Origin of the sequence: Embleya sp. NPDC008237 (assembly GCF_042956465.1) — a bacterium.
In the GTDB taxonomy this organism is placed as follows: Bacteria; Actinomycetota; Actinomycetes; order Streptomycetales; family Streptomycetaceae; genus Embleya.
In genome coordinates, this window is sequence record NZ_JBIBGL010000015.1 from 152691 (window position 1) to 210361 (window position 57671).

At 71.7% G+C, this 57671-nt stretch carries 46 protein-coding genes (2 of these 46 cut by a window edge); 9 read left to right on the forward strand and 37 right to left on the reverse strand.

Going from position 1 to position 57671, the window contains the following annotated elements; translation table 11 throughout:
* A protein-coding gene (locus ACFZBU_RS33875) for an aminopeptidase P family protein (RefSeq protein WP_391587537.1) crosses the window boundary here: on the reverse strand, nucleotides 1-705 show its 5' portion. 426 nt of this gene lie to the left of the window's left edge; the window shows 705 of its 1131 coding nt (coding positions 1-705); the start codon lies at nucleotides 703-705; its stop codon lies off the left edge, out of view.
* A 246-nt stretch (nucleotides 706-951) separates the two neighbouring features.
* Here ACFZBU_RS33875 and ACFZBU_RS33880 point away from each other — a divergent pair, with 246 nt between their 5' ends.
* Nucleotides 952-2913 carry a trypsin-like peptidase domain-containing protein gene (locus tag ACFZBU_RS33880; RefSeq protein WP_391587538.1) on the forward strand — a complete coding sequence of 654 codons (1962 nt, stop codon included), beginning with the start codon at nucleotides 952-954 and terminating at the stop codon, nucleotides 2911-2913.
* Between the two features lie 89 nt (nucleotides 2914-3002).
* Here the strand turns inward: ACFZBU_RS33880 and aroQ are convergent, their stop codons facing one another.
* The 12 genes from aroQ to rpsD all read right to left on the reverse strand — a co-directional run bounded on the left by aroQ (nucleotide 3003) and on the right by rpsD (nucleotide 14631).
* Nucleotides 3003-3446 (reverse strand): type II 3-dehydroquinate dehydratase, encoded by a 444-nt coding sequence (gene aroQ, locus ACFZBU_RS33885; protein ID WP_391587539.1) that lies wholly within the window; start codon nucleotides 3444-3446, stop codon nucleotides 3003-3005.
* Nucleotides 3443-4537, reverse strand: coding sequence for a 3-dehydroquinate synthase (gene aroB / locus ACFZBU_RS33890; protein ID WP_391587540.1), 1095 nt, complete (start codon nucleotides 4535-4537; stop codon nucleotides 3443-3445). Before aroB ends, aroQ begins: the two co-directional genes overlap by 4 nt.
* A complete protein-coding gene (locus tag ACFZBU_RS33895) occupies nucleotides 4534-5160 on the reverse strand; it encodes a shikimate kinase (RefSeq protein WP_391587541.1) in 627 nt (208 codons plus the stop codon). Before ACFZBU_RS33895 ends, aroB begins: the two co-directional genes overlap by 4 nt.
* 4 nt (nucleotides 5161-5164) lie before the next feature.
* Nucleotides 5165-6349: a chorismate synthase gene (gene aroC / locus ACFZBU_RS33900; RefSeq protein WP_391587542.1), complete on the reverse strand. Its 1185-nt coding sequence runs from the start codon at nucleotides 6347-6349 to the stop codon at nucleotides 5165-5167.
* Nucleotides 6350-6511: 162 nt separating this feature from the next.
* Nucleotides 6512-7216 (reverse strand): prepilin peptidase, encoded by a 705-nt coding sequence (locus ACFZBU_RS33905; RefSeq protein ID WP_391587543.1) that lies wholly within the window; start codon nucleotides 7214-7216, stop codon nucleotides 6512-6514.
* 380 nt (nucleotides 7217-7596) lie between these two features.
* On the reverse strand, nucleotides 7597-8439 hold the full coding sequence (locus ACFZBU_RS33910; RefSeq protein WP_391587544.1) for a shikimate dehydrogenase: 843 nt from the start codon (nucleotides 8437-8439) through the stop codon (nucleotides 7597-7599).
* Complete coding sequence (mltG, locus tag ACFZBU_RS33915) at nucleotides 8436-9593, reverse strand: endolytic transglycosylase MltG (RefSeq protein ID WP_391587545.1); 1158 nt, start codon at nucleotides 9591-9593, stop codon at nucleotides 8436-8438. The genes ACFZBU_RS33910 and mltG overlap by 4 nt, the downstream gene beginning before the upstream one ends.
* Complete coding sequence (gene ruvX / locus ACFZBU_RS33920; RefSeq protein ID WP_391587546.1) at nucleotides 9590-10087, reverse strand: Holliday junction resolvase RuvX; 498 nt, start codon at nucleotides 10085-10087, stop codon at nucleotides 9590-9592. The genes mltG and ruvX overlap by 4 nt, the downstream gene beginning before the upstream one ends.
* A 134-nt stretch (nucleotides 10088-10221) precedes the next feature.
* Nucleotides 10222-12891, reverse strand: a complete 2670-nt coding sequence (gene alaS / locus ACFZBU_RS33925; RefSeq protein WP_391587547.1) for an alanine--tRNA ligase — start codon at nucleotides 12889-12891, stop codon at nucleotides 10222-10224.
* Nucleotides 12891-13250 (reverse strand): DUF6167 family protein, encoded by a 360-nt coding sequence (locus ACFZBU_RS33930; RefSeq protein WP_391587548.1) that lies wholly within the window; start codon nucleotides 13248-13250, stop codon nucleotides 12891-12893. Before ACFZBU_RS33930 ends, alaS begins: the two co-directional genes overlap by 1 nt.
* Before the next feature lie 5 nt (nucleotides 13251-13255).
* Nucleotides 13256-13690 (reverse strand): DUF948 domain-containing protein, encoded by a 435-nt coding sequence (locus tag ACFZBU_RS33935; protein WP_391587549.1) that lies wholly within the window; start codon nucleotides 13688-13690, stop codon nucleotides 13256-13258.
* Nucleotides 13691-14022: 332 nt separating this feature from the next.
* Nucleotides 14023-14631 (reverse strand): 30S ribosomal protein S4, encoded by a 609-nt coding sequence (rpsD, locus tag ACFZBU_RS33940; RefSeq protein WP_391587550.1) that lies wholly within the window; start codon nucleotides 14629-14631, stop codon nucleotides 14023-14025.
* 242 nt (nucleotides 14632-14873) lie between these two features.
* Between rpsD and ACFZBU_RS33945 the strand changes: the two genes are divergently transcribed.
* On the forward strand, nucleotides 14874-15659 hold the full coding sequence (locus ACFZBU_RS33945) for a DUF2470 domain-containing protein (protein WP_391587551.1): 786 nt from the start codon (nucleotides 14874-14876) through the stop codon (nucleotides 15657-15659).
* A 681-nt stretch (nucleotides 15660-16340) separates the two neighbouring features.
* Entirely contained in the window at nucleotides 16341-17654 is a 1314-nt protein-coding gene (locus ACFZBU_RS33950) for a threonine/serine exporter ThrE family protein (protein WP_391587552.1), read from the forward strand.
* A gap of 245 nt (nucleotides 17655-17899) precedes the next feature.
* On the opposite strand, the gene ACFZBU_RS33955 is transcribed toward ACFZBU_RS33950, so the two are convergent.
* Complete coding sequence (locus tag ACFZBU_RS33955) at nucleotides 17900-18703, reverse strand: NAD-dependent epimerase/dehydratase family protein (RefSeq protein WP_391587553.1); 804 nt, start codon at nucleotides 18701-18703, stop codon at nucleotides 17900-17902.
* A 901-nt stretch (nucleotides 18704-19604) separates the two neighbouring features.
* Between ACFZBU_RS33955 and ACFZBU_RS33960 the strand changes: the two genes are divergently transcribed.
* Nucleotides 19605-20321, forward strand: coding sequence for an alpha/beta hydrolase (locus ACFZBU_RS33960; protein ID WP_391587554.1), 717 nt, complete (start codon nucleotides 19605-19607; stop codon nucleotides 20319-20321).
* A 355-nt stretch (nucleotides 20322-20676) separates the two neighbouring features.
* Here ACFZBU_RS33960 and ACFZBU_RS33965 read toward each other — a convergent pair whose 3' ends face one another.
* The 8 genes from ACFZBU_RS33965 to ACFZBU_RS34000 form a co-directional block, all read right to left on the reverse strand.
* Complete coding sequence (locus tag ACFZBU_RS33965) at nucleotides 20677-23229, reverse strand: ABC transporter permease (RefSeq protein WP_391587555.1); 2553 nt, start codon at nucleotides 23227-23229, stop codon at nucleotides 20677-20679.
* A gap of 656 nt (nucleotides 23230-23885) precedes the next feature.
* Nucleotides 23886-25247 carry a replication-associated recombination protein A gene (locus tag ACFZBU_RS33970; RefSeq protein WP_391587556.1) on the reverse strand — a complete coding sequence of 454 codons (1362 nt, stop codon included), beginning with the start codon at nucleotides 25245-25247 and terminating at the stop codon, nucleotides 23886-23888.
* A gap of 427 nt (nucleotides 25248-25674) precedes the next feature.
* A complete protein-coding gene (locus ACFZBU_RS33975; protein WP_391587557.1) occupies nucleotides 25675-26487 on the reverse strand; it encodes a vWA domain-containing protein in 813 nt (270 codons plus the stop codon).
* 106 nt (nucleotides 26488-26593) lie between these two features.
* Entirely contained in the window at nucleotides 26594-27106 is a 513-nt protein-coding gene (locus ACFZBU_RS33980) for a hypothetical protein (RefSeq protein WP_391587558.1), read from the reverse strand.
* On the reverse strand, nucleotides 27103-27666 hold the full coding sequence (locus ACFZBU_RS33985; protein WP_391587559.1) for a hypothetical protein: 564 nt from the start codon (nucleotides 27664-27666) through the stop codon (nucleotides 27103-27105). The genes ACFZBU_RS33980 and ACFZBU_RS33985 overlap by 4 nt, the downstream gene beginning before the upstream one ends.
* A gap of 323 nt (nucleotides 27667-27989) precedes the next feature.
* Nucleotides 27990-29813 carry an aspartate--tRNA ligase gene (gene aspS / locus ACFZBU_RS33990; protein ID WP_391587560.1) on the reverse strand — a complete coding sequence of 608 codons (1824 nt, stop codon included), beginning with the start codon at nucleotides 29811-29813 and terminating at the stop codon, nucleotides 27990-27992.
* Complete coding sequence (gene hisS / locus ACFZBU_RS33995) at nucleotides 29810-31069, reverse strand: histidine--tRNA ligase (RefSeq protein ID WP_391587561.1); 1260 nt, start codon at nucleotides 31067-31069, stop codon at nucleotides 29810-29812. The genes aspS and hisS overlap by 4 nt, the downstream gene beginning before the upstream one ends.
* Nucleotides 31070-31083: 14 nt before the next feature.
* Nucleotides 31084-31779, reverse strand: a complete 696-nt coding sequence (locus ACFZBU_RS34000; protein WP_391587562.1) for an MBL fold metallo-hydrolase — start codon at nucleotides 31777-31779, stop codon at nucleotides 31084-31086.
* Between the two features lie 315 nt (nucleotides 31780-32094).
* Between ACFZBU_RS34000 and ACFZBU_RS34005 the strand changes: the two genes are divergently transcribed.
* From ACFZBU_RS34005 to ACFZBU_RS34015, 3 genes are all read left to right on the forward strand, one after another.
* On the forward strand, nucleotides 32095-32934 hold the full coding sequence (locus ACFZBU_RS34005) for a peptidylprolyl isomerase (protein ID WP_391587563.1): 840 nt from the start codon (nucleotides 32095-32097) through the stop codon (nucleotides 32932-32934).
* Nucleotides 32935-33039: 105 nt separating this feature from the next.
* Nucleotides 33040-34269 (forward strand): DUF349 domain-containing protein, encoded by a 1230-nt coding sequence (locus ACFZBU_RS34010; RefSeq protein ID WP_391587564.1) that lies wholly within the window; start codon nucleotides 33040-33042, stop codon nucleotides 34267-34269.
* Between the two features lie 806 nt (nucleotides 34270-35075).
* Nucleotides 35076-37970 (forward strand): protein kinase, encoded by a 2895-nt coding sequence (locus ACFZBU_RS34015; RefSeq protein WP_391587565.1) that lies wholly within the window; start codon nucleotides 35076-35078, stop codon nucleotides 37968-37970.
* A gap of 184 nt (nucleotides 37971-38154) precedes the next feature.
* Here the strand turns inward: ACFZBU_RS34015 and ACFZBU_RS34020 are convergent, their stop codons facing one another.
* The 8 genes from ACFZBU_RS34020 to ruvC all read right to left on the reverse strand — a co-directional run bounded on the left by ACFZBU_RS34020 (nucleotide 38155) and on the right by ruvC (nucleotide 47812).
* A complete protein-coding gene (locus ACFZBU_RS34020) occupies nucleotides 38155-40950 on the reverse strand; it encodes a RelA/SpoT family protein (RefSeq protein ID WP_391587566.1) in 2796 nt (931 codons plus the stop codon).
* Nucleotides 40951-41104: 154 nt separating this feature from the next.
* Nucleotides 41105-41662 carry an adenine phosphoribosyltransferase gene (locus ACFZBU_RS34025; protein ID WP_391587567.1) on the reverse strand — a complete coding sequence of 186 codons (558 nt, stop codon included), beginning with the start codon at nucleotides 41660-41662 and terminating at the stop codon, nucleotides 41105-41107.
* On the reverse strand, nucleotides 41662-42825 hold the full coding sequence (gene secF, locus ACFZBU_RS34030; protein ID WP_391587568.1) for a protein translocase subunit SecF: 1164 nt from the start codon (nucleotides 42823-42825) through the stop codon (nucleotides 41662-41664). The genes ACFZBU_RS34025 and secF overlap by 1 nt, the downstream gene beginning before the upstream one ends.
* Nucleotides 42825-44576 (reverse strand): protein translocase subunit SecD, encoded by a 1752-nt coding sequence (secD, locus tag ACFZBU_RS34035; protein ID WP_391587569.1) that lies wholly within the window; start codon nucleotides 44574-44576, stop codon nucleotides 42825-42827. The genes secF and secD overlap by 1 nt, the downstream gene beginning before the upstream one ends.
* A gap of 174 nt (nucleotides 44577-44750) precedes the next feature.
* Entirely contained in the window at nucleotides 44751-45218 is a 468-nt protein-coding gene (gene yajC, locus ACFZBU_RS34040; RefSeq protein ID WP_391587570.1) for a preprotein translocase subunit YajC, read from the reverse strand.
* A gap of 150 nt (nucleotides 45219-45368) precedes the next feature.
* Nucleotides 45369-46457 carry a Holliday junction branch migration DNA helicase RuvB gene (ruvB, locus tag ACFZBU_RS34045; RefSeq protein WP_391587571.1) on the reverse strand — a complete coding sequence of 363 codons (1089 nt, stop codon included), beginning with the start codon at nucleotides 46455-46457 and terminating at the stop codon, nucleotides 45369-45371.
* A gap of 100 nt (nucleotides 46458-46557) precedes the next feature.
* Entirely contained in the window at nucleotides 46558-47166 is a 609-nt protein-coding gene (gene ruvA / locus ACFZBU_RS34050) for a Holliday junction branch migration protein RuvA (protein WP_391587572.1), read from the reverse strand.
* A 97-nt stretch (nucleotides 47167-47263) separates the two neighbouring features.
* Nucleotides 47264-47812: a crossover junction endodeoxyribonuclease RuvC gene (gene ruvC / locus ACFZBU_RS34055; protein WP_391587573.1), complete on the reverse strand. Its 549-nt coding sequence runs from the start codon at nucleotides 47810-47812 to the stop codon at nucleotides 47264-47266.
* A gap of 310 nt (nucleotides 47813-48122) precedes the next feature.
* Here ruvC and ACFZBU_RS34060 point away from each other — a divergent pair, with 310 nt between their 5' ends.
* Nucleotides 48123-49424 carry a mannosyltransferase family protein gene (locus ACFZBU_RS34060; protein ID WP_391587574.1) on the forward strand — a complete coding sequence of 434 codons (1302 nt, stop codon included), beginning with the start codon at nucleotides 48123-48125 and terminating at the stop codon, nucleotides 49422-49424.
* Between the two features lie 69 nt (nucleotides 49425-49493).
* Here ACFZBU_RS34060 and ACFZBU_RS34065 read toward each other — a convergent pair whose 3' ends face one another.
* From ACFZBU_RS34065 to pgsA, 7 genes are all read right to left on the reverse strand, one after another.
* A complete protein-coding gene (locus tag ACFZBU_RS34065) occupies nucleotides 49494-50249 on the reverse strand; it encodes a YebC/PmpR family DNA-binding transcriptional regulator (RefSeq protein ID WP_391587575.1) in 756 nt (251 codons plus the stop codon).
* Between the two features lie 75 nt (nucleotides 50250-50324).
* The gene (gene pdxT / locus ACFZBU_RS34070; RefSeq protein ID WP_391587576.1) at nucleotides 50325-50936 is read right to left on the reverse strand and encodes a pyridoxal 5'-phosphate synthase glutaminase subunit PdxT; all 612 of its coding nucleotides are present in this window, start codon (nucleotides 50934-50936) and stop codon (nucleotides 50325-50327) included.
* Between the two features lie 144 nt (nucleotides 50937-51080).
* Nucleotides 51081-52025 carry a pyridoxal 5'-phosphate synthase lyase subunit PdxS gene (gene pdxS, locus ACFZBU_RS34075; protein WP_391587577.1) on the reverse strand — a complete coding sequence of 315 codons (945 nt, stop codon included), beginning with the start codon at nucleotides 52023-52025 and terminating at the stop codon, nucleotides 51081-51083.
* A gap of 87 nt (nucleotides 52026-52112) precedes the next feature.
* Nucleotides 52113-52649, reverse strand: a complete 537-nt coding sequence (locus tag ACFZBU_RS34080; protein ID WP_355542609.1) for a hypothetical protein — start codon at nucleotides 52647-52649, stop codon at nucleotides 52113-52115.
* A gap of 58 nt (nucleotides 52650-52707) precedes the next feature.
* Entirely contained in the window at nucleotides 52708-53829 is a 1122-nt protein-coding gene (locus ACFZBU_RS34085) for a glycosyltransferase family 4 protein (RefSeq protein WP_391587578.1), read from the reverse strand.
* On the reverse strand, nucleotides 53826-54752 hold the full coding sequence (locus ACFZBU_RS34090) for a phosphatidylinositol mannoside acyltransferase (RefSeq protein WP_391587579.1): 927 nt from the start codon (nucleotides 54750-54752) through the stop codon (nucleotides 53826-53828). The genes ACFZBU_RS34085 and ACFZBU_RS34090 overlap by 4 nt, the downstream gene beginning before the upstream one ends.
* Nucleotides 54749-55453: a phosphatidylinositol phosphate synthase gene (gene pgsA / locus ACFZBU_RS34095; protein WP_391587580.1), complete on the reverse strand. Its 705-nt coding sequence runs from the start codon at nucleotides 55451-55453 to the stop codon at nucleotides 54749-54751. Before pgsA ends, ACFZBU_RS34090 begins: the two co-directional genes overlap by 4 nt.
* Nucleotides 55454-55743: 290 nt before the next feature.
* Between pgsA and ACFZBU_RS34100 the strand changes: the two genes are divergently transcribed.
* Nucleotides 55744-57671: the 5' portion of an elongation factor G-like protein EF-G2 gene (locus ACFZBU_RS34100; RefSeq protein ID WP_391587581.1), read on the forward strand. 232 nt of this gene lie beyond the right edge of the window; 1928 of the gene's 2160 nt are visible here — the first part of the coding sequence; it begins with the start codon at nucleotides 55744-55746; its stop codon lies off the right edge, out of view.

Here is a 57671-nt window from a genome sequence, read left to right on the forward strand (position 1 = left end):
GCGGGCACCGAAATCGATCTTGAGGAAATCGCCGTCCTCGACCCGGCGGTCGCCCGGATCGTGGTGCGGGATCGCCGAATTCGGCCCGGTGGCCACGATGGTCGGGAAGGCCACCGCGTCGGCGCCGTGATCGGCCATCCGCCGCTCCAGCTCCATCGCGATGTGCCGCTCGGTGCGCCCGACCAGGATCGACTCGATCATCTCGCCGATCGCCCGATCGCCGATCTCGCAGGCGATCCGCAGCGCGGCGATCTCCGCCGGGTCCTTGATCCGGCGCAGGTCCTCGACCACCCGGCCGAGCCCGACCAGCGTGGCGGCGGCGCTCTCCTCGGCGAGCACGGCGCCCAGGGCGCGGTACAACTCGACCGTGACGTGCTGCTCCTCGATCGCGAGCCGGACCGCCCCGGCAGCGGCGGCGCGTCGGGTCAGCGCCTGCGCGCAGGCCCGCTCGACGAGCAACTCCACGCCCGGCGCCTCCTCGCTCGCCTGCTGCGCGTACCTTCCGTCCGTGCACAACACCGCGCCCGAGTCGGTGGAGCCCTCGCCGGCCGCTCCCGGGGTGTACACCAGCAGCGCCGCGTTCGAGCCGGTGAAACCGGTCAGGTAGCGCACATTGACGCGATTGGTGATCAGGGCGACATCCGCACCGGCACCGGCCAGGCGGGAACGCAGCCGATCACGGCGTTGAGCATGGGCCTCGGGCATGAATTCAGCGTAGTGCCGCGAGGTGGGGCGAGCCCGGCGCGACTCGGCGCACTGCATCGTTCGGGCTCCGGACTGCATCGTTCGGGCTCCGCACTGCATCCTTCGGGTTCCGTGTTGCCTCTTTCGGGCTCAGAGCAGGGCAATCGGGTGATGTCCGGACAACGAGCGACATTCGGCCCTACTCTGCCTGCGAGGGGGTGTACTTCAGTGGAAATCAGCGGTAATGACGCAACTCGCTCCGCGCCGGTGAACGAGCTGCTGGTCCGTCAGATCAGGGCCGCGGCCGGGCGATACCTGGCATCCGAGGCGGCTCGTGGCGAGATCGATCGGCGGCGCGCCGAGGGCAGGCGCTTCCCGGACGAAGACGATCGACTGCAGTTGCGCGCGGCCCGGTTGGTCGAGCAGAACGAGGTGCCCGGGCAGGTGTTGCTGGCCACCTCGCCCGAGGAGAGCGGCCCCCGGTTGGCCGAGCGGATCATAGGAGCCACCAACGACCTCCAGAGCCTGAACTTCCTCGCGCGCGGGCTGCGGGCCGCCGCGTGCGTCGCCCGGATCTGGTACTCCACGGGCGGGCCGGTGCAGCCGCAGGCGACCGGCTTCCTGGTCGCGCCGAGCCTGTTGTTGACCAACCATCACGTCTTCCCGGACGCGGCGACCGCAGGCGCCGCGTTCGCCGAGTTCGGCGCGGAAATGGGCATCGACAACGACCTGCCGGTGCACACCACCCGCTTCGCCCCCGACCCGGACACGCTGTTCCTGACCGACGAGGACCTCGACTTCACCCTGGTCGCGATGCGACCGGGCGGCGACGGCCGGCCGCCGGGGCAGATCTTCGGGCACATCCGGCTGATCGCGGCCGAGGGCAAGCTCGTGGTGGGCGATCCGGTGAACGTGATCGGCCACCCGGACGGGCGGCTCAAGGAGATCGCCATCCGGGAGAACCGGTTCACCCAGCGCTTCGACGACTTCCTCCAGTACGAGACCGACACCGAACCGGGCAACTCCGGCTCACCGGTGTTCAACGACCAGTGGGAGGCGGTCGGGCTGCACCACAGCGGTGTGCCCGCGCACGACGCCGATGGTGCGGTGCTGAACGTGCAGGGCCTGCCGTGGCAGCCCGAGCAGGGGCTGGCGCAGATCAAGTGGATCGCCAACGAAGGGGTGCGGATCAGCGTGATCCTGGCCCGGCTGGGCGCGCTGACCACGAACGACGCGGAGCGGGCGCTGCTCGCGCAACTGGGTGCCGGGTCGGGTCTGGGTTCGACACCGACGGTGCGCACCGGTGTGCCCGCGCCGCGCGCGCCGGTGGAGGCCGCCTCCGGCGTCGAGGCGGTCGCGGTGACGGGGGTGGCCGGGCGGCCGGATGCGTTCGGCGGTCGGGTGCGGCTGGTCTTCGTGCACGGGCGCAGTCAGCAGGGGCACGATCCGGCGCGGTTGCGGCGCGGTTGGGCGGCGGGGCTGAACAGCGGGCTGACCATGGCGGGGCTGCCGACGGTGGATCCCGAGGATGTCTGGTTCCCGTTCTACGGCGACCGGCTCGTCGAGGTGCTGGAGTCGGCGCTGCCGATCGAGGCGCCGCTGTCCCCGTCGGCGCAGGGGCTGTACGAGCAGTTGCTCGACGAGGCCGCGCGGCGGGCCGGGATGCCCGCCGCGGGGCAGGTCGCGGTGACCGAGAGCATCTGGGACCACGTGGTGGGCACGGTGCACGAGCCGCTGGGCTGGATCGCCGCGCACACCGGGGTGGACCGACTCGTGATCCGGGCCGCGTTTCGCGACGTCGCGGCCTACCTGGATCGGGACGACACCCGTGCCGCGGTGCTCGATCAGGTGTCGGCGGGGCTGCCCGGCTCCGGTCCGCTGGTGCTGGTCGCGCACAGTCTGGGCACGGTGGTCGCGATGGATCTGCTGACCCGGCTGGGGCCGCAGTTGCCGGTGGCCGGGTTGATCACGGTGGGCAGTCCGCTGGGCATGGACACCGTGTACTCGCGACTGCGGGGCGGCGGCGCGCAGTTGCCGCCGATCGCGGGGCCGTGGTTCAACGCGTGGTGCCCGAGCGATCCGGTTGCGATCGGGTGTCCGCTGGCCGACGACTGGAGCGGGCTGGGCGCCGAGTGCACGGTGGCCAATCCGCATGATCGCGCGCACGACATCGGCGCGTATCTGGCGCATCGGGAGGTGGCCACGGCGATCGGGCGGTTGTTGGGGTGAGCCGGGCGGCTCGCCCGTGGGCCGGGCGGCTCGCGGGTGGGCGGAGCGGCTCGCGGGTCGCCCACGTGGGTGACCCGCGAGCCGCCCGGTCAGCCGTCGATCTCCTCGGCCAGCGCGCGCAGCGCGAGCCGGTACGAGCCGATGCCGAAGCCGGCGACGGTGCCGCTGGCGACCGCGGCGACCACGCTGGTGTGCCGGAAGCTCTCGCGCGCGTACGGGTTGGAGATGTGCACCTCGATGAACGGCGCGGTGCGCTGGGCAACCGCGTCGCGCAGGCCGTACGAGTAGTGCGTGAAGGCGCCGGGGTTCATCACCACCGGGATGCGGCCGTCGGCGGCCTCGTGCATCCAGCGGATGATCTCGCCCTCGTCGTTGGTCTCGCGGACCTCGACCTCGAAGCCGAGTTCGGCGCCGAGCCGCTCGCACTCGGCGACCAGGCCCTGGTAGGAGGTGGCGCCGTAGACGTCGGGCTCGCGGCTGCCCAGCCGGCCCAGGTTGGGGCCGTTGAGCACGAGCACCCGGCGCGCGCTCACGCGGACACCTCGGCGTAGGCGGCGACCAGGAAGGTCGGGTCGGGGGCCTCCAGGACGACCGGCTTGGCCAGGCCGTCCAGGACGATGAAGCGCAGCATGTCGCCGCGCGACTTCTTGTCCACCCGCATGGTCTCCAGCAGCTTGGGCCACGCGTCGCCGCGGTAGGTCAGCGGCAGGCCGACCGAGGCGAGCACGGTGCGGTGCCGGTCGGCGGTCGCGTCGTCGAGACGACCGGCGATTCGGCCCAACTCGGCCGCGTAGACCATGCCCACGCTGACCGCGGCGCCGTGCCGCCACTTGTAGCGCTCGGCCTTTTCGATCGCGTGCGCCAGGGTGTGGCCGTAGTTGAGGATCTCCCGTCGGCCGGCCTCCTTGAGGTCGCCGGAGACGACGTCGGCCTTGACCTGGATGGCGCGGGTGATCAATTCGGCGGTGTCCCTGCCCTGCGGGTCGCGCGCCGCCTGGGGGTCGGCCTCGATCAGGTCCAGAATCACCGGGTCGGCGATGAAGCCGGCCTTGATCACCTCGGCCAGGCCGCTGACGTAGTCGTTGCGGGGCAGCGACTCCAGCGTGGCCAGGTCGGCGAGCACGCCGGCCGGCGGGTGGAACGCGCCGACCAGGTTCTTGCCCTCGGCGGTGTTGATCCCGGTCTTGCCGCCGACGGCCGCGTCGACCATGCCCAGCAGCGTGGTGGGCATCGCGATCCAGCGCACGCCGCGCAGCCACGTGGCCGCGACGAACCCGGCGAGGTCGGTGGTGGCGCCGCCGCCGATGCCGACGATCACGTCGGAGCGGGTGAAGCCGGTCTGGCCCAGCACCGACCAGCAGTACGCCGCGACCGCGACGTCCTTGGCCTCCTCGGCGTTGGGCACCTGGATCGCGATCGCCTCGTAGCCCTGCGCGGCGAGGTCCTCGCGGACCGCCTCGCCGGTGGCGGTCAGCGCCTCGGGGTGCAGGATCGCCACCCGGCGGGCGGACGTGCCGATCAGGCCCGCGAGTTCGCCGAGCAGGCCGGTGCCGACGAGCACGTCGTACGGCTCCGCGGTGCCGCCGACGCGGATCCGCACGGGCTCGGAGTGGTTGCCGCTCATGGATTCACGTCTTTCTCGGGCTCGGTTCGCCCGGATCGGGCCGGGTCGGGGGCGGTCTGCTCGACGAGGCCCAGGCCGACCCGGATCTCGGCGGCCACGTCCTCGGGGGTGCGTCCCGCGGTGTTCACCGTGAGGGCCGCGACCTCGGTGTACAGCGGTCGGCGCTGTTGCATCAGTTCGCGCCAGCGAGCCCTGGGGTTGCCCACCAGGAGCGGGCGCGGCGCGTCCAGGCCCACCCGCTTGACCGCGTCCGCGAGGTCGACCTCCAGGAAGACCACCCGATGCCCCTTCAGCAACACGCGGGTGGCGTCGTCCATGATCGCGCCGCCGCCGAGCGCGAGCACTCCGGCGTGGCCGGCGAGCGCCGCGGCGACCGCCTCGTGTTCGAGCGTGCGAAAGTGCGCCTCGCCCTCGTCGACGAAGATGTCCGGGATCGGCTTGCCGGCGCGCTCCTCGACGTCGGCGTCGGTGTCGCGGAAGCCGACCCCGTGCGCCTTGGCGAGCACCAGGCCCACCGTCGTCTTGCCCGCGCCGGGCGGTCCGACCAGGACCACCAGTGGGCGGGCTCCCCCGTCCTCGATGTGCACCGTCTCGCTGTCCGCCGCGTCCCCGATATCCGCCATGGCGCTACCGAATCTCCAGCGCGTCCAGGTAGCCGCGCACGTTGCGGGTCGTTTCGGCGACCGAGTCGCCGCCGAACTTCTCGGTGACCAGGTCGGCCAGCACGAGCGCGACCATCGCCTCGGCCACGATGCCGGAGGCCGGCACGGCCGCGACGTCGGAGCGCTGGTGGTGCGCCTGCGCGGGCTCGCCGGTGCGCACGTCGAACGTGGCCAGCGCGCGGGGCACGGTGGCGATCGGCTTCATCGCCGCGCGCACGCGCAGCACTTCGCCGGTGGACATGCCGCCCTCGACGCCGCCGGAGCGGTGCGAGGTGCGCTTGGCGCCGTCGGGGGTGTTGACGATCTCGTCGTGCGCCTTGGAGCCGCGCACGCGGGCCAGTTCGAAGCCGTCGCCGAGTTCGACGCCCTTGATCGCCTGGATGCCCATCAGCGCGCCCGCGAGCCGCGAGTCGAGGCGGCGGTCCCAGTGCACGTGGCTGCCCAGGCCGGGCGGCAACCCGTAGGCGAGCACCTCGACCACGCCGCCGAGCGTGTCGCCGGCCTTCTGCGCGTCGTCCACTTCGGCGACCATCGCGGCCGAGGCCTCCGGGTCGAAGCAGCGGACCGGGTCGGCGTCCAGGCGCGCGGTGTCGTCGGGGCCGGGAAACACGCCGGCGGGCGCCTTGGCCGCACCGAACTCGACCACGTGGCTGACGATCCGGATGCCGGCCACCTGCTCCAGGAACGACTTGGCGACCGCGCCGAGGGCGACCCGGGCGGCGGTCTCGCGCGCGCTGGCCCGCTCCAGGATCGGCCGCGCCTCGTCGAAGCCGTACTTCTGCATGCCGGCCAGGTCGGCGTGGCCGGGCCGGGGCCGGGTCAACGCGGCGTTGCGGGCCTGCGCGGCGAGCAGTTCGGGGTCCACCGGGTCGGCCGACATGACCGTCTCCCACTTGGGCCACTCGGTGTTGCCGACCATGATCGCCACCGGGCCGCCCTGGGTGCGGCCGTGCCGGACGCCGCCGAGGAAGGTGACCTCGTCGCGCTCGAACTTCATCCGCGCGCCGCGCCCGTAGCCCAGCCGGCGGCGGGCGAGCGCGTCCGCGACCAGGTCGGTCGTGATGGGCACGCCGGCGGGCAGCCCCTCGAGGGTGGCCACGAGTGCGGGGCCGTGCGACTCCCCGGCGGTGAGCCAGCGTAGGTTGCCCACGAATGCTCCTTCTTGCGCTTGCCGCATACCGCGTCCGGGGAACGGCGCGGGGGCTGTCCTGGATGCGCCCGGCGGATGTCCACCCGAATCCTTTCATGCCCGCGGCGACCGATCATCGCCGCGTCCAGGTGTCGGACAGCCGCCCCGCGGGTGCACCTCGTCTCACCAGGCGAGATGCAATCGGGACAACTCGGCGCCGCACAACACCCCGCCGAGCGCACCGAGCAGCAGCCACGGTCCGAACGGCAGCCGACTGTCCCGGCGTACGCGGCCCGCCGAGATCAACACCCCGGCGGTGAGCCCGGCCAGCAGGAACGCCAGGAACGCACCGGTGATCAGCACGCCCCAGCCCAGCCAGGTCAGATGCAGGCCGAGCACGCCCGCGAGCTTGACGTCGCCCATGCCCAGGCAGCCGCGGAAGAGCGCGGCCAGGCACAGGTGGTAGCCGGCCAGCGTGACGCCGCCGAGCAGGGCCCGTCGGTAGGCGGTGAAGTCGCCCAGTGCGAGCGACTCCATGCCCAGCAGGGTCAGTCCGGTGGCCAGCGTCACCAGCAGCACCGGGTCGGGCAGCCGCAGCGTGCGCACGTCCACGACGGCCAGGGTGACCCCGGCGACCGCGAGCACCAGGAACGCGAGCAGATCCAGGCCCGGCCCCAGCCGCCAGGCCAGCAGTGCGCACACCAGGCCGGTCAGCGCGGCGAGCGGCAGCGGACCGTATCGCCCGGTGCCGGCGACCACCGGTTCGGCGACCGGGGAGGGTGGCCCCGGTCCGGCGCCCTGGGCGAGCAGCACATGGATGGGACGGGGCAGACCGAGCCCGGCGACGAAGCCGAGCAGCGCACAGGCGAGAGTGAGTCCGAGGAACACGCCAGTGACGATACGCAGAATCGACTCCCGGTCACGTTCCGTCGTCCCCAGTGTCGATCCGATGGTCGGAAGAATCCGGCAGCCTGGGGACGACGGATTCGACCGAGCACGCGGCGTGCCGGCCTCGGCCCGCCGACCGGGCGGACCGGCCGGCAGGGCAGCACGGCGGCACCCGAACAGCCCGCCCGAGCTCACCCCGCACCCACCCGGACCCGGGCAACCGACTCGCGCCGATCACTGCCGGCCGCTCGCAACCGTCCGACCGCCACCGCCGGATCGCCGCCGACCGATCGCAATCGTGCGAAGCAGCGCCGGCCGATCGCGACCGCCCGATGACGGCCGACCGCTCGATGCGACCCCGCGCGCTCGAGCCCGCCCGCTCAGCCCCGCCCCGCCAACGCCGCCTCGCCCGCCGCGCGCATCGCGGCCAACGGACCCGGCCGGCCGGTCATCAACTCGACCTGCAGCACCGCCTGGTGCACGAGCAGATCCAGCCCGCCCACCACCGTGCCGCCCGCGTGGCCCCACGCACCCGCGAGCGCGGTGGGCCACGGGTCGTACACGACGTCGAAGAGCACGCCGGCTCCTGCGGGCAGCACCTCGATCGCGAGGTGGTCGGCGGCGCCCTTGGGCGTGGTCGCCACCACCAGCGGTGCCCGCAGCGCCTCGGCCGCCTCGGTCCACGGGCGCACCCGCACCGCGACGCCGAGCCGCTCGCCCGCTGCCCGCATCTCGCGGGCCCGTTCCTCGCCCCGCACGTACACCCGCACCGGCCCGTCGGTGATCTCGCGCAGCGCGGCCAGGGCAGAGGTCGCGGTGGCGCCCGCGCCGAGCACGGCCGCCGACTCGACCCGGTCCACGCCGCGTTCACGCAGTGCCGCGACCAGGCCCGGCACGTCGGTGTTCTCGCCGAGGCGCCGGCCGTCGGCGGTGCACACCACCGTGTTCACCGCCTCCACGTCGCGCGCGACCGGCCCGATCTCGTCGAGCAGCGGCCGGATCGCCCGCTTGAGCGGCATGGTCAGCGACAACCCGGCCCAGGACGCGTCCAGTTCGGCGACGAAGCCGGGCAGGGCCGCCTCGTCGATCTCGAACGCGTCGTAGGACCAGTGGGTCAGGCCCAGTTCGGCGTACGCGGCCCGGTGCAGAACCGGGGACAGCGAGTGCCGGATGGGCGAGCCGAGCACGGCGGCCCGGCGCGGGGTGGCGGGTGCGTCGGTCACTGGCCGGGGTGCTCCTTGATCCAGGTCTGGAGCTTGCGGTTGGACTCCTGGAACTCGGCTTCCGTCTTGGAGAACTCGGTGGTGCCGACCACCGGGTCGATGGTCACGAAGTACAGGTAGTTGCCCGCCGGCGGCGCCAGCGCCGCGTCGATGGCGGCCTTGCTGGGATTGCTGATCGGCCCCGGCGGCAACCCCTTCTTGACCCGGGTGTTGTACGGGTTGCTCGTGTCGTTGAGTTCCTTGTTGGTGAGCTGGACGTTGCTCTTGCCGAGGTAGTAGTTGACCGTCGAGTCCAGACCCAGCGTCATGTTCTTGCCGAGCCGGTTGTAGATGACCTGGGCCACCTTGCCCTTGTCGTCGGTGGTCTTGCCCTCGGCCTCGACCAGGCTGGCGATGATGATCATGTCGTAGGGCGACTTGCCCATCGCCTGCGCCTTCGCCGCCAAGCCGATCTTGTCGTACTCCTTGACCGCCCTGGCGACCATCTCCTTGAGCACCACGAGCGGGTCCATGCCGGGCGCCGCGACGTATGACGCCGGGAACAGGAAGCCCTCGATGTTGCCCTTGGCGTACGGAGGAAGACCGAGCGAGGGGTCCTTCGCGGCGGCTTCGACCTTCTCCTTCGGCACCTTGAGCGTCTTCGCCAGCGAGTCGAAGACCTGCGCGGAGCGCGCGCCGGGCTTGAGGATGTAGTCCTGCTTGTTCTTCGGGTTGACCAGGATCTCGAAGGCGGCCTTGGCGGACATGTGCTTGGCCATCGTGTACGCGCCGGGCTGGATCTTGGACGCGCGCTGGTCCTTGTCCTCGCGGGCGACCTTGGTGAACGCCTCGACGCTCTTGGTGACCCCGACCCGCTTGAGCTCGTTGGCCATCTGCGGGGTGGCCCAGCCCTGCTTGATCTCGACCACGAGCGAACCCGAGCCGTTGCCGCTGTAGTCCGGCGGCGGGCCGAAACGGTCCTTCAGGAAGCCGTAGGCCCAGTAGCCACCACCGCCGACGACGGCGAGGACGATCACGAGCGCGAGCGAGACCGCACAACCGCTGCGGTTCTTCTTCTTGCGGCCCCGGCCGCGCCGGCCGCCCCGTGAGTTGTCGTCCTTGCCCCGTCGCCGACTGCGCGGCTCCGACTCCATGCGCAGTCCGAGATCGCTCATGCCGTGGGCCTTTCAGAGTCGGAGACGGACCCGGCCGGGGCGGGAGAAACGGCCAGGCCCGGAGGACGTCCGGAACCACGCTCGGTGTCGAGCGCGTTTTGCAGGATCACGATCGCGGCCGCCTGGTCGACGACACCGCGGGCCTTCTTGGCCTTCACGCCGGATGCCTGCAGACCGCGGGTCGCGGTGACGGTGGTCAGCCGCTCGTCGACCAGGCGCACGCCGATCGCCGGGTCGAGCGCGGCGACCAGTCGGCCGGCGAACAGCCGGGCCTTCGCCGCCGCGGCGCCCTCCTTGCCGGAGAGCGAGCGCGGCAGCCCGACCACGACCTCGATCGCCTCGTACTCGGCGACGATCTCCAGGACTCGGGCGACATCGCGCTTGCCCGCGGGCACGGTCTCCACCGGAGTGGCGATCAGACCGTGCGGGTCGCTGGCCGCGACGCCGATCCGAACGTCTCCCACGTCGACCGCAATTCGTACTCCGCGTCTCAAGGTCGGCTCTCCGTCACAGGCTCTGCGTCACTGAACTATTCGGGCACGACGCCCCGTCATACAAGTCCCCCGGTGGTAGGGGAGTCCGGTTCCAGACTTCCACACACACCGGGGGAACGAGGGTAGGGGACGCCTCAGGAGGCGCGTTCGGCGACTGTCCGGGTGACCGCGGCCAGTGCGTCGGCCACCTTGGCCGGGTCCGAACCGCCGCCCTGGGCCACGTCGTCCTTGCCGCCACCGCCGCCGCCGAGGGTCTGCGCGGCCACGCGGACCAGTTCGCCCGCCTTGACGCCGCGCTCGCGCGCGGCCTCGTTGGCGGCCACCACGACCATCGGCTTGCCGTTCACGACCGACACGACCGCGACCGCGGCCGGGCGCGCCGCGAGCCGGCCGCGTACGTCCAGCGCGAGCTTGCGCAGGTCGTCCGGCGTGGTGCCGTCCGGGAGTTGCGCGGTCGCCAGCGCGACGCCGTGCACGTCCTGCGCGCCCTCGACCAGACCCGCGGCGGCCTGGAGCACCTGGGCGCCACGCAGCGCCGCGATCTCCTTCTCCGCGTCGCGCAGCTTGGCCATGATCGAGGCGACCCGCTCGGGCAGGTCCTCCGGGCGGCCCTTCACCACGTCGGTGAGCTGGTTGACGATGGTGTGCTCGCGCGCCAGGAAGTTGTACGCGTCGGTGCCCACCAGCGCCTCGACCCGGCGCACGCCGGCGCCGATCGAGGATTCGCCGAGCAGCTTGACCAGGCCCAGTTGGGCGGTGTTGTGCACGTGCGTGCCGCCGCACAGTTCCTTGGAGTAGTCCCCCATGGTGACCACGCGGACCCGGTCGCCGTACTTCTCGCCGAACATCATCACGGCGCCCTGCTTCTTCGCCTCGTCCATCGACATCACCTCGGCGGTGACGTCCAGGTCGCGCGCGAGCACCTCGTTGATCTTCTGCTCGACGTCGGTGAGCACGCTGCCCGGCACCGCGCCGGGTGCGCCGAAGTCGAACCGGAAGCGGCCGGGCGCGTTCTCCGACCCGGCCTGTGCCGCGGTCGGGCCGAGCGCGTCGCGCAGCGCCTGGTGGGTCAGGTGCGTCGCGCTGTGCGCCCGGGCGATGGCGTTCCGCCGGTTGGTGTCGATCTGGGCCGACGCCTGGGCGCCGACCAGTACTTCGCCGACCTGGACCCGACCGCGGTGCACCGTGACACCGGCGACCGGGGTCTGCACGTCGCGGACCTCGACCACGGCGCCGGTGTCCAGCCGGATCCGGCCGGTGTCGGCGAGCTGGCCGCCGCCCTCGGCGTAGAAGGGGGTGCGGTCGAGCACCACCTCGACCTCGTCGCCCTCGTGCGCGGCGGGCGCGGGCACGCCGTCCACGAGCAGGCCGACCACGGTCGCCTCGTCCGAGGTGTCGTGGTAGCCGGTGAACACGGTGCCGCCGGCCGCGTCCGCGACCTCGCGGTAGACGGAGAGGTCGGCGAGCCCCTGCTTGCGCGCCTGGGCGTCCTTCTTGGCCCGCTGCCGCTGCTCGTTCATCAGCCGGCGGAACCCGTCCTCGTCGACCGCCAGGCCCTGTTCGGCCGCGATCTCCAGGGTCAGGTCGATCGGGAAGCCCTCGGTGTCGTGCAGCAGGAACGCCACCTCGCCGGGGAGTACCGCGGAGCCGGAGCTCTTCGCCTTGACGATCGACTCGTCCAGGAGCGCGGTGCCCTCCTGGAGTCGGGCCAGGAAGCGCTTCTCCTCGGCCACCGAGACGGCGTCGATCCGCTCGGCCTCCTCGATCAGGTTCGGGTACTGCGGACCCATCGCCTTGATCGTGGTCTCGACCAGGTCGTGCAGCGTCTCGCCCTCGGCGCCCAGCAGGCGCATGTTGCGAATCGCCCGGCGCATCATCCGGCGCAGCACGTAGCCGCGGCCCTCGTTGCCGGGCACCACGCCGTCGCCGATCAGCATCACCGCGGTGCGCACGTGGTCGGCCACCACGCGCAAGGACACGTCGTTCCTGTGGTCCTGGCCGTAGGTCTTGCCCGCGAGGTCGGCGGCGCGGTCCAGGATCATCCGCGACGTGTCGATCTCGTACAGGTTGTCGACGCCCTGGAGGATGCACGCGAGGCGCTCCAGGCCCAGGCCGGTGTCGATGTTCTTCGCGGGCAGCTCGCCCAGGATCGGGTAGTCGTCCTTGCCGGTCCCGGCGCCGCGCTCGTACTGCATGAAGACCAGGTTCCAGATCTCCAGGTAGCGCTCGCCGTTGACGGCCGGGCCGCCCTCCTCGCCGTAGGCGGGGCCGCGGTCGTAGTTGATCTCCGAGCACGGGCCGCACGGACCGGGCACGCCCATCGACCAGAAGTTCTCCGACTTGCCCAGGCGCTGGATGCGCTCGGGCGGTACGCCGATCACGTCCCGCCAGATGCGCTCGGCCTCGTCGTCGTCGAGGTAGACGGTGATCCACAACTTCTCCGGGTCCAGCCCGTAGCCGCCGTCCTCGATCGAGTTGGTGAGCAACTCCCAGGCGAGGCCGATCGCGCCTTCCTTGAAGTAGTCGCCGAACGAGAAGTTGCCGCACATCTGGAAGAACGACCCGTGCCGGGTGGTCTTGCCGACCTCTTCGATGTCCAGGGTGCGCACGCACTTCTGCACGCTGGTGGCGCGCTTGAAGCTCGGCTTGACCTCACCGAGGAAGTACGGCTTGAACGGCACCATGCCGGCGTTCACCAGGAGCAGCGTGGGGTCGTCCGCGACCAGCGAGGCCGAGGGGACGACGGTGTGTCCGCGCTCTTCGAAAAAGCGCAGCCAGCGCTTCCGGATCTCTGCCGATTCCATCAGCTGCCGTCCCTTCGGTCGTACCTTGCTTTGCCTTCGTACAGCTCACGCGGGTCGTAGAGATCACGCCCGTCGTGCCAGTCTTCGTGCGGTTCCCGGGTGCCGGGCAACACGCGCCGCACCGGGGCGGGCGGCAACGACGCGGCGGCCACGTCCGCGCCGATGGCGCGGTACAGCTCCTGCTCGCGTTCGGCCATGCCCGCGCGGATCTCGTCCGCGAAGTACTTGATCGCCTCACCGATGCCGGTGACATTGTCGGCGACGCCCTCGGGCGTGTACTTGTACGCCTTGTCCTTGACCTTGCGCGCGGCCCAGACGCCGGCGCCGGCGCCGACCGCGATCCAGAACAGCCTCGCCATTCGACTCAGCCTCTCCCGCGCATGCTGCGCTGCCGTGCGACCTTCTGCGCCTTGGCCGCCACCCGCACCCGGCGGCCGAGCTCGGCGCGCTGCTGCGCGGACAACGCGCGGCGGACACCGTAGCTGAACGCGGCGGTCTTCACGAGCGGGCCGCCCAGGGTGGCGGCGACCGTGGAGGAAAGCGCGGTGGCGTTCGTGGTCATGGTCTGCACGTTGCCCGCGATCTGGTCGACCCGGCCCATCTGGGCGTTGGTCGCCCGGACCGTCTCGGTCACCTCGTCGAGCAGCGGAACGGCTCGGTCCGCCACTCCTGCGACCAGGGTCGTGGCCTCCTTGAGCACCTTCGCCAGCTTGACCAGAGCCACTGCGAGAAAGGCGACCAGGATCGCCCAGAAAACCGCGATGATCATCAGCGCGACTTCGCCACCCGACACCGTCATGCGCTCCTTGATGAGTGGGATCAGTCGAGGCGGCAGACATGCGTGGCCCGCCTCGGAAAACCCGACCCTACCGCGACCGCGCGGGTCTCCTCGTCCGAGGAAACCCGCGCGGTCGGTGTGGCGCGTGTGTTGACTTGGCGTCGCTTCCCGATCGCCGGTCCGGTGCCGTCGGAATGCCGCCGTGCGAGGGCTCGGCGCACGGCCGCGACGGAGCGGGAGCGGGTTGGTGCGGTGCCCTCGGATTCGCTGCGGCGTGGTTCGGCGTGCGCTGCGGCGTGGTTCGGGGCGGTCGGCGCGGATCGGCGAGGTCCGGCGTCGGATGCGCTCGCGGATCAGCGCGAGTAGTACTCGACGACCAACTGCTCGTCGCAGATCACCGGGACCTCGCGGCGCTGCGGGAGCCGGTCCAGGCGCGCCATCAGCTTGTCCAGGCGGACTTCGATGTAGCGCGGGGTCTCGGCGGCGGCGAACCCGCCGGCCTGGACCACCTGGAACAGCGGCTTGTTCCGGCTGCGCTCGCGCACCGCGACGATGTCGTCGGGCTTGAGCCGGTAGGACGGCTTGTCCACCTTGCCGCCGTTGACCTCGATGTGGCCGTGGGTGACCATCTGCCGCGCCTGGTAGACGGTGCGCGCGAAGCCCGCGCGCAGCACGAACGCGTCGAGCCGGCGCTCCAGGTCGACCACCAGCTCGTCGCCGGTCTTGCCGGAGTGCTTGTTGGCGCGGTCGAACGCGGCCCGCATCTGGACCTCGGAGATGTCGTACTGGAAGCGCAGACGCTGCTTCTCCATCAGCCGGGTCTTGTAGTCCGAGGACTGCTTGCGACCACGACCGTGCTCGCCCGGCGGGTACGGCCGGTTCTCCAGGTACTTCGCGGCCTTGGGCGTGAGCGCCACACCGAGCGCACGGCTGCGCCGGATCTTGGGTCGGGTCTGGTTCAAGGTCGGGTCCTCCGTGCGGGCATGTTTCGGTGTGGGTCGTCCTGGTGGGCCGCCTGTGCGCGGCTCGCCGTCGCGCGGTCGGCCGCGGTGGCGGCGGCCCTTCGAGGGCCGCTTTCGCTCGGGCCGCCGTGACGCGGGTCGCCTTGCCAAGATCGGTGCACTTAGGTAAGCCTAACCTTAACGACGATGCGTTCGGTAGCCCGCACGGGGGTCGCAAACGAGCGCCACACCTGGAGGACGCCATGTCTGTTCCCACCGAGGCCAACGCCGGGCGTACCGATGTCTCTTCCCGACGGCCGCAAATCGCCGAGCGCGCCCGCACCCTGGCCGGCTTCGCCGGCTCGGCCACCCTGGAGTTGCCCGGCGACCGGGAGGAGCAGGTGGTCCCGGCCGCCCGGGCGGTCGAGCCGGACGGCTCGCTGCTGCTGCTCGTCCCGGGCGAGACCGCCGCGGTCGTACTGACCTCGCGCGAGGACGTGGCCGCCGTGCTGCACCTGGTGGACGTCGCACCGGTCGCCGTGCCGCACCGGGTCCGGGCGCACTGCTGGATCGCCGGCTGGCTGACCATCCCCACCGGCGCCGACGCCGACGAGGCCGCCGCCCGGCTGGCCGAGCAGGCCCCCGACCCCACCGCATCGCCGCGAGCGGGCACCATCGTGCGCCTGGAGGTCGGCGAAGTGCTGGTCGACGACCTGTGGGGCACCGGGCACGTCGAGCCGGAGGAGTACGCGGACGCCCGGCCCGACCCGCTGGCCGACCACGAGGCCGAACTACTCCAGCACCTCGCCGCCGCGCACGGCGACGACCTGTGCCGGCTGGCGAGCCTGGCGGGCGCACCGGCCTGCGACGAGCGGGTCGCGCCGGTGTCGCTGGACCGACACGGCATCCGACTGCGCACGGGCGGGCCGGAGCGTACGTGCGACGTGCGGTTCGATTTCGAGACGCCGGTCGCGGGTCCGACGCAACTGGGCGAGGCGCTGCGCCGGTTGCTGCACGGGGTGCATGGCGGGGTGCAGGGGCAGGGGTGATGCGGGGTCGGGTGGGGCCGGGTCGGATGGGCCGGGTCGGTTCGGGTCGGGCGGCTCTCGGGCGAATTTCCCGTGTCGCGTGATGTGTGGCTCTCGGGCGGCTCCCCCGCCTCGTGTGATGTGTGGCTATCGGGAGACTCCCCCCGGTCGCCTGATGCGTGCGGCGGCGCGTGACGCTTGGCGCGTGAGGTGGCCCCTGGCGCATGACGCGTGTCCGCGATGTTGCAGTGACGCATGATGCGTGTCATGCGATGTGGGTCGCATGATGCGATCTTGGGTGGGCAGTCTCCCGGTCCGGGATCGGTCGTGCGCGGTCGTGGTGGGCCGCGTACCCGGCCGCGTCGTGGTGTGCCGTGTCGGGCACCCGGGACCGGCTAACGTTTCCGGTCGCGGCAACGGGTGGCGATCCACCCGGGCGGATCGCCACGGCGGACCGGGCAGGAGACCGCCGACGCGGAACGACCGCATCGCGCACGGCGGAAGGGACCACACGGGGTGTCGGAGCATCATTCGCGACACAGGCCGGAGGAACCGGCGAACGGGGAAGGCCGCGACCATCCGAACCCCCGCGCACCCTGGGAGCCGGAAACCCGGCCCGCGGCCCGATCCGGGGCCAGCCCGTGGCAGGACCGGCTGCGCACCCAGTTGCGATTCAGCGGGCACACCGCGAGCATCCCGATCGTGCCCGCCCCGGAGAAGCCGGAGGCCGGCCCCTCGGTCCCGCGTGTGCTCGACCTGGCGCTGCGCACCGGCGAACTGTTGCTCGCCAGCGGCGAGGGCGGCGAGGACGTCGAGGCGGCGATGCTCGGCATCACCGACGCGTACGGTCTGGAACGTTGCCAGCCCAATGTGACCTTCGTCGCGATCACCCTGTCCTACCAGCCGTCCCTGGTCGAACCGCCGGTCACCGGCGAACGGGTGGTCCGCCGGCGCGCGGTGGACTACACCCGGCTCGACGAGGCGCACCAGTTGGTCTCGGACATCACCGGCGCCGATCTGACCCTGGAGGAGGCGTACCACCGGCTCGCGGACATCCGCCGCAACCGGCACCCGTATCCACGCAACCTGCTGCTGCTGTCCGCCGGTCTGATCGCGGCCTTCGCCAGCGTCATGGTCGGCGGCGGGGTGATCGTGGCCATCGCGGCCTGCGTCGCGGCGCTGATCGGCGAGCGGCTCGCGCAGTTGCTCTCCGACCGAGGGGTGCCGGAGTTCTACCAGTTCGTGCTCGCCTCGATGCCGGCCGCCGCGATCACGGTGGGAATGATCAAGGTCGGGGTCGGCATCAATCCCTACGCCGTGGTCACCGGCGGGCTGTTCGCGCTGCTGCCCGGGCGGGCTCTGGTCGCCGCGGTCCAGGACGGGCTGACCGGCTTCTACATCACCGCCGCCGCCCGGTTGCTGGAGGTCTTCTACCTGATCGTCGGCATCATCGTCGGCATCTCGATCGTGATCTACATCGGCGACCAGGTGGGCGTGCAGTTCAACGTCGAGGGCACGTTCAACCTCAACGCCAACCCCCGCGCGGTGCAACTCCTCGCGGCGGGCGCGGTGTCGATGACCTTCGCGGTGCTGGTCCAGGTGCGACGGGTGCTGCTGCCGGTCGCGGCGGCGGGTGGTGCGGTCGGCTGGGCGGTGTTCCAGGTGCTGCGCGAGGCGGGCGCCGCGCCGGTGCTCGCGACCGCCGTCGCGACGGGACTGCTCGGGCTGCTCGGGCAGTTGCTCGCCCGTTGGCACGGGACGTCGGCGCTGCCGTACGTGATCCCGGCGATCGGCCCGATGCTCCCGGGCAGCGCGATGTATCAGGGCATGCTGGGGCTCGCCCTCGGCCACACCGACACCGGCTGGCGCAGCCTGGTCAACGCGGCGTCCCTGGCCCTGGCCCTCGCGGCAGGCGTCAACGTCGGCTCCGAGGCGGCCCGCTTCGTACTCCCCTCCCCACCACCACGCACCGGCCGCGAAATGCGCCCGGCCTCCAAACGCACCCGAGGCTTCTGACGGATGCCGGGGGCGCGCTGCGGGGCTACGACACGCTGCGCTCGGTGGGCGCGCTGCGCTTGGCGGTTCGTGCTGGGCGCGGCGGTCGCGGGGCGCGCCGGTGGCGGGGTGGCGCCGGTCGCGGGGTCGGCGCATCGGTCGCGGGGTTTGTGTCCGGTGCCGAAGTCGGGGCTCCGGCGTATCGCTCGGCGTCGAGGCGGACGCAGGTCACGGGGCCCGGCCGGTCGCGCCGCAGCCGTGCGCGATCAGGGGCGGAGGTGGCGCAGGGTGAACTCTTGGTCGGCGAGGGAGCCCGCCTGCGGGGCGGCCGGGTCGGCGGGAGTGGCCGCGCCTGGGATGGCGGCGGCGTATTGCTCGGCGTCGTCGATGGGTGTGTAGGCCAGTTCGGCGGGCGTGGGCAGGGTCCAGAAGCGACGGGTGTTGGCCGAGACGGCGTAGGCGGTGGTGAAGCCGGCGGCGATCGGGGCGTCCAGGGCCGCTCGGAAGAAGCCGACGCAGTCGCGTGGGCTGAGCCATGTGGCCAGGTGGCGCGGCTCGACGGGCGCCGGCTCGAAGCTGCCGATCCGCAGACAGAGCACCGACAGGCCGAACTTGTCCGCGTACAGCCGACCCAGCGCCTCCAACGCCACCTTGCTCACGCCGTACAGACCGTCCGGGCGCACCGGGTCGTCCGGAGCGGTGAGCCGACCGACGGGATGGAAGCCGGTGACCCGATTGCTGCCGGCCAGGACGACCCGGGACACGCCGGTCCGTCGGGCGGCCTCCAGCACGTTGTGGGTGCCCAGTACGTTCGCCTGCACCAGTTCCGGGAGCGGCGCCTCGCCCGGAATACCGCCGAGGTGGATCACCGCATCCGCGCCGGCGAGCGCAGCCTCGACGGCCGGCGCGTCCAGCAGGTCGACGACGCGCACCTCCTCTCCCGCGTGCTCCGGCCGCAGCGGGACCAGATCGAGCAGCACGAACCGCTTCGCCGCACCACGCAAGCCTTTGCGCAGCTCCGTCCCGATCCGCCCGGCCGCCCCGGTGACGACCACGCTCCCCAGACTCATCCCGCTCCCCTCGCCCAATGTGAACCCCGAGCCGCAGCCGGTCCCCGACAGCCTGCCCCGAATCGCGTGCACGGCACATCGGGCTGCCCCGACCTTCAGCACGCCTCCGACGCGCACGCGTACCGGACGCGGACCGGCTTGCCGTCCTCGGCAGCCAACCGGTGGTGTCGGACCACGTTCCGCACGCGTCTCGGCCACCGGATATCAAAATTCGCGACCCGAAGTCGCGATCGACACCGGCCGGCCACGGCCGTACCGCCGCAACTCCGCCACCGCCGTCGCCGACCCGGCGGGCACCCGGGCCCGATGCGCACGGCGCAGGCCGAGCGTCGCGTGCAGCTGCGGAGCAGTTGTTGGCGACGGTGGTCGGGCGTGTGGTGGTTGTGGGTCAAGCACCCGAGCCGGGATCTGGGGACGCCTCGCCGGGCGGTGTGTCGGGACTGACGTCGGGTGTGTCGGCGACCCTGGTCTCGAGTGAGTTGTTCGTGGCGTGTTGCGGTGCGATGGACCCGACGCCGGCCCTGGACCTCCAGCCCGACAAGCCACCCTCGTCGAAGCCCCGTAGCCCCGTAGCCCCGACACCACGGTCGGCTACTCAGGTGCGGTCGGAGAGCCCGTCCCGCGGCCCCCGATCACTGCAAACTCAGCCTTGACCCACGGTCGCCCCCAGCGCGCACCGCGCAATGCGCATTGCGCCGGCTGCGGGCCCGTGCTCGGCTGGTCCGCCGCCTCGGCGTCGGCGTCCCCCGGGGTGGCGGGGGTTTGCTCGTGATGGCGTGAGAGCGGGAACGACGCGGGGGGTGAGGGCGTTCGGGATTTGGGGTTGGTGGTCGGGATCCGCCGCCTCGGGTCGATGACGGGGTCCGGGTCGCCGGACCGGCAAGAAGCATGGAGGCTCCGCATGCCGGACGCGCACGCATCCACCGGGCCGCTCGCCGCTCTGCGTACGTGGTCGCCGCCGAGTGGGACGGATGTCCGGGCGGTCGTCCTGATCCTGCCCGGCGGTCGTGCGCGCAGTCGGCAACCCGCGTCTACCCGCAACCTGGCCTATCGCCGGATGGTGCCGATCGCCCGCAGCGTGCATCGGGCGACCCGCGCGGAGGGCGCCGCGACTTGGCTGCTGCGCTACCGGGTACGCGGTTGGAACGAGCCCGATCACGATCCGGTCCAGGACGCGTGGTGGGCGCTCGACGGCATCCGTACCCGCTATCCGCACGCCGAGGTCACCCTGGTCGGCCACTCGATGGGCGGCCGTACCGCGTTGCGCGTGGCCGAGCACGAGAGTGTGCGTACGGTCTGTGCCCTCGCGCCGTGGATCGAGGACGACGAGCCGTACACCCAACTCGCCGGCCGCGATGTGGTGATCGTGCACGGCACGGCCGACCACACCACCAGCCCGACGGCCTCGCATCGCTACGCGCTGGCCGCCCGGGAGGTGTCCGAGCGGGTCTGCCGCTTCGAACTCCCGGACGGCCACGCGATGGTGCGGCGGGCCCCGGCCTGGACCGAACTGATCCGCCGCACCGTGGTGGGCGCCGTCACCGGAACGCCGGACCCCGGAATCGCCCGGGCGATGACGGCGCCGGACCCGGACGGGCTGCGCGCGGTGGTGAGTTGACGCCGGGCGTGCCCCGCCGCGGGGCCCGGACGCGCCGATCACGCTCACCCGGCGCCTGGGGGCGCGGCAGTAAGTACGTCGCTCGGCTCGATGCCGAAGGCGGGATGCGCACGTCACCCGCACGGCGCCGAGGGCGGCGTGCGAGCCTCACCCACACGATGCCCACGGCGTAGTGCGTACGTCACCCACTCGGTGCCGAGGCCGGATGCGCACGTCACCCACATGGTGGCGAGAGCGGGGTGCGCACCTCACCCACACGATGGCGAAGGCGGGGTGCGCACCTCACCCACACGGCAGTGAGAGCGGCGTACTGGCCTCACCCGGACGATGGCGAGCGCGGTCGTGCGTACGTCGCTCACTCGGTGCCGATTGCCGCCAGCACGTCGGCGCGGGCCGCAGTACGCGCCGGCCAGACCGCGGCGACGATGCCGACGCCCACTCCGAGGGCGAGGAATCCGCCGACGCCGGCCCACGGGACGACCAGAACCAGATTCGGCACCTTGCTCCGCAGCGGACCCAGAATCCCCCAGGCCAGGAACGTGCCCACGGCCACCCCGAGTACCGCGCCGAAGACCGAGATCACCAACGATTCGAGTCGGACCATGGTGCGCACCCGCGAGCGGTCGAGACCGATCGCACGCAACATCCCGATCTCGCGCCGGCGTTCGAAGACCGACATGGCCAGCGTGTTGATCACGCCGAGCACGGCGATCAGCACGGCCATCGCGAGGAGCCCGTACATGATGTTGAGCAACAGGTCGACACTTCGGCTGATGGACTGCCGGATGTCGGTGCGGTCCTCGACCTGGATCAACGGGTTGTCGCCGATCGCGCGCTCGATCGTCCGCGTGGTCCGTGTGTCGTCGCCGTCGGCGGTGCGCACCATGATCGACCGGATGTCGCGGTGCGCGGAATGCGCCTGTACGAGCGCGGCCGGGACGGTGACCTTGGTCAACTGTTCGAGATCGCCGTGGAATCCGCCGATGGTGACGCGACCCCGGGTGCCGTCGGGATAGCCGATCGGGACCACGGACCCGATCCGCCAGCCGCGCTGCCTCGCGGTGTCCGCCGTGACCAGGATCTCGCCTCGGCGCAGCGCCGCCGCGGCGTCGGCCGTGCCGCCGAGGGCGAGCAGCCGTTCGATTCCCTTGGGATCCACGCCGATCACGGCGGTGTTGCGGCCGTCCAGCGTCACCGTGTCCCGGATCAGCGGGGACATCGCGGTCACCCCCGGCACCCGGGCGACCGCGTCGAGCACGCTCGCATCGACGGGCGCGCCGTTGACCGTTTGGATCCGGTAGTCGGCCGCCACCTCGGCGATCGCCCGCTCCTCGACCGCGTGCCGGATCGATGCGCCGAGCATGGTCAGACCGGCGATCAGGCACAGCCCGATGGTCAGCGCCGAGGCGGTGGCGGCGGTACGGCGGGGGTTGCGGACGGCGTTGCGGCGGGCCAGCCGACCGGCCACGCCGAACGGCCGGTCCAGGAACGGCGCGCTCGCCCCGATCACGGGTCGGGACAACAGCGGGGTGAGCAGGAGGATGCCGACCAGGACCAGGAAAACCCCGACGGCCACCGGCACTCGGCCGCCGTCGCCGGCGGTGGAACGGCCGTATCCGGTGAGCGCCGCGCCGGCGGCCGTCACCAGCGCGCCCATGACGCTGCGACCGCGCAGGCCGCCGTGGCCGGCGGGTTGTTCGACGGTGTTCAGCGCGGCGACCGGCGGGATCCGGGACGCGCGCCGGGCCGGCAGCCAGGCGGCGAGCAGGGTGACCCCACAGCCCACGAGCAGCGCCACCGCGATCGTGCGGGCCTCGACGATCAGCGGGCCGGCGGGCAGGTGGGCGCCGAACCGTTCCAGCAGCGACCGCAGCGTGCCCGCGAGCGCGATCCCGGCGGCGAGGCCCAGCAGCGAGGCGACCACGGCGACCGCCGCCGCCTCGCACAGCACGATCCGGGTGACCTGTCCGCGTCTGGCGCCGACCGCGCGCAACAGGGCCAGTTCGCGGGTGCGTTGGGCAACGAGCATGGTGAACGTGTTGGCGATGATGAACGTGGCGACGAACAGCGCGATGCCGGCGAACGCGAGCAGCGCGATGGTCATCTGCCGAGTGCCGGCCTCGATCTGGTCCACCTGCTCTCGGGCGAGCGCCCGCCCGGAGTCCACCCGCAGGTTGTCGGCGCGGGGCAACACCCGCGCGGCCGCGTCGCGCAGCGCCGTCTCGCTCGTACCGGGGGCCGCGGTCAGGTCGATCTCGCCGTACCGGCCGGGCGCCAACAACAGTCGCTGCGCGGTGGCGGTGTCGAACAGGACCAGCGAGCCGCCCGCCGACACCCGCGGATCGTCGGTACCGAACACGCCGGTCAGCCGGGTCTCCACCATCGGACCGCTCAGTGCGACGCGTACGGTGTCGCCGACCCGGAAGCCGGCCCTGTCCGCGCTCCGCGCATCCAACGCGATCTCGCGGCCGTTCGCCGGCCCACGCCCGGCCCGCATCGGGAAGCGCGGGTCGGCTCCGTCGCCGGTCGGTACGAAGTTGGTCCCGATGGTGGTCCACCCGGACCCGAGCAGGTCGCCGTCGCGGTCCACCACACCGGTGAAGCCCTCCAGCACGCCTCGCGCCCGGGCGACTCCCGGCAGCGCGCGCAACCGGGTGAGGGTGTCCTCGGTGAGCGCGGGATCCGGACGGCCGTGTTCCCGGGAGCCGGTGCGGTCCACGTTCTCGTCGATCACCGCGACGGAAACGTCGGCGAAGCTCCTGGACGCGGTGTTCTTGAAGGCCCGGCCCAAGGTGTCCGACAAGACCAGGGTGCCGGCGACGAACGCGACCCCGAGGAGCACGGCGACGGCGGTCATCGCCAATCTGGCCTTGTGCGCGACGACGTTGCGCAGAGCGAAACGAAACATGGGCAGCCCCCGGGAAACCGAGCCGAGCAATGGGATACCGCCATCCTCGACCGCCCCCACTCCCCCGGTCGTCCCCCACCGGTACGGCGCCCACATGCATCCCACGGCCCTCCCCGCGCCGCCTCACCCCCACCGCACGGCCCCGAAGTCGCCCACACGACCGACCCCAAAATCCACCCCCCGGACGACCACCCGAACAACCACGACGGAACCACCCCCCGGCCCCGAACGATCGGTCGGACAGAACCGCCCCACCGAACCACGCAGCGAAACCGCCCTTACCGGCCCGCGTCGCAGAACCGCCTCACCGATCCGAACGATCGAACCGGCACACCGGGCGCGAACCGGGCACGGCACGAGCGGCCCCGACGCGGCACGGCGCGGCACGGCGTGGGCGGGCACGGCGCGGCGCGGGCGGGCACGGCGCGGCGCGGGCGGGCACGGCGCGGCGCGGGCGGGCACGGCGTGGGGGTCGGACGGCGGCACCAGCGGACGCGCCGCGGCGGCGTGGTCGAGCCCGACACGGGCGGGCACGACACGGGCAGGCGTAATGCCGGCGGGTGGGGGCGTATCGGCCGGCGCTGCCCGGCTGGTGGGGCCGTCACCTGTCGGCCGCTGTGGGCCGGCAGGGCTTGGGCGGGTGGGGTCCGGGTGGGTTATTCGTCCGTGGGGGTCGCGTTGGTCAGGCGGGATCGGGTCCATGTGGCGATGTCGGCGTATCGGGCTTCGGCGCCGTGGCGGGTGGGTTCGTAGTAGGTGCGGCCGTGGATGGCGTCGGGGGCGTATTGCTGCGCTGCCACGCCGCCGGGGACGTCGTGCGGGTAGACGTAGCCCTGCGCGTGACCGAGCTTGGCCGCGCCCTTGTAGTGGCCGTCGCGCAGGTGTGCCGGCACCGGGCCGGCCAGCCCCTTTCGGACGTCGCCGAGTGCCGCGTCGATCGCCAGGTAGGCCGCGTTCGACTTCGGCGCCAGGGCCAGGTGGATGGTCGCCTGGGACAGCGTGATCCGCGCCTCGGGAAAGCCGATCAGCGCGACCGCCTGCGCGGCGGCGACCGCGACCTGCAACGCGGTCGGGTCGGCCATTCCGATGTCCTCGCTCGCCGAGATCATCAGCCGCCGGGCGATGAAGCGCGGGTCCTCCCCCGCATCGATCATCCGCGCCAGATAGTGCAGCGCCGCGTCCACATCGGAGCCCCGGATCGACTTGATCAACGCGCTCGCCACGTCGTAGTGCTGGTCCCCGTCCCGGTCGTACCGCACCGCCGCCCGGTCCACCGCGCTCTCCAGCGTGGCCAGCGTGATCGTGTCCTCGCCCTTGTCGGCCGCCGATCCCGCGCCCGCCTCCAACGCGGTCAGGATCCGTCGCGCGTCACCGCCCGCGATGCGCAGCAGGTGCTCCTCGGCGTCCGGATCGAGGGTGAGCGTGCCCTTGAGTCCACGCTCGTCGCCGAGCGCGCGGTGCACGACCTCGCGCAGGTCGTCGTCGGTCAACGACTCCAGGGTCAGCAGCAGGGAGCGGGAGAGCAGGGGGCTGATGATCGAGAAGTACGGATTCTCCGTGGTCGCCGCGATCAGCGTCACCCATCGGTTCTCCACCGCGGGCAGCAGCGAATCCTGCTGGGCCTTGGAGAAGCGGTGGATCTCGTCCAGGAACAGCACCGTGTCGCGGCCCTGCGCACCGGCCTGCCGACGCGCGTCCTCGATCACCGCGCGCACTTCCTTGACCCCTGCCGTGATCGCGGACAACTCCACGAAACGCTGCTTGGTGACATGACTGACCACATAGGCGAGCGTGGTCTTGCCGGTCCCGGGCGGCCCCCACAGGATCACCGAGGACGGCGCGGTGACCCGACTGTCCGACGACACCAACCGGCGCAGCGGCGACCCCTCGCCCAGCAGGTGCCGCTGACCGACCACCTCGTCCAGGTCGCGCGGGCGCATCCGCACGGCCAGCGGCGCGAGCGAGGGGTCCTTGGCCTGCCGGGCCTCGGCGGCAGCGGTGAAGAGATCGGAATCCACCCCCCGACCCTAACCCTCACCACCGACTCCCGACCGGCCCGGGACGCGCTCCCGGGCACCCCTGCCGCCCCCTGCACACGACCGGTCGTCGCCGTACGAGGCCCGCCACACCGAGCGCCGGTGAGCCCACCCGGCCGGCGGCCCGCCCCACGCCCGCCACCACCCCCGAGACGGGCATCGCACCCACACCCGCCGCCACCTCCGGGACGAGCAACCCACCACTGCCGGCACCGTCGCCCCGCGACCACCGAAGCCACTGCCCCGGGAAGCCGAGGCCACCACCGCCCGGCCGGCCGAGCCACCGCCCCGCCGGAGCCAATGCACCACCGCCCGGATCGCAGTGCGCCCCCGGCTCCGGCGTCCCCGGTCGTGGCGCCGGCGTCGACCGGCGCCACCCGCCCCGGCCACCGGTGGGGGCGGCGCCGTGTCAGCGAAGAACCCCCGCGGCCTTCGCCGTCTGGAGCCACTCCGGGAATTCGTTCATCAGGTTGTCGAACAGTTCGGCGTCGGGCATGCGCCGCGGGTCCGCGCCGGCCTCGAAGAAGCCCGCGTTGTCGACCACGCGGTACTTGGGGGCGGGCAGGTCGTCCAGTCGGTGCAGGAAGCGGAACTCGTCCCGGCCGAAGCCGATGAACTGCCAGAAGATCGGCAACTCGGCCGCCTTGCAGATGGCCTTCTCCGCGGCCTTGGCGTTGTTCGGCGCTCCGTCCGTCTGGAAGATCACAAAGGCCGGGTCGGTCGCACCACACGAGCGGTAGTGCGCGATCACCGCTTCCATCGCCGACACGTAGTCCGTGGTGCCCATATGGCCGAGCTTCTTGTGCAGCGCGGCGATCCGGCCACCGTAGTTGTCCAGCGAGATCTCCTCGGCCCGGTAGGCCTTCGTGTCGAAGAAGATCACCGGCACCGAGCCGTCGTCGTCGAAGTGCGCCGCTGCGGCCAACACCCGGTCGGCGAGCGCCTGCACGCTGCCGTTCTTGTAGAACGGCGCCATGCTGCCGGAGCGGTCGAGCACCAGGTAGACCGCGGCGCGCACACCCGCCAGCCGGTTCTTCTCCAGGCTGACCCCGGCCGCCTTGTACAGGCTGACCAACCCGGGGGCGGAGCGTTCGATCTTGTCGAGCGAGACCGCCGAGCCGCTGCCGCTGCGCACGGTGGCCGAGGGTGCGGTGGCGGGCGGCGCGGCAGCCGCCGACGAGTCCGGCTTCGACTTCTTGCGACCGAACAGCGAGAAGGGCATGGCGAGGGCTCCCAGCAGTCGAGCGAGTCGGGTGGCCGCCCCCTCACGGGGGCTTCCCCGGCCTACGCTCCCAGATCGGCCGCCCCTGCGAACAGGGGCAGATCCCTCACGAATCGGCCATGTCGCACCCCGCCCGTCGCGCCCGCACCTGGGCCGCGGTCAGCCCGGGCGGCACCACCACGACGTCGCCGACGTCCCCGGCCCACATCACCTGCGGACCGAACGCCTCGGCCAGCGCCGCCACCGCCCGCTCCGCCGCGCCCGCCCCCGGAGCCCGGAAGGTCAGCCCGGACGCCGGCTCGTCCGTCCCGATCCGCTTGCGCTCCCCCGCGACCGCCACCGCGAACCCGCCCAGGTGGTCGCCATCGGCCGCCCCCGGCCGCGCCGGCAACGGATCCGGCACCTCCGCACCGTCGACCCACAGGGTGAACCAACAGCGGGCGGACAACCCTTCGGCGCGCAACACCGCCAGCACGTCGCCGACTTCCGGATAGGACGCGGCACGCGCCTCCTCCAGCAGGTCGGCCGGCACCGGCGTGCCGAACGACTCGACGAACTCCAGGCCACCCTCGCCATCGGTGAACCAGCGCAGCGGATTGATGTGCACGGTGTGGCTCATGCGACCTCCCCTTTCGAGCCTTTCGAGCCCTGCGAGCCATTCGAGCCCCGTGAACTCTTCGAGTCCTTCGAGTCCCGACCTCGACCCACCCCAGCATCTCGCTCGGCTCCGACATGTGCGCCGACCGCAACGACCGCATCATCCCTACGCGTTCCGCCCGCATGCCCGCCGGCACGCGCGCCCTCGACAACATCGCCGCCGCCACCATCGCCCGGCACACCGCCGTCGAGCGGGCCGGCCACCGCTCCCGCCGGTTCCACCGGCGGCTCACTCCGCTCGCCGGCCCCGACCACACTTCCCGGATCCGCCACCACCCCCGCCCGCCGTCGCCGCGACACGAAGAACCACTCCTGCCACTCGCGCGTGCCCTCGATCGCCTGGACCCGCGCCATCGCGTACAGCCGGGTCGGTGGCGATCCCCGATAGCGCAGGTTGGCGAGTGTCCCGTCCGGCTCGGCCAGAAAGCGCACGATGGCACCCTGCGTCCAGCCGCGCCCCAGCACGATGGACCGCGTCACGTACTCCGCCGGCACCCGTCGCTTCGTCAGCTCCACCGCCATGTCGGCCTCCCCGAGGTCGTACGAACCGGCCCTGCACCGGCTCGACTTCCAAGGTAGGCACGCTTCGGCACCGCTGCTCCGAGCCTGTGCAGAAGCGTTTCGGCTACTCCACCGAGTCGACAAATCCGGCAACCGCAACGGCAACGCCGAAGGGCGGCCGAGCCATTGGCTCGGCCGCCCTCGATCACCACGAGCGGGCCCGACGACGAAGCGGAGTGCATCCGGGACGCCGGCGCCGAACGGTCCCCACAAACGAGCCGGGGCGGCTACTACTTCGACCGTCCCAACCCGCCCGCACGAAGGAAGTCACGCCTTCTCGGCACCTAGCCGTTGTCCGCCTTGCCACCCGACCCGGAGCCCGCCCCCGAACCCGAGCCCGAGCCCTCACCCGAGCCCGACTTCGGCTTCGCGTCGATCCCCGCCTCCCGCCGCTGCTGCACCGTGATCGGCGACGGCGCCCCGGTCAACGGGTCCCCACCGGAAGCGGTCTTCGGGAAGGCGATCACATCGCGGATGCTGTCCGCCCCACCCAGCAGCGCCACCAACCGGTCCAGCCCCAGCGCGATTCCGCCGTGCGGCGGCGGCCCGTACGCGAACGCGTCCAGCAGGAAGCCGAACTGCGACTGCGCCTCCTCCTCCGACATCCCGATCGCCGCGAACGCGCGCTCCTGCACGTCCCGACGGTGGATACGGATCGAACCGCCGCCGATCTCGGTTCCGTTGAGCACGATGTCGTACGCGTTCGACAGCGCCTCGCCCGGGTTCTTGTCGAACCCGTCGAGCCACTCCGCGGTCGGCGCCGTGAACGGGTGGTGGATCGCGTGCCAGCCCTGGTGGTTGCCGGCCGCGTCCTCGATCGGCTCGAACATGGGGAAGTCGACGACCCAGAGGAAGTTCCACTTCGACTCGTCGATCAGCGATCCGCGGCGGGCGATCTCCAGCCGGGCCGCGCCGAGCAGTTCGAGCGAGGCCGTGCGCCGACCCGCCGCGAAGAAGATGCAGTCGCCCTTGGCCGCGCCGGTCGCCTCGACCAGCCCGGCCAGGTGCTCCTCGGACAGGTTCTTGGCCACCGGGCCGCGCAGTTCGCCGGTCTCCGCATCGACCAGCACGTACGCCAGACCGCGCGCGCCGCGCGCCTTGGCCCAGTCCTGCCAGCCGTCCAGCTCCTTGCGGGTCTGCGCGGCGCCGCCGGGCATCACCACCGCGCCGGTGAACTCGGCCTGGAACACCCGGAAGGAGGTGCCCTCGAAGTAGGCCGTCAGGTCGACCAGTTCGCAGCCGAAGCGGGTGTCCGGCTTGTCCGAGCCGTAGCGCGCCATCGCCTCGGCGTAGGGCAGGCGGGGCAGCGGCAGCGGGATCTCCACGCCGTGCACCTCGCGCCACACCCGCGCGATCAGCTTCTCGGTCAGCGCCAGGATGTCCTCGGCGTCGCAGAAGGACATCTCGACGTCCAACTGGGTGAACTCGGGCTGCCGGTCGGCCCGGAAGTCCTCGTCCCGGAAGCAGCGCGCGATCTGGTAGTAGCGCTCCATGCCGGCCACCATGAGCAGCTGCTTGAACAGTTGCGGCGACTGCGGCAGCGCGTACCACGAGCCCGGCTGGAGCCGCACCGGCACCAGGAAGTCGCGGGCGCCCTCGGGCGTGGAGCGGGTCAGGTACGGCGTCTCGATGTCGAGGAAGTCGTGGTCCTCCATGACCTCGCGGATCACCCGGGTCACCTTGGAGCGCAGCCGCAGGTTGCGCGCCATCGGCGCCCGGCGCAGGTCGAGGTAGCGGTGCTTGAGCCGCACCTCCTCGTTGACCGTGCCCGGCGTGTACTCCTCGATCGGGAAGGGCAGCGGCGCCGCCTCCGAGAGGATCTCGAAGTCGTCCACGACGACCTCGATCGCACCGGTGGGGATGTCGGTGTTCTCGTTGCCGTCGGGGCGCACCCGCACGTCGCCGGTGATCTTCACGCAGAATTCGGAGCGCAGGTTGTGCACGGTCGCCAGGTCGCGGAAGACCACCTGTACGGTGCCCGACGCGTCCCGCAGGTCCACGAACGCCACGCCGCCGTGATCGCGCCGCCGGGCCACCCAGCCGGCGAGCGTCACGGTGTGGCCGGCGTGCTCGGCGCGGAGCGTCCCGGCGTCATGGGTGCGGATCACTGAAGCTTCTCCTTCAAGACGGTGACGACCCGGTCGAGCGGGACCGGGGTCTGGTCCCCGTTCGACAGGTCCTTGATCTGGGCGACGCCCTCGGTGAGGTCACGATCGCCGACGACGATGGCGTAGCGGGCGCCGGATTGCGACGCGGCCTTCATGGCGCCCTTGAGCTTCTTCCCGCCGAAGGCCATGTCGGCGGGGATGTCCTCGATCCGCAGCTGGGTGATCATGCCGAACACCGCGCGCCGGGCCGCGTCGCCGATCGCGACGCCGTAGACGTCGCAATCGGCCGGGGTCTCCACGGCCTGGCCCTCGGCCTCCATCGCGAGCATCGTGCGGCCGATGCCCAGGGCCCAGCCCACCGAGGGCAGGTCGGGGCCGCCGAGGTCCTCGGACAGGCCGTCGTAGCGCCCGCCGCCGCCGATCGCCGACTGTGCGCCGAGCCCGTCGTGGACGAACTCGAACGTGGTGCGGTTGTAGTAGTCGAGGCCCCGGACCAGCCGGGGGGTGTCCTCGTAGGCGATCTCCAACTCGTCGAGCATGCCGCGCACGAACGTGTGGTGTTCGGCGCACGCCTCGCACAGGTGATCGGTGATCAGCGGGGCGTCCGCGATCAGCGCCTGCACCTCGGGCCGCTTGTCGTCGAGCACGCGCAGCGGGTTGATCTCGATCCGCGCGTGCGTCTCGGCGTCCAGGTCGAGCGCGCGCAGGAACTCCTGGAGCTTGGCGCGGTAGACCGGCCGGCATTCGCGGCAGCCGAGCGAGTTGAGCAGCAGCCGGAAGTCGCGCAGGCCCAGCTTCATGAAGCCCTCGGCGGCGAGCGCGATCATCTCGACGTCGACCAGCGGGTCGTCGCTGCCGATCGCCTCGGCGCCGACCTGGGTGAACTGGCGGGTACGGCCCGCCTGTGGGCGCTCGTAGCGGTAGTACGAGCCGAAGTACCACAGCTTGACCGGCAGTCGGCCGGCGTACAGGTTGTGCTGGAGCACCGAGCGCATCACGGCCGCGGTGCCCTCGGGGCGCAGCGTCAGCGAGCGGCCGCCGCGGTCCTCGAACGTGTACATCTCCTTGGTCACGATGTCGGTGGACTCGCCGACTCCGCGCAGGAAGAGGCCGGTCTCCTCGAAGGTGGGGGTCTCGATGTACTGGAAACCCGCGTCGCGCAGCTCCAGGCCGAACTGGATCCGGATCCGGTTGAACGTCTCCGAGTATGGCGGAAGCATGTCGAAGGTGCCCTTGGGGGCGTTGAAGGTACTCACGGTATGAAAATCCGTCACATTCCTCGGTGCGGTCCCGCGGGCGGCGTCAGCTCTTGCAGATAAGGGTTGCTCGCGCGCTCGCGGCCGATCGTCGTCTGGGGGCCGTGGCCGGACAGGACGACGGTCTCGTCCGGCAGCGGCAGACACACCCGGGACAACGAGCGCAACATCTGCGCGTGATCGCCGCCGGGCAGGTCGGTGCGTCCGATGGAGCCGGCGAACAGCAGGTCACCCGAGTACAGGATGGGCGGGATGTCCGCGCTTCCCTGGGTGCCGAAGGCCACCGACCCCTGTGTATGGCCGGGCGCATGATGGACCGTCAGCTCGAGGCCGGCGAGGTCGAGCACGGCGCCGTCGGTGAGCAGGCGCACGTCCTCGGGTTCGGTGAAGGTCATCCCGCCGAACAACTGCTGCCCCACGCCCAGCGACAGGCCCTTGGCCGGGTCGGAGAGCATGTCGCGGTCGTCCGGGTGGATCCACGCGGGCACCTTGTGCTCGGCGCAGACCGGCACCACCGAGAACATGTGATCGATGTGTCCGTGGGTCAACACGACGGCCACCGGACGCAGCCGGTGCTCACGGACGATGTCCTGTACGCCGTCGAACGCGTCCTGCCCGGGGTCGACGATGACGCATTCCTCACCGGCGGCAGGGGCGACCACGTAACAGTTGGTCTGGAAGGACCCTGCGGGGAACCCGGCGACGATCACGTTCGTCCTCTCGGTCTCGGGGTCTTCCGGCGGCGGGGCAAGCACGGAAGTATGCGGCGGACGTGGGAATCAGGTACGAGACTACCGGCGCGCGGGGGCGGATCGCGAACCGGTTCAGGGGGTGCGTGCCTAGACTGTGCGCGAGCTGCGGTCGGTTCCGGGCCTGTGGGATCACCGCAGGTCGGGACCGGTGCACGGATCCCGTCACGGCACCGGGAGGCCTCCCCCGGCCCTCGTTCGGCCGTCGGGCGTCCGGGTCGAGTCCATCCACATCGAGTCCGTCATCGAGTCCGTTCGAATCCAGGAGAGCACGCGGTGGTCACCAAACAGCAGCGCCAGCGGCAGCTCGCGCGCGAGAAGTTCGAGCGCCAGCAGCAGCGACGCGGGACCGCACAGGCACGTCGGCGCCGGCGCAACCAGGTCATCGCAGCGGTCGCGGCGGTGGTCGTGGTGGCCGGTGGCGGGGCGTGGCTCGCGGTGGCGGCGAATGACGACGACGACAAGTCGACGAACGCGGGTGCGTCGAACACGCCGACCGCCCAGCCCTCGGCGCCGCAGTCGCCGGCCCCCGACGCCAAACCGAAGACGTGTGCGGCACCGGCTCCGGGTGAGCCGACCAAGGAGCAGTTCGCCACCGAGCCCGCGATGTCGATCGACACCAAGGCGGCGTACACGATGACCCTCAAGACCACGTGTGGCGAGGTGACGGTGGCGCTGGAGGCGGCGAAGGCGCCGCACACGGTGAACTCGTTCGCGTTCCTGGCGGGCAAGAAGTTCTTCGACCACACCAAGTGCCACCGGTTGACCACGGGCGGTCTGGCCGTGCTCCAGTGCGGCGACCCGACCGGAACGGGCACCGGCGGCCCCGGCTACAAGTTCGTCGACGAGAATCTCGGTACGGCGGGCCCGGACGGCACCGCGTCCTACCCGGCCGGCACCGTCGCGATGGCGAACTCGGGCCCGGGCACCAACGGGAGCCAGTTCTTCCTGGTCACCGGGGACAGCAAGCTCCCGCCGAACTACACCCCGTTCGGCAAGGTCACCGGCGGGATGGACGTGCTGGCGAAGATCGCCGCCGCGGGTACCGCGGACGGCGGCAGCGACGGTGCGCCGCACGAGAACGTGGTCCTCGACAGCGTGACCGTGGCCAAGTAGCAACCGACCGGACGCATGTTCCACGGCGACTCCCGGGGCTCGGCCCGGCCCGCGCCCCGGGGTCCTGTGTAAAGTGCGCCGCATTCAGCATCGAAGGAGGCCGCTGTGAGCAGCGACCCGTGGGGCCGCGTGGACGAGCAGGGAAACGTCTTTGTCAAGACGGCGGACGGTGAGCGCTCCGTCGGTTCGTGGCAGGCGGGTTCCCCGGACGAGGCCCTGGCCTACTTCCGGCGCAAGTACGAGGGGCTCGCCGTCGAGGTGGAGTTGCTCGCGCGGCGGGTACGGACCACCGACCTCGCTCCCAAGGACGCCCACCACGCGATCGAGCGCCTGCGCGCGAGCATCGTCGACGCGAACGCGGTCGGCGATCTGGAATCGCTCGTCAAGCGTTTGGACGCGCTGGTGACCGTGGTGGACTCCAAGCGCGAGGAGCGCAAGGCCACCCGCGCCAAGGCGCAGGAGGAGGCGCAGGGCGCCAAGGAGCGCATCGTCGCCGAGGCCGAGCAGCTGGGCCAGAGCACGGACTGGCGTCCGGCCGGCGAGCGGCTGCGCGCGCTGGTGGACGCGTGGAAGGCCGTGCCGCGGCTGGACCGCAAGGCCGACGACGAGCTGTGGCACCGGTTCTCGCAGGCCCGGTCCAACTTCGCCAAGCGCCGCAAGGCGCACTTCGCGGAGCTGGACGGGCAGCGCGACAGCGCCAAGCGCGTCAAGGAGAAGCTGGTCGAGGCGGCCGAGGCGCTGTCGACGTCCACCGAGTGGACCGACACCGCGGCGCGCTACCGCGACCTGATGAACGACTGGAAGGCCGCCGGTCGGGCCCAGCGCGACGTCGAGGAAGAGCTGTGGCAGCGCTTCCGGGCCGCGCAGGACGTGTTCTTCGCGGCGCGCAGCGAGGTGTTCGCCGAGCGCGACTCCGAGCAGCGGGAGAACCAGGCCGCGAAGGAGCTGCTGCTCGTCGAGGCCGAGACGATCGTCCCGGTGACGGATGTCAAGGCGGCGCGGGCCGCGCTGCGCTCGATCAACGATCGCTGGGAGGCCATCGGCCACGTCCCGCGCGATGCCCGGCCGAAGATGGAGGCCCGCCTGCAGAGCGTCGAGCGGGCGATCCGCGAGGCCGAGGAAGAGCTGTGGAAGCGCACCAACCCGGAGGCTCGGGCGCGGGCGCAGGCCGCGGTGGACCAGATCCAGGCGTCCATCGACAAGCTGACCCAGCAGGCGGAGAAGGCCCGGGCGGCCGGGAACGAGCGCAAGGTGCGCGAGGCCGAGGAATCGATCGCGGCGCGCGCGGAGTGGCTGGCCGAGGCGAACAAGGCCCTGGAGGAGTTCTCCGGCTGAGCGAACCGCGCATCCGCGCGGCGGCGAACACGAGGTACGGGCGGACCCGGGCCGGCAACATGCCGACCCGGGTCCGCCCGTTTCCCCACGCCCGCATACGTCACTCGCCCAAGTTCGCCCTGCGCAGCCGTCGAAACCACCGGCGGATCGCAGGCAGGCACGCAAGGACAGCCGGAGAGCGTGCGGCTGGGGCAGACGCACGACGCCAGACCCAGGCCGGCGGCGAGCATGAGACGGACGGACACCGTACGGCCCGCCGAACGCGAGACGGGTGGGCGCGGCGGCAGGGGCGCGCGGGAGGCAGGCAAAGGCACCCAGCCGGCGCGAAGTCGGCACGGACGCGCGATCCCGGTCGCAGCCCGACGGTGAGTACGAAACGGGCGGACACGCGCCGCGGGCGGGTGGTGGGCGCGGAGGTGAGGGCGCGGGACGGGCGGGCAAGGGCAGCCGGAGAGTGCGAGGTTGGGGCGGACGCGGGGTGCAGGCGGGCGCGACACCGCCGTGCGAGGTGGGCGGGCGACGGGTGTCTGGTGTCCGTCGTGCGTGCGGTGCCGCCGTGGGTGGGCGGTGAGGCGTACAGTTCCCGGCACTTGGGAGTTCGGGGCGGGCGTGTGTTCCGGCGTCGGAGCTCGCGAGTGTGTTCGGGGCGGCCGAACGGGGCCGCGGGTCGCGGGGGTTCGGTGCCGGCAGGTGACGGCTACGGGTTGCTTCCGGTTTCGTGGCCGAGGTGCTTTCGAGCCATGCGATCCATCATCATGTGACCCGCAATCACCACCGGTTCAGGAAACAGGTACGGGGGAGCACCCATGTCTCAGCCAGATCCGCTGATCGAATTCGCCGCCGCACTGAGAGCGATCCGGGACGCGGCGGGCGAGGTGCCGGCCGCCGAACTGGCCCGGCGCGCAGGCATCGACGAGACGGTGCTGGCGGCGGCGCTGTCCGGGGCGATGTTGCCCTCGCTCACCGTCACGATGGCGATCGTGTCGGCCTGCGGCGCGGTCCCCACCGGCTGGGAGGCCAAGTGGCGCGAGGTGGCCGCGGCCCATCTGGCCGGCCCGGCTCCCGAGGCCGCCCCCGTCGCACCGTCCTCGCCCCCGCCGCCGCCTCGGCCGAGCGCCGCCCCGTCGATCGGCCGGCCGCCGGCCCCGAACACGCCGCCGCCTCCGGTCTACCCGGCCGCGCCCGCGACGCCGCCCTCGGCCGCCGCTCCCGGCACGCCCCCGCCGCCGACCCAGGCTCCGCCGACGCCGCCCACCACGCCTCCGGTCGAAGCGGCCCCCGCCAGGCCCACCGCTCCGCCCCCCGAGCAGCCGAGCGCGACTCCCGCCGCCACCGCACCGGCGGCCGACCCGACGCCCGCGCCGGCCTCCCCGCCGAAACCACCGGCCCCCGCCGGAGCCGCCGCCGAGACGCCCCCGGCCCCGCACACACCGACGTCCACGTCCACGTCCGGCGAAACCACCGTCGCGCCGAGCAACGAGGGGCCCCAAAGCAACTCCCCCGCCGACCCCGCCACTTCCGCCGAACCCACCCAGCCGCCCGCCTCGGACTCGACCACAACCCCGACGCCCCCGCAGGCATCCACGTCCGCATCCGACGAAACCACCGTGGCCCCGATCCTCGAAGCGCTCCAGAGCGACTCACCCCCCGGCCCCACCACCTCCCCCGAAGCCGCTCGGCCCACCCCGGCACCGGCACCGATCACCGCCCCGACGCCCCCGGCCGCATCCGCTCCCGCCTCCGCGTCCGCGTCCGCGTCCGCGTCGGACGAAACCACCGCCGCCCCCACCCACCAGCCCACCCAGGCCCAGTCCACCCCCGACCCGCACACCGCCCCCACGCCCCCACCCCCATCCGCATCCGCGCCCGACGAACCCATCGCCCCGCTCCACCGGCCCGCCGTCGAGCCCACCCAGCCCAATCCCAACCTGGCCGCCCATCGCCAGGCCCCTGCCTCCGCCGGGGAGCCCGCCACCGTGCGGCCGCCCGTCGTGGAGCGGCCCTCCGACCGGCGCTCCTCCGCCGTCGTGCGCGAAGCCGGCAGCGCCCCCGTCGTGCCCTCCTGGGACGGCCCCGACCGGGCCGTGCTCGCGCCGCTGGAAGGCGACGACCCGCGCACCGTGGGCGGCTACCTGCTCCGGGCCCGGCTGGGCTCGGGCGGAATGGGGCGGGTGTATCTCTCCTACACGCCCGGTGGGCGGCCCGTCGCGATCAAGGTGATCCGGGGCGAGTTCGCCGACGACCCCGAGTTCCGCCGGCGCTTTCGCCAGGAGGTGGCCGCCGCCCAGCGCGTCCAGGGCCTGTACACCGCCCCGGTGATCGACACCGACGCGGAAGCCGCGCAGCCGTGGCTGGCCACCGCCTACGTCCCGGGCCCGTCCCTCTACGACGCCGTCTACCGGCACGGTCCGCTGCCCGCGGAGACCGTTCTGGTGTTGATGGCCGGCGTCGCCGAGGCGCTCCAGTCGGTGCACCAGGCGGGTGTGATCCACCGCGACCTCAAGCCGTCCAACGTGATCCTGGCCGCCGACGGACCGCGCGTGATCGACTTCGGCATCGCCCGGGCCGCCGACGCCACGCCGCTCACCCGGACCGGGATGAGCATCGGGACTCCCGCGTTCATGGCCCCCGAGCAGGCCAGGGGCCTGCCCTCCAAGCCCGCCACCGACGTCTTCGCACTCGGCTCGCTGGCCACCTACGCGGCCACCGGGATGTCCGCGTTCGGCGAGGGCACGGACAGCTCGGTGCTCTACCGCGTGGTCCATCAGGAACCCGAACTGTCCGCCGTACCCGCGCAGTTGCTGCCGGTGGTACGACGCTGCCTGGACAAGGACCCGGAGCGGCGTCCGACCCCGCACGAGGTGATCGAGCTGTGTCGGGTCGCCTCCGAGGGCACCCGGCTCCAGATCGGCGAGGGCTGGCTGCCGCCGACCCTGGTCGCCGAGGTCACCCGCCGGGTCAACGAGCAACCCCCCAGTCCGCCCAAGGACCCGACCGTGGGCCGCCGCCGCAAGCGCCGCGCGCTGATTGCGGCGGTCACCGTACTGGTCCTGGCCGCCGCCGGCGCGGGCCTGGCGATCGGCCTGCGCAACAAGGACGAGGACAAGTCCCCCGCCGCGAAGACCGGATCCCAGTCGCAGACCCCGAGCCCGAACGCTCCCACCGGCGCCACGCCGACCCCGTCCGTGACCACGAGCGCCAAACGCACCGGCGCCCCGACGTCCACCTCCACCGCCACCGGCGCGCCGTCGATCGCGGCCCGCCCCGGCGAGAGCGCGACCGCGATCGCCACCGCCGGCGGCGTGGCCGAGGGCGGCGTGCTGTTCGAGCGGCAGTTGGACGTACCCAACGGCTACTGCGTCGGCCTGAGCTACACCACCACGTGGAAGGGCAGTTGCAGCAGCGACGACACGGCGGGCGTCCTGTACTTCTACAGCGACGGCAACCACATCCAGGGCAGGGAGATGGTGCTGCTCGACCCGGGGCAGCCCAGCGACTTCCAGACCTGCCTGGGCGAGACCCGGTACGCGAACAACAACCAGCTGCCGTTCACCTACCTCAAGGTGGGCTCGGTGATCTGCACCAAGGACACCAAGAACGGCCTGGTCGGCACCGTCCGGATCAACGAGATCCCGTCCACCTCGGGCCCCAGCCAGTACTGGAAGGTCTCGATGACCGTCTGGCGCGGCCCCCGCGGCTGAGCACGCCGAACTCGCTCGACCCGACGGAACGCGGCCGAGCGACCACAACAGGCAGGGGGCGGCGCCGGGATCACTCCCGGCGCCGCCCCGTGTGCGTGCGTGCGCGCCGACCCTTGCCGCGGCCGGCACGACCTTCTCGGCCACGCCGCCCCGAGCGCGCCGAGCCCTCCGCGTGCCGACCCGCCTACTGCTGCCGCCCGCTGGTCACCCGATACGCGTCGAATACGCCCTCGACCCCGCGCACCGCCTTGAGCACGTGCCCCAGGTGCTTCGGGTCGCCCATCTCGAAGGTGAACCGGCTCACCGCGACCCGGTCCCGGGTCGTGGCCACCGACGCGGACAGGATGTTCACGTGCTGGTCGGAGAGCACCCGGGTGATGTCCGACAACAACCGCGAACGATCCAGCGCCTGCACCTCTATGGCGACCAGGAACACCGAGGACGCGGTCGGTGCCCACTCGACGTCGACGATCCGCTCGGACTGCTGGGACAACGACTCGACGTTGCCGCAGTCCTGCCGGTGCACCGAGACGCCGTTGCCCCGGGTGACGAAACCGATGATCGGATCGCCCGGCACCGGCGTGCAGCAGCGGGACAACTTGACCCAGATGTCGTCGACGCCCTTGACCACGACCCCGGGGTTCCCGGTCGAGCGCGGCCGGCGGCGGGTCGTGGTGGGCCGGGTGGCCTCGGCGAGGTCCTCCGAGGCGCCCTCCTCGCCGCCGAGCGACTCGACCAGGCGCTGCACGATGGTCTGCGCCGAGACGTGCCCCTCCCCGATCGCCGCGTACAGCGACGAGATGTCCGGGTAGCGCAGCTCGTGCGCGAGGGTGACCAGGGTGTCGCCGCCGCCGGACATCAGCCGCTGCAAGGGCAGGCCCTGCTTGCGCATGGCCCGGGTCAGGCCCTCCTTGCCCTGCTCGATCGCCTCCTCGCGGCGCTCCTTGGAGAACCACTGGCGGATCTTGTTGCGGGCGCGCGGCGACTTGACGAAGCCGAGCCAGTCGTGGCTGGGCGCCGCGGTCTCGCTCTTGGAGGTGAACACCTCGACCAGGTCGCCGTTGTCCAACCGGCTCTCCAGCGGGACCAGCCGCCCGTTGACCCGGGCCCCGATCGTGCGGTGTCCGACCTCGGTGTGCACCGCGTAGGCGAAGTCGACCGGGGTCGAGCCGGCCGGCAGCGCTATCACGTCGCCCTTGGGCGTGAAGACGAAGACCTCCTGGCTGGAGAGGTCGAAGCGCAGCGATTCCAGGAACTCGCCCGGGTCCTCGGTCTCCCGCTGCCAGTCCAGGAGCTGGCGCAGCCAGGCCATGTCGTTGGCCGGGTTCTCGCCCTTGCGCGCGGGCTTGGTGTCGGTCTTCGCGGCGCCCTTGGCGCCGACCGCCTCGGCCTTGTACTTCCAGTGCGCGGCGATGCCGTACTCGGCCCGGCGGTGCATGTCGAAGGTGCGGATCTGCAACTCGACCGGCTTGCCCTCGGGGCCGATCACCGTCGTGTGCAGCGACTGGTACATGTTGAACTTGGGCATCGCGATGTAGTCCTTGAACCGCCCCGGCACCGGATTCCAGCGCGCGTGGATGGTGCCCAGCGCCGCGTAGCAGTCGCGGACCGAGTCGACCAGGACCCGGATGCCCACCAGGTCGTAGATCTCGGTGAATTCGCGGCCGCGCACGATCATCTTCTGGTAGACCGAGTAGTAGTGCTTCGGTCGCCCGGTGACCGTGGCCTTGATCCGCGCCGAGCGCAGGTCGCCCTGCACCTGGTCGGTGACCAGGGCCAGGTATTCGTCCCGCTTGGGTGCCCGCTCGGCGACCAGGCGCACGATCTCGTCGTACATCTTGGGGTAGAGGATGGCGAACGCCAGGTCCTCCAGCTCCCACTTGATCGTGTTCATGCCCAGGCGGTGCGCGAGCGGGGCGTAGATCTCCAGCGTTTCGCGGGCCTTGCGCTCCTGCTTCTCCCGCTTGAGGTAGCGCATGGTGCGCATGTTGTGCAGCCGGTCGGCGAGCTTGATCACCAGAACCCGCGGGTCCTTGGCCATCGCGATGACCATCTTGCGCACGGTCTCGGCCTGTGCGGCCTCGCCGAACTTGACCTTGTCCAGCTTGGTCACGCCGTCGACGAGCATCGCCACGGTGTCGCCGAAGTCGCGGCGCAGCGCGTCGAGCCCGTAGTCGGTGTCCTCGACGGTGTCGTGCAGCAGCCCGGCCATCAGCGTCGGCGGGTCCATCCCGAGCTCGGCCAGGATGGTGGCGACGGCGAGCGGGTGGGTGATGTACGGGTCGCCGCTCTTGCGCCGCTGGCCCCGGTGCCAGCGCTCGGCGGTGGTGTACGCCCGCTCGATCTGGCGCAGGTCGGCCTTGGGGTCGTTGACCCGGACCACTCGCAGCAGCGGCTCCAGGACCGGGTTGTACACGCTGTTGCGCTGTACGCCCAGCCTGGCCAGCCGCGCGCGGACCCGGCTGGGACCGTCCACCCGCAGCGAGCGCGAGCGCTCTGTGCCGCCGCCGCGCGAGGCGCCCGCGGGGCTCGGCGCCGCCTTCGCGGCCGGTCTGGGTCCCCTGGCCTCGGGCCCGGCCGCACCGGCGGCGGGGCCACTGTGGCCGTCGCTGCCGCGCGGTCCGTCGGCGCTGTCCTCGGAGGACGCCGCAGCCTGTGCCTCGCTCCCGCGCGCCCCGCCGGACCCGGCGTCCTTCGGCTCGGCACCCGCCGGCTCGGCACCCTTCGGCTCGGCGGCGGCCGGTCCGGCCGCGGCCGGGCGCTCGGCGGGGGCCTGCCCGGGAGCGTCCGCCGGCGTCGCCACCGGCTCCGCGGGCTCGGCGTCGGGCCGGGCACGGGTCACCGCCTCGTCGGCTCCTCCGGCGCCCACCGGAGGATGGCCCGAGGGGCCCGGTGTGGCACGTGTGGCGTCGTCCGAGGGAGCCGCGTGTTCGACGGCATCCCCCGAGGACGACGCGACGGGCGCGACCTCGTCCGGCAAGGGAACTCCTCCCACAGATGACGGAACTTCCATCGTACTGACCCACGCCCTCACGACTCGGCCATCCGGAACGGCAGCCGCCGCAACGGCGAAGGCCGAAGGCTCCCCCGGCAGGGGCGCCTCCGGCCTCCGTCGACACGCCTTCGGCGGCGTGTCACACGACGATGAACGACTCCAGCGTGCCTTCCGGCAGCACCGGCGCGAGCCGCGCCCGGCCGTTCAGGAAGCCGAGTTCGAGCAGCACCTCGACCCCCACCACCTCCGCGCCGGCCCGCCCGACCAGGTCGATCGTGGCTTCGACGGTCCCGCCGGTGGCGAGCACGTCGTCGATCACGAGCACCCGGTCACCGGGCTCGAACGCGTCCTGGTGCACCTCCAGTGTGGCCGAGCCGTACTCCAGCTCGTAGGACTGCGCGAACGTCGCGCACGGCAGCTTGCCCGCCTTGCGCACCGGAACGAATCCGGCCCGCGCCCGGTAGGCCACCGGCGCGGCCAGGATGAAGCCTCGGGCCTCGATCCCGACCACCTTGTCCACCCGACCCGCACAGCGCTCGGCCAGCGCGTCGACCAGGGCCGCGAACGCGACCGGATCGGCCAGCAGCGGGGAGATGTCCTTGAACACCACGCCCGGCTGCGGCCAGTCCGGCACGTCCCGGATCCGGCTCTCCAGGAGCTTGTGCAGCTCCTCGTCCGGCATCGCCTCGTCGGCCATCAACGCTTCCTCTTGCCGCCGGGACGAGTGCGCGCCCGACCGCGCGAGGCGCCCGCACGCGGCGCACCGCCCTGCGCGGGTACGGTCTCGTCGTCGTCCGACTCGCCGGCCTCGTCCACGTCCGGGTGACCCTCGGCACGATCCGCGGGAATCCCGGAGGCCTCGGCGGCCTGGGCCGCCTTGGCCTCGGCCGCCCGGCGCTGGGCCACCTTCTTCGCCAGCTGCCGCATCTCCGGCGACCGCTCCTTGAGGTCCGCCAGGATCGGCGTGGCGATGAAGATCGACGAGAACGCACCGGCGGCCAGGCCCACGAACAGCGACAGCGCGATGTCCTTGAGCATGCCCGCACCGAGCAGACCGCCACCGACGAACAGCAGCGACGCCACCGGCAGCAGTGCCACGACCGTGGTGTTGATCGACCGCACCAGGGTCTGGTTCAGACCCGCGTTGGCCGCTTCGCTGTAGGTGAGCTTGGTCTGCTTGGTGATGTTCTTGGCGTTCTCCTTGACCGTGTCGAACACCACGACGGTGTCGTACAGGGAGTAACCGAGAATCGTCAGCAGACCGATCACCGTGCCCGGCGTCACCTCGAAGCCCACCAGCGCGTACACACCGATGGTGATCACGATGTCGTGGATCAGCGCGACCAGCGCCGCCACGGCCATCCGCCACTCGAAGGCGAAGGTGAGGTAGATCACCACCAGGATCATGAAGATCACCAGGCCCTGCAGGGCCTTCTTGGAGATCTCCTTGCCCCAGCTGGGACCGACCACCTGCGTGTTGACCTTGTCCGGCGCGACCTTGAGGTCCTTGGCGATGGCCGCCGAGACCTCCTTGGTCTTGTCCGCGTCCGACTCCGCGATCTGGATCCGCAGGCCGTCGCCGCCGACCTTCTGCACTATGGCGTCGGTGCCGTCGGTGAACGGCTCCACCGCCTTGCGGGCGTCGTTCTGCGAGGCCGAGGTGTGCTCGATCGTGTAGACCGAACCGCCCTTGAACTCGATGCCCTGGTGCAGCCCGCGGCCGAGCAGACCGCCGACCGCGAGCAGCAGGATCAGTGCGGAGATCGAGTACCACAACTTCTTGCGGCCGACGAAGTCGAACGAGACGTCGCCGTGGTGCAGCCGGACGCCGATGTTCTTGATGTCACCGAAGCGACTCATCACGCCTCCTTGACGCCGGCAGCGCGCCCACGCGGGCGACGGCTGCGGTACGACTGGCGCTGATTGGCACCGAGCGCTTCGGGATCGAGACCGGACCACTTGTGGCCGTCCGCGAAGAACTTGCGCTTGGCGAGGATCGTCATGAGCGGCTTGGTGAACAGGAACACCACCACGACGTCGAGCAGCGTGGTCAGGCCGAGGGTGAACGCGAAGCCCTGGACCTTGCCGACCGAGACGACGTACAGCACCGCGGCGGCCAGGAACGACACCGCGTCGGACACCAGGATGGTGCGCCGGGCCCGGGGCCACGCCTTCTGCACGGCGGGTCGCAACGTGCGACCCTCGCGGATCTCGTCCCGGATCCGCTCGAAGTACACGATGAACGAGTCCACCGTGATACCGATCGCGGCGATCGCGCCACACACCGCCGGCAGGTTGAGTGCGAAGCCGATACTTCGGCCGAGCAGACACATGATGGCGTAGGTCAGGGCCGCCGAGACCGCCAGACTCGCGATGCTCACCAGGCCGAGGCCCCGGTAGTAGAACAGCGAGTACAGGATGACCAGGACGATGCCGATCGCACCCGCGATCAGACCGCCCCGGAGCTGGTCACCGCCCAGCGACGCGGACACCGTGGTCACGTCGCTCTTGGTGAAGGACAGCGGGAGCGCGCCGTACTTGAGCACGTTCTCCAGGTCCTTGGCCGAGCTGCGGGTGAAGTTGCCCGAGATCACGGCGCTGCCGCCGGGGATCTCCGCCTTCACCGACGGCGCGGAGACGACCACACCATCCAGGTCGATCGCGAAGCGGTTGGTCGGGTACTTGCCCGCCGCCAGGTCACCGGTGATCTTGGTGAACTTGTTGGTGCCCGCGTCGGTGAACTTCAGCTCGACTTCCCAGCCGCCGACGCTGCCGTTCTGCGGCAGCTGCGCCTTCGAGGAGTCCACGTCCGTGCCGGGGATCAGCACCGGACCGAGGATGTACTTCTCCTCGCCCTCGCCCTGATCGCGGCTGCATGCCACGGTCGGCTGGTCCTCCGGGGCCGGCACCGGGCCGAGGCCGCGGTTCTCCGGGAGGGAGCAGTCCAGGTTGGCGTACTTCGCGCGCAGCTCGGGCGTGATGCCGTTCGCGTCGGCTCCGGCCGGCGGGGTGCTCGCCGGAGGCGTGGCGGGCGGGGTGCTCGCGGGCGGCGTCGACGGCGGCGGGGTCGGGGCGCCGGACGCGTCCTTCAGGTTCGGGATGACCCGACCCTGCGGCTTGCCCGGCTCGGCCGCGGGCGGCGTGCTTGCCGGCGGGGTGCTCGCGGGCGGCGTCGACGGCGGAGTCAGCGGCAGCTTGGTCCCACCCTGGGGGGTGATTGCCGTGGCCTCCAGAACGGGGCGGAAGAACAGCTTCGCGGTCTGACCGACCTGCTCCGCCGTCTCCTTCTCGTTCTTGCCCTTGGGGATGCTGATGACGATGTTGCGGTCGCCCTCGGTCTGCACCTCCGCCTCGGACACACCGAACGCGTTGACGCGCTGGCGGATGATCTCCACCGCGGTCTGCATGTTCGACTTGTTGACCGCACCGTTGCGGCCCTGGTCGGCCTTGGCGGTGAGCGTGACACTGGTGCCGCCCGCGAGGTCGATGCCCAGACGTGGGGTCTTGTCCCCGGTCGAGAACATGATCGCGTACAGCGCGACGATCACGACCCCGATGAAGGCCAGGACCCGTCCCGGGTGCCCTCGGGAACTCGATTTCGGTGCTGCCACCTTCGCCCAATCTCCCTCTCGATGCCGCCGCGGACGGGCCTTGGCCACGTCCGCCTGGCACGGCACGGCGCCCGGCAGGATGCCGGACGCTGTCGTATCCGGGGTGTCACCCCCGGTCACATGACTGTATTGCTCTGCGGTGGTCCGAGGACCACCGCACCACCACGAGCCGAACTAGTCCTGCTTGTCGTCCTTGCGCAGCCGGTCGCCGGCCTCGGACGCCTTGCTCGCGCCCTCGGACTTGGTGACGTCCACGGTCTTGGTGTCCTCGGCCGCGGAGTCCTCGACGGCCTCGGGCTTCTTGTCGAGCTTCACGACGTCGTCGCCGGCCTCGGCGTCGTCTTCGTGCTCGTGCTCGTCGTCGTGCTCCTCGTCGGCGTCGTCACCGGAGGACAGGACGGCGGCGATGGCGCTCTTGACGAAGCGGCAGTGCACATCGGGCGCGACCTCAAGGATGACGGAATCGTCCTCCACCTCGGTGACCGTCGCATACAGCCCCGCGATCGTGCGGACCTCGGCGCCCGGGACCAGCGAGTTCTGCGTTTCCATGGCCTGTCGCTGGCGTGCCTTCCCGGGCTTGATGATCAGGAAGTAGAACACCACGACGATGATTACTGGCAGGAGGAGGGTAAGCGGGTCCACGGCTTGAAACGATTCCTTCCCAAGGCCGCTCGGCGGCCCGGACGGTGACACTCGGCCGGCCACGGTGCGGCAGCCTCGGCGGAGTCTAGACGGGTACTTACTACAGGAACAACGACTACCGACCGCGTGCGTTCCCGACACGCACCGGCCTCACTCGGTTGCATCCTTACCGGTCACGGCCCCGTTGTCGAACAACACGCTCTGTTGTGCACCGTGCTGCCCCGGCAGCGCCCCCTGTGGCGGGTTCAGCCCCAGATGCAGCCAGGCCTTCGCGGTGGCCACCCGACCGCGCGGGGTGCGGGCCAGGAAACCGCTGCGGACCAGGAACGGTTCGGCGACCTCCTCGACCGTCTCGGTCTCCTCGCCGACCGCCACGGCCAGCGTGGACAGGCCCACCGGACCGCCGCCGAACAGTGTGGTCAGCGCCTGCAGGACGGCCCGGTCCAGCCGGTCCAGGCCCAGCGCGTCCACCTCGTACACGTCCAGCGCGCGGGCGGCGATGTCCCGATCGACCTTGCCGTTCGCGCGGACCTGCGCGTAGTCGCGGACCCGGCGCAGCAGCCGGTTGGCGATCCGGGGCGTGCCGCGCGAGCGGCCGGCGATCTCGGCGCCGCCCTCCGCGGACAGCTCGACGTCGAGCAGCCGTGCCGAGCGGTTCAGCACCCGTTCGAGTTCGGCGGGCGCGTAGAAGTCCATGTGGCCGGTGAAGCCGAACCGGTCGCGCAGCGGCGGCGGCAACAACCCGGCCCGGGTGGTCGCGCCCACCAGGGTGAACGGCGGCAGGTCGAGCGGGATCGCGGTGGCGCCGGGGCCCTTGCCGACGATGATGTCGACCCGGAAGTCCTCCATCGCCATGTACAACATCTCCTCGGCGGGCCGCGACATCCGGTGGATCTCGTCGAGGAAGAGCACCTCGCCCTCGGACAGCGAGGACAAGATCGCGGCCAGGTCGCCGGCGTGCTGGATGGCCGGGCCGGAGGTGATCCGGATCGGCACGCCCATCTCGGCCGCGATGATCATCGACAGCGTGGTCTTGCCGAGCCCGGGCGGACCGGACAGCAGCACGTGATCGGCGGTGCCGCCGCGGCCCAGCGCCGCGGTCAACACCAGGGACAGTTGCTCGCGCACCCGCTCCTGGCCGATGAACTCGTCGAGGTTCTTCGGCCGCAGCGCGGCCTCGACGGCCTGGTCCTCGCCGTCCGCCGCGGCGGTCACCAGGCGTTCGCCGTCCTGCGTCATCGTGTTCCGCCCATGGTCGTGTTCGTGCGGCCTGCGCTCATCCTGCCCGACCCGGGCGACACGGTGGTGCCGCGCCGGGCGACGGGTCGCCCGCGCCGGTTCATCTGCGGTTCAGGCCGCGCAGCGCCGCCTTGAGCAGTGCGCCGATGTCGGGCGTGGCCGCGGCCTCCGCCTCGGCGGTCACCGCGGCGACCGCGTCGTCCGCCTCGCGCGTGGCATAGCCCAGGCCGACCAGCGCGGCGTGCAGCTGATCGCGCCAGCCCGCGCTCACCGGGGCGCCGACGCCGAGCGCGCCGCCCGCGCCGGTGGGTGCGCCGAGCTTGTCCTTGAGGTCCAGGAGCAGCTTCTGCGCACCCTTGGGGCCGATCCCCGGAACGGCGGTGAGCGCCTTGGCGTCCTTGCCCGCGACCGCCGCGCGCAGCGCGTCGGGGCTGTACACGGCGAGCATCGCCAGGGCCAGCTTCGGCCCCACCCCGTTGGCGGTCTGCAACACCTCGAAGGTGCGCTTCTCGTCGTCGTCGGCGAAGCCGAACAGGGTGAGCGAGTCCTCCCGCACCACCAGCGACGTGGCCAGTCGGGCCGCCGCCCCCACGCGCAGCGTGGCCAGCGTGGTGGGCGTGCACTGCACGGCCAGGCCGACCCCGCCGACCTCGACGACGGCGGTGTCCGGGCCGAGACCGGCCACGGTTCCGGAGACGAACGCGATCACCCGAATGCTCCTGCCTGGTCGGTGGTACGTGGGCCGGTCGCCCGGATGTCGGCCCTGCCGAGTCCGGTCGTCGAAGGCGGCCGGCGAGCGGATCCGGTCATCGGCGGGTGCCGCGCGGCAGCCGCACGGCGGGAGTGCGCGCCGCGGCCACCGCCGCCGCGAGCCGGTCGGAGGCGCCGCCGCGCCAGATGTGACAGATCGCCAGCGCGACCGCGTCGGCGGCGTCCGCCGGTTTCGGCGGGCCGTCCAGACGCAGGATACGGGTCACCATCGCGCCGATCTGGGCCTTGTCCGCACGCCCGCTCCCGGTCACCGCGGCCTTGACCTCGCTCGGCGTGTGCAGCGTCACCGGCAGGCCGCGCCGTGCGGCGCACACGATCGCCACGGCCGATGCCTGTGCGGTGCCCATCACGGTGCTCACGTTGTGCTGGCTGAACACCCGCTCGACCGCGACGCAGTCCGGCCGGTGCCGGTCCAGCCACTCCTCGATGCCCTGCTCGATGCCCAGCAGCCGGGCGTCGATGGCCGCCTCGGCCGGGGTGCGCACCACACCCGCCTCGATCATCCGCAGCGGCTTGCCGACCGCGCCGTCGACCACGCCGACGCCGCATCGGGTCAGACCGGGGTCGACCCCCAAGACCCGCATGCCGCGCCCCTCTCGTCCCGCTCGTCCCCTCGGCGTCGCCGGGCCGGCGGCCGGCATGCGCGCCGAGCACCACCCGATACGAACACCTGTTCGCCCAGGCAAACCCTAGTGCAGTCGCGCCGATCCCCCGGGTACCGCCACTCCGTGATCACTCGTTCGAGCGACACGTACGCTTGTCCCGGTCGATAACACCCCGATGACAGCCCTGTGACGATCGTTGCCCAAGCGGCCCGGTCGCCGCGCGGGAGCCCGCACAGGCGACGCTAGGGTCGGTTGGAGACTGCCCTCGCTCGCCGCCCGGAAGGTTTTCATGCCGTCGCCGTCCATGCCGGTCGCCGAGACCCCGCCGGCCGCCGAGAAGGGTGCGATCAGGATGCCGGCGCCCGCCGACGGCGCCTTCGCCGACGCTCTCCCCGACCGCCTGCGGGCCGGCGTCGTCGACTTCGCGCACCGCGCGAGCGCCTCCTTCCGCCCGGCCCGCACCGCGGTACTCGGCTACCTGATCGCGCGCGCGATCAACCTCGCGGTGCTCGGCGCGATGGCGTTGGCGACCGGGAAGCCGTTCTGGTCCATGGTCGGCTCGTGGGACGGCGTCTGGTTCCGCGACATCGCGGACTTCGGCTACGTCGACAAGATCCCGGTCTCGCCGGCCGGCAAGCCGTACTGGACCAACGTCGAGTTCTTTCCCGGCTACCCCTGGGCGGTCCGCCTCGTCGGCGACGTGACCGGCCTGTCCGCGCTCAACGCCGGCATGGTCGTCACCGTGCTGGCCGGCGTGGTCGCGGCCTGGGGGCTGTACGCGCTGGGGCGCGAACTCACCGGCAACCACGAGGTGGCCACCCTGTTCGCGCTCCTGTGGGGCGTGGCGCCGGGCTCGATGGTGCTCACCATGGTCTACTCCGAGGCGCTGTTCGTGGCCTTCGCGTCCTGGGGCCTGCTGGCTCTCGTCCGCCGCCAGTGGACCCTGGCCTGCGCCCTGTGCCTGTTCGCGGGCCTGACCCGGAACACCGCGTTCGGCCTGGTCGCGGCCATGGGCGTGGCCGCGCTGGCGATCGTGCTGGGCCGCCGCGAGGACGGCACCCGGGTCGGGCTGCTGGCCCCGCAGGCCCGCCGCCCGGTGCTGGCCACCCTGGTCTCGCCGCTGGCGTGCGTGGGCTTCATCGCCTGGGTGGGCTGGCTGGCCGGGCGCCCCGACGGGTGGGTGTGGATCCAGGACAAGGCCTTCAACCTGCGGTTCGACTGGGGCATAAGCACCGTCCAGTGGATGGCCAGGTATCTCACCCACCTGGGTCGGCCGATCTACGTGGTCTGCACGTTCGTGATCATCCTGTCCGTGGCCCTGATGATCTGGTCCCTGCGGGACCGCCGGATCCCGCTGCCGGTGCACGTGTACGGCGGCGTGGTGATGTTCCTGGCGCTGACCACGAGCAACGGCTGGTTCTTCCACTCCAAGCCGCGCTTCATGTTGCCGGCCTTCACCATCGTGCTGCCGCTGGCCCGACTGATGGCCAAGTGGCCGCGCGGCGTGGTGATCTCGGTGCTGGTCGCGGGGGCGGCGTTCGCCGGGTGGTACGTGGGCTTCCTGCTGTACGTGATAAACACCAACCCGTAGGCAGGGGCCCGAACGCGCGTGGGGCCGGCGGCAGTTGCCGCCGGCCCCACGCGCGTTCGCGCATCGCGACTATTCCGCGTTGATGCTCTCCATGATCTCGTCCGAGACGTCGAAGTTCGCCCAGACCTCCTGGACGTCGTCGCTGTCCTCCAGCGCCTCGATCAGCCGGAAGATCTTGCGCGCGCCCTCTTCGTCCAGCTCGACCGAGACGCTGGGGATGAAGTTGGCGTCCGCCGAGTCGTAGTCGATCCCGGCGTCCACGAGCGCGGTCCGCACGGCGACCATGTCGGTCGCCTCGCTGACCACCTCGTAGGTGTCGCCGAGGTCGTTGACCTCCTCGGCGCCGGCATCGAGCACCGCGCCCAGCACGTCGTCCTCGCTCAGGTCGTTCTTCGGCACGATCACGACACCCTTGCGGGTGAACATGTACGACACCGAGCCCGGGTCGGCCATCGAGCCGCCGTTGCGGGTCATCGCGACCCGCACGTCCGACGCCGCGCGGTTGCGGTTGTCGGTGAGGCACTCGATCAGCACCGCGACACCGTTCGGTCCGTACCCCTCGTACGTGATCGACTGGTAGTCGGCGCCGCCGGCCTCCGCACCGGAGCCGCGCTTGACCGCGCGGTCGATGTTGTCGTTGGGGACCGAGGACTTCTTGGCCTTTTGAATGGCGTCGTAGAGCGTCGGGTTGCCGGCGATGTCACCGCCGCCGGTGCGCGCCGCCACCTCGACGTTCTTGATCAGCTTGGCGAAGAGCTTTCCGCGCCTGGCGTCGATGACGGCCTTTTTGTGCTTGGTGGTCGCCCACTTCGAGTGGCCGGACATCCGCCTCTACTCCTTCGGGTCGCGGGTGCACTGCACGGGCCTGTACAGGCTGGAAGATCCTACCGGCGCGCGGACTCAGAGCGTGGCACGGACCATGTCCACGAAGTACGCGTGCACACGCCGGTCGGGGGTGAGCTCCGGGTGGAAGGACGTGGCGAGCAGGTTGCCCTGGCGTACCGCGACGATGCGGTCCGCGTACGGCTCCGCGGTCAGTCGGGCGAGCACCTCGACCTCGGCGCCCACCGACTCGACCCACGGGGCGCGGATGAAAACGCCGTGGATGGGGTCGCCGCCGGCCAGACCGGCAAAGGGGACGTCGGCCTCGAACGAGTCGTTCTGCCGGCCGAACGCGTTGCGCCGCACGATCATGTCGATCCCGCCGACCGTCTCCTGGTCCTCGCGGCCGTCCAGGATCTTGTCGGCGAGCATGATCATGCCCGCACACGAGCCGTAGACCGGCATGCCGCCCGCGACCCGCTCGCGCAGCGCCGGGAACAGCCCGAAGGACACCGCGAGCTTGGACATCGTGGTCGACTCGCCGCCGGGTATGACGAGCGCGTCGAGCTCGGCGAACTCCTCCGCCTTGCGCACCGGGCGCGCGATCGCGTCGAGTTCGGCCAGCGCGATGGCGTGTTCGCGCACGTCGCCCTGGAGGGCGAGGACACCGATGATGGGAGTGGTGGACACGTCAACCTCGTCCGGTCGTAGGTACCGAGCCGGGCCCGGACGCGATCGCGTCCGGGCCCGGCTCACAGCTTGTTCGAGTGCGCGACGTGCTGTTCGCGTGCGCGCGGTGTGCTGTTCGAGGCGCGAGGGACTCGACGGCGCGAACTACCAGCCGCGGCCGGCGTAGCGCTGCTCGGCCGGGAGGGTGTCGATGTTGATGCCGACCATCGCCTCGCCCAGACCGCGCGAGACCTTGGCGATCACGTCCGGGTCGTCGAAGTGCAGGGTCGCGTCCACGATCGCCTTGGCCCGCTTGGCCGGGTCGCCGGACTTGAAGATGCCCGAGCCGACGAACACGCCCTCGGCGCCGAGCTGCATCATCATCGACGCGTCGGCAGGGGTGGCGATGCCGCCCGCGGTGAACAGCACGACGGGCAGCTTGCCGGCCTCGGCGACCTCCTTGACCAGCGCGTACGGCGCCTGGAGGTTCTTCGCGGCGACGAACAGCTCGTCCTCGTCCAGCACCGAGAGCTGCTTGATGTCCTTGAGGATGGTGCGCATGTGCCGGGTCGCCTCGACCACGTTGCCGGTGCCGGCCTCACCCTTGGAGCGGATCATCGCCGCGCCCTCGGTGATCCGGCGCAGCGCCTCGCCGAGGTTGGTCGCACCACACACGAAGGGGGTGGTGAACCTCCACTTGTTGATGTGGTTCGACTCGTCGGCCGGGGTGAGCACCTCGGACTCGTCGATGTAGTCCACCCCGAGCGACTGCAGGACCTGGGCCTCGGCGAAGTGGCCGATCCGGGCCTTGGCCATCACCGGGATGGACACGGCGCCGATGATGCCGTCGATCATGTCCGGGTCGGACATGCGCGCGACGCCGCCGTCCTTGCGGATGTCGGCCGGCACGCGCTCGAGCGCCATGACGGCGACCGCGCCCGCGTCCTCGGCGATCTTGGCCTGCTCGGCGTTGACGACGTCCATGATCACGCCGCCCTTGAGCTGCTCGGCCATGCCGCGCTTGACCAGGTCGGTGCCGGTCTGGGGGCTTGCGGGGGTGGTGGACACGGATGACCTCACACAGATGCGAACGACGACGGTTGGCTCCATCGTACGGGTGATGTGGATCCTAATGTCATGCCACCCCGGCGAATTACCCGGGCCAATCTGTCCACGGTGGCCTTTGCGGGGCTCTCGTCAGGAACCACCGGGCTGCAATGTGCGCGGTTCCTCGTCGTCCATCTCGAAGGTGACCGGGTACGGGGCATGGCCCGCGAGCCGCAGATAGCGCACCAACCGGTGTCGGCGCACCGCGCGGGCGCCGCGGACCGCGTCGTTGTGGAAGCGCCGGGCCATCGGCACGCGCCGCACCGCGGTCTGCAGTTCGGCGACCAGTTCCGCGCCGCCGGGCCGGGCCCGCAGGTCCTCCGCCTGGGCGGGGTCCTCGAACAGGAACCGCAGCGCGCGGGTCAGGTCGCTCTCCGCCACCTCGCGCTCGTCCTCGGCCGCGTTGCGCGCCTCGTGCGCGGCGCCGGCCAACACGAGCGAGGAGGCCGGATCGAGCAGCCCGGAGGTGGCGATCTCCTGCGCGACCGCCGAACGCCGCAACAACTGCGCGTCCAACGCGGCCCGACTCGAGTCCACCCGCGCATGCAACCGGTCGAGCCGCCCCGCGGTCCAGCTGAGATAGACGCCGACCGCGAGCACGGCCAGCAGGATCCAGATGACAGTCATCACCCGGCGACCCTATGCCCCGCCTGCGCACCGGCCTGCGACGCCGGCCGGGCCGACTTCACGCCGCCGGCGCCCCCGCGGTGACCGTCTCGTACACGCCCAGGATGTCCGTCCCCACGGTCTCCCAGTCGTAGCGCTGCACATGCTTGCGCCCGACCTCGCGCAGCGCGTCCCTGCGCACCGGATCGCGCAACAGCGCGATCGCGGCGGCGGCGAGCGCCGAGGCGTCCTCCACCGCGAACAACTCCCCCGCGCGCCCGCCGTCCAGCACCTGCCGGAACGCGTCCAAGTCGCTCGCCAGTACCGGCGCCGACGCCGACATCGCCTCGACCAGGATGATCCCGAAGCTCTCGCCACCGGTGTTGGGCGCCACGTACACGTCCACGCTGCGCAGCAGCCGGGCCTTGTCCAGGTCGCTGACCATGCCCAGGAAGGTGACCTGGTCGCGCAACGCCTGCGGCAGGTCCTGCACCGCCTCCTCCGCGTCCCCGCGCCCGGCCACCAGCAGCCGCACGCCCGGGAACGCCTCGACGATCCGCGGGAACGCCTCGATCAGCGTGGGCAGCCCCTTGCGCGACTCGTCGATGCGGCCGATGAAGCCGATGGTGGGCGCCTCGGGGGTGCCCTGCCACGTCGGCTCCACGGGTGCGTCGGCGAAGAAGCCGACGTCCACACCGTTGGGGATGACCACCGCGTCGCCGCCCAGGTGCTCGACCAGGGTGCGGCGCGCGTACTCGCTGACCGCGATCCGCGCGCTGATCTTCTCCAGCGCCGGCTGCAGGATCGGGTAGGCCGCGATCATCGCGCGCGAGCGCGTGTTGGAGGTGTGGAAGGTGGCCACCACCGGGCCGGACGCGGCCCAGCACGCGAGCAACGACAGGCTGGGCGTGGCCGGTTCGTGGATGTGCAGCACGTCGAAGTGCCCGTCGTGGATCCACCGACGCACCCGCGCGGCGGACAGGAAGCCGAAGTTGAGCCGGGCCACCGAGCCGTTGTAGCGCACCGGTACGGCCCGCCCGGCCGGCACCACGTAGTCCGGCAGCGGGGTGTCGTCGTCCGCCGGCGCCAACACCGACACCTCGTGTCCGCGCGCGATCAGGTTCGCCGCGAGGTCCCGCACGTGGTACTGCACACCGCCCGGCACGTCCCACGAGTAGGGGCACACGACGCCGATCCTCACTTGGCCTCCCCGATCCGGGCGAGCCGGCGTTGGTCCAGATCGGCGAGCCACAGCGGCTGGAGCATGTGCCAGTCCTGCGGGTCGCGCGCGATCCCCCGGGCGTAGGCGTCGGCGACCCGCTGGGTCATCACCGCGATCTTCTCCCGGCGGGTGCCCTCGGCGGGCACCTCGATCTCCGGGTGCAGCGTGCCCCGCAGGACCTTGTCGTCCCAGTGCAGGGTGACCGGAATCAGCGCCGCCCCGGTCTGCACGGCCAGCGCCGCCGGGCCTGCGGCCATCCGGGTCTGCTCGCCGAAGAAGGTCACCGGCACGCCGCCGGCGGTCAGGTCGCGGTCGGAGAGCAGGCAGAGCAGCCGGCCCTCGCGCAGCCGGCGCGCCAGCGTGCCGAACGTGTTGCCCTCGCCGCCGGTGAGCGGCAGCACCTCCATGCCCAGCGACTCGCGATAGTCCAGGAAGCGCTTGTACAGCGACTCCGGCTTCAGGCGCTCGGCGACCGTGGTGAACGGATAGCCCTTGAGCGTGATCCAGGCGCCGGCGTGGTCCCAGTTGCCCATGTGCGGGAGCGCGAAGATCACGCCCTTGCCGCGGGCGCTGCACTCGTCCAGCAGCGTCAGGTCGCACTCCATCCGGGCCAGCACCGTCTTGCGGTCCCAGACCGGCAGCCGAAACGCCTCCTGGTAGTAGCGCAGGTAGGAGCGCATGCCCTCGCGGGAGAGCGCGCGAAGTTGCTCGGGCGTGGCATCGGGCCCCACCACGCGACGCAGATTGGCCTCCAACCGGAGCACGCCGCCGACGCGCCGCCGCCAGACCAGGTCGGCGATCCGCCGGAAGGCGGCGGTGGCGACCGGTTCGGGCAACCGCTTGACCACGGACCAGCCCAGGGCGTACCCGGTGTCGGCCAGCCGCTGCCCGAGGTCGGTCATGCCTTGTCACCCCCGGACACCGCGTTGTCGATCGCGGAGGCCGAGCGATACACCGCGATCATCCGCTGGAAGACCGTGATCAGGCTGCCCACCGCGATGAACCACAGCGCGGCCTCCTGGATGTAGGGGACACCCATTCCGTCGAGGCCGGTCGCCACCAGCGAGATGACCAGCCGCTCGGCGCGCTCGATCAGTCCGGAGACGTCGCAGGCCAGGCCCAGGCTCTCGGCCCTGGCCTTGCAGTAGGACACGACCTGGCCGGATCCGAGGCAGAAGATCGCCAGGATGCACATGCGCAGGTTGTCGCCGTCGCCGGCGAACCAGATCGCCAGCGCGCCGAAGATCGCGGCGTCCGCCACCCGGTCCAGCGTGGAGTCCAGGAAGGCCCCCCATTTGGTCGAGCGGCCCAACTGGCGCGCCATGTTGCCGTCGACCAGGTCGGAGAAGATGAACGCGGTGATGACGAGCGTGCCGGTGAGGAACCAGCCGATCGGGAAGAACACCAGCGCCGCGACGACCACCCCGAGGGTGCCGATCAGCGTCACCGTGTCCGGACTCACGTTGTGGCGCAGCAGAAAACTCGCGAACGGGGTGAGCACACGCGTGAAGAAGGCACGAGCGTATTTGTTGAGCATCGCCTTCCCGAGGGATTGCCGGGGCGGCGGGGGATCCGAGGGACTCGACCCGCCTGGTGCGCCCATCGTACTGACGCGGTCGCACCTCCCGGGCCCCCCGTCGCCCGGGCGTGCCGTACCCGGGCGTGCCGCGTTGGAGAACAGCGCATCCGGCGAGGACACTTGTACTCGGTCGGACGTCGGGGCAATGCTGCCGTTCAGGAATCGATTTGCGGACGTTGGCGTACCGACGACCGACAAGAGCCTGTCCGTCCGATCTCGACGGACCCGCCGGAAACGGACGGACAGGCCCTGGCACCTGTGCGTACGGGGACGTCGACGACGACCGCACGACATGGACAACCAGGAGGTGGCACATGGCGGACAAATCCGGAGCTAGCGCCGGAACCGTCGGCAGGGTAACCGCGCCGGCGAGCCCGGACTCGGTGCGCAACGTGGTGCTGGTGGGCCACACGGGAGCGGGCAAGACGACATTGGTGGAGTCCCTGCTCGTGGCGACCGGGACGATTCCCCGGGCCGGTCGCGTCGAGGACGGGACGACCGTGTCCGATTTCGAGGACATCGAACACCGCCAGCACCGCTCGGTGGCGCTGTCCTTGTCGCCCGTCGAATTCGAGGGCGTGAAGATCAACCTGCTCGACACCCCCGGCTACGCGGACTTCGTCGGCGACCTGCGCGCGGGCCTGCGCGCCGCGGACGCCGCGCTGTTCGTGGTCTCGGCCGCCGACGGCGTGGACGGCTCGACCCGGATGCTCTGGGACGAGTGCGCCTCGGTCGGCATGCCCCGCGCGATCGTGATCACCAAACTCGACCAGGCGCGCGCCGACTTCGACGAGATGGTGCTGATCTGCCAGCGGGTGTTCGGCGACCCCGACTCGGACACCGTGCTGCCGCTGTACCTGCCGCTGCACGGCGAGGACGAGGGCGTCGCGGGCCTGATGGGCCTGCTCACCCAGCGGGTCTACGACTACTCCTCCGGCACCCGCCGAACGCTCGACCCCGACCCCGAGCACCTGCCGCTGATCGAGGACGCCCGCAACCGGCTGATCGAGGGCATCATCGCGGAGAGCGAGGACGAGTCCCTGATGGACCGTTACCTCTCCGGCGAACAGATCGACGTCGACACGCTCATCGCCGACCTGGAGACGGCCGTCGCCCGCGGCTCGTTCTACCCGGTGCTCGCGGTCGCCCCCGACGGGCTGGGCACCATCGAACTCCTGGAGGGCATCGTCCGGGCCTGTCCGGCACCACCCGAGCACGAGGTGCTGCCGGTCACCACCCCCGACGGCAAGCCCCGCGACCCGCTGACCTGCGACCCCGAGGGCCCGCTCGCGGCCGAGGTGGTCAAGACGACGTCCGACCCGTACGTGGGCCGGATCTCGCTGGTCCGGATCTTCTCCGGCACGCTGCGCCCGGACATGACGGTGCACGTCTCCGGGCACGGCATGGCCGATCGCGGACACGAGGACCACGACCTGGACGAGCGGATCGGCGCGATGTCGATCCCGCTGGGCAAACACCAGCGCTCGCTCAACCGCGGCATCGCCGGCGACATCGTCGCGATCGCCAAACTCACCCGGGCCGAGACCGGCGACACCATCTCGGACAAGGACGATCCGCTCCTGATGGAGCCGTGGATGATGCCCGACCCGCTGCTGCCGGTCGCCATCCGCGCGCACAGCAAGGCCGACGAGGACAAGCTCTCCCAGTCGCTCGCCCGCCTGGTCGCCGAGGACCCCACGCTGCGCCTGGAGCACAACACCGACACCCACCAGCTGGTCCTGTGGTGCATGGGCGAGGCGCACGTCGAGGTGCTCCTCGACCGGCTGCGCAGCCGCTACGGCGTCGCGGTGGACGCGGTCGCGCACAAGGTCTCGCTGCGCGAGACGTTCGCGGAGAAGGCCAGCGGGCGCGGTCGACACGTGAAACAGTCCGGCGGACACGGCCAGTTCGCGATCTGCGAGATCGACGTCGAACCGCTGCCGGGCGGTTCCGGGTTCGAGTTCGTCGACAAGGTCTTCGGCGGCGCGGTACCGCGCAACTTCATCCCGTCCGTGGAGAAGGGCGTCCGGGCGCAGATGGAGAAGGGCGTCGCGGCCGGCTATCCGATGGTCGACCTGCGCGTGACGCTGACCGACGGCAAGGCGCACTCGGTCGACTCGTCCGACATGGCCTTCCAGATGGCGGGCGCGCTGGCGCTGCGCGAGGCCGCCGCGGCCACCCGGATCCACCTGCTCGAACCGGTCTCGGAGGTACGGGTCACCGTCTCCGACGAGTACGTCGG

Excerpts from the sequence above, each read along its gene's own strand:
- ACFZBU_RS33895 (WP_391587541.1), bottom strand. The coding sequence starts at position 5,160 with ATGGCGGATATCGGGGACGCGGCGGACAGCGAGACGGTGCACATCGAG.
- ACFZBU_RS33935 (WP_391587549.1), bottom strand. The coding sequence starts at position 13,690 with ATGACGGTGTCGGGTGGCGAAGTCGCGCTGATGATCATCGCGGTTTTC.
- pgsA (WP_391587580.1), bottom strand. The coding sequence starts at position 55,453 with ATGGGCGCACCAGGCGGGTCGAGTCCCTCGGATCCCCCGCCGCCCCGG.
- mltG (WP_391587545.1), bottom strand. The coding sequence starts at position 9,593 with ATGAGCGATCTCGGACTGCGCATGGAGTCGGAGCCGCGCAGTCGGCGA.
- ruvC (WP_391587573.1), bottom strand. The coding sequence starts at position 47,812 with ATGCGGGTCTTGGGGGTCGACCCCGGTCTGACCCGATGCGGCGTCGGC.
- ACFZBU_RS33945 (WP_391587551.1), top strand. The coding sequence starts at position 14,874 with ATGTCTGTTCCCACCGAGGCCAACGCCGGGCGTACCGATGTCTCTTCC.
- ACFZBU_RS33965 (WP_391587555.1), bottom strand. The coding sequence starts at position 23,229 with ATGTTTCGTTTCGCTCTGCGCAACGTCGTCGCGCACAAGGCCAGATTG.
- ACFZBU_RS33985 (WP_391587559.1), bottom strand. The coding sequence starts at position 27,666 with ATGGCGGTGGAGCTGACGAAGCGACGGGTGCCGGCGGAGTACGTGACG.
- ACFZBU_RS34065 (WP_391587575.1), bottom strand. The coding sequence starts at position 50,249 with ATGTCCGGCCACTCGAAGTGGGCGACCACCAAGCACAAAAAGGCCGTC.
- secF (WP_391587568.1), bottom strand. The coding sequence starts at position 42,825 with ATGAGTCGCTTCGGTGACATCAAGAACATCGGCGTCCGGCTGCACCAC.
- ACFZBU_RS34080 (WP_355542609.1), bottom strand. The coding sequence starts at position 52,649 with ATGACTGTCATCTGGATCCTGCTGGCCGTGCTCGCGGTCGGCGTCTAT.
- ACFZBU_RS33955 (WP_391587553.1), bottom strand. The coding sequence starts at position 18,703 with ATGAGTCTGGGGAGCGTGGTCGTCACCGGGGCGGCCGGGCGGATCGGG.
- ACFZBU_RS33975 (WP_391587557.1), bottom strand. The coding sequence starts at position 26,487 with ATGCCCTTCTCGCTGTTCGGTCGCAAGAAGTCGAAGCCGGACTCGTCG.
- pdxS (WP_391587577.1), bottom strand. The coding sequence starts at position 52,025 with ATGGAGCCAACCGTCGTCGTTCGCATCTGTGTGAGGTCATCCGTGTCC.
- ACFZBU_RS34025 (WP_391587567.1), bottom strand. The coding sequence starts at position 41,662 with ATGGCCGACGAGGCGATGCCGGACGAGGAGCTGCACAAGCTCCTGGAG.
- ruvB (WP_391587571.1), bottom strand. The coding sequence starts at position 46,457 with ATGACGCAGGACGGCGAACGCCTGGTGACCGCCGCGGCGGACGGCGAG.
- ACFZBU_RS34015 (WP_391587565.1), top strand. The coding sequence starts at position 35,076 with ATGTCTCAGCCAGATCCGCTGATCGAATTCGCCGCCGCACTGAGAGCG.
- aroB (WP_391587540.1), bottom strand. The coding sequence starts at position 4,537 with ATGAGCGGCAACCACTCCGAGCCCGTGCGGATCCGCGTCGGCGGCACC.
- ACFZBU_RS34090 (WP_391587579.1), bottom strand. The coding sequence starts at position 54,752 with ATGACCGACCTCGGGCAGCGGCTGGCCGACACCGGGTACGCCCTGGGC.
- ACFZBU_RS34060 (WP_391587574.1), top strand. The coding sequence starts at position 48,123 with ATGCCGTCGCCGTCCATGCCGGTCGCCGAGACCCCGCCGGCCGCCGAG.
- alaS (WP_391587547.1), bottom strand. The coding sequence starts at position 12,891 with ATGGAATCGGCAGAGATCCGGAAGCGCTGGCTGCGCTTTTTCGAAGAG.
- ACFZBU_RS33960 (WP_391587554.1), top strand. The coding sequence starts at position 19,605 with ATGCCGGACGCGCACGCATCCACCGGGCCGCTCGCCGCTCTGCGTACG.
- ACFZBU_RS33930 (WP_391587548.1), bottom strand. The coding sequence starts at position 13,250 with ATGGCGAGGCTGTTCTGGATCGCGGTCGGCGCCGGCGCCGGCGTCTGG.
- ACFZBU_RS33980 (WP_391587558.1), bottom strand. The coding sequence starts at position 27,106 with ATGAGCCACACCGTGCACATCAATCCGCTGCGCTGGTTCACCGATGGC.